This window comes from Chryseobacterium sp. T16E-39 (assembly GCF_002216065.1).
Taxonomy (GTDB): Bacteria; Bacteroidota; Bacteroidia; order Flavobacteriales; family Weeksellaceae; genus Chryseobacterium.
Map to the genome: position 1 here is coordinate 4439890 of NZ_CP022282.1, position 57671 is coordinate 4497560.

At 34.9% G+C, this 57671-nt stretch carries 60 protein-coding genes, 1 pseudogene and 1 riboswitch (1 of these 62 running past the window's edge); of the genes and pseudogenes, 35 read left to right on the forward strand and 26 right to left on the reverse strand.

All coding sequences use genetic code 11. The annotated features are described in order from the left end of the window. Positions 1–758, forward strand: the 3' portion of a protein-coding gene (gene queG, locus CEY12_RS20265) for a tRNA epoxyqueuosine(34) reductase QueG (RefSeq protein ID WP_089029381.1). Its footprint begins 178 nt before the window's first position; the window shows 758 of its 936 coding nt (coding positions 179–936); its start codon lies off the left edge, out of view; it ends in the stop codon at positions 756–758. 95 nt (positions 759–853) lie between these two features. On the opposite strand, the gene CEY12_RS20270 is transcribed toward queG, so the two are convergent. The 4 genes from CEY12_RS20270 to CEY12_RS20285 form a co-directional block, all read right to left on the reverse strand. Beyond that, the gene (locus CEY12_RS20270; protein ID WP_089029382.1) at positions 854–2323 is read right to left on the reverse strand and encodes a TolC family protein; all 1470 of its coding nucleotides are present in this window, start codon (positions 2321–2323) and stop codon (positions 854–856) included. Further along, positions 2316–5477, reverse strand: coding sequence for an efflux RND transporter permease subunit (locus CEY12_RS20275; RefSeq protein WP_089029383.1), 3162 nt, complete (start codon positions 5475–5477; stop codon positions 2316–2318). Before CEY12_RS20275 ends, CEY12_RS20270 begins: the two co-directional genes overlap by 8 nt. Positions 5478–5492: 15 nt before the next feature. After that, the gene (locus CEY12_RS20280) at positions 5493–6578 is read right to left on the reverse strand and encodes an efflux RND transporter periplasmic adaptor subunit (protein WP_089029384.1); all 1086 of its coding nucleotides are present in this window, start codon (positions 6576–6578) and stop codon (positions 5493–5495) included. 91 nt (positions 6579–6669) lie between these two features. Then, positions 6670–7116, reverse strand: a complete 447-nt coding sequence (locus CEY12_RS20285; protein ID WP_089029385.1) for a hypothetical protein — start codon at positions 7114–7116, stop codon at positions 6670–6672. 528 nt (positions 7117–7644) lie between these two features. Here CEY12_RS20285 and CEY12_RS20290 point away from each other — a divergent pair. Both CEY12_RS20290 and CEY12_RS20295 read left to right on the forward strand, forming a co-directional pair. Continuing rightward, complete coding sequence (locus CEY12_RS20290) at positions 7645–8322, forward strand: TIGR02117 family protein (protein WP_089029386.1); 678 nt, start codon at positions 7645–7647, stop codon at positions 8320–8322. A 36-nt stretch (positions 8323–8358) separates the two neighbouring features. Further along, entirely contained in the window at positions 8359–8817 is a 459-nt protein-coding gene (locus tag CEY12_RS20295; RefSeq protein ID WP_089029387.1) for a hypothetical protein, read from the forward strand. 102 nt (positions 8818–8919) lie between these two features. Here the strand turns inward: CEY12_RS20295 and CEY12_RS20300 are convergent, their stop codons facing one another. The 8 genes from CEY12_RS20300 to CEY12_RS20335 all read right to left on the reverse strand — a co-directional run bounded on the left by CEY12_RS20300 (position 8920) and on the right by CEY12_RS20335 (position 15537). Then, positions 8920–10050, reverse strand: a complete 1131-nt coding sequence (locus CEY12_RS20300; RefSeq protein WP_089029388.1) for an MBL fold metallo-hydrolase — start codon at positions 10048–10050, stop codon at positions 8920–8922. A gap of 140 nt (positions 10051–10190) precedes the next feature. Next, complete coding sequence (locus CEY12_RS20305; RefSeq protein WP_089029389.1) at positions 10191–11231, reverse strand: SDR family oxidoreductase; 1041 nt, start codon at positions 11229–11231, stop codon at positions 10191–10193. 179 nt (positions 11232–11410) lie between these two features. After that, entirely contained in the window at positions 11411–11605 is a 195-nt protein-coding gene (locus CEY12_RS20310) for a cold-shock protein (RefSeq protein WP_089029390.1), read from the reverse strand. A gap of 31 nt (positions 11606–11636) precedes the next feature. Beyond that, complete coding sequence (locus CEY12_RS20315) at positions 11637–12065, reverse strand: cold shock domain-containing protein (RefSeq protein ID WP_089029391.1); 429 nt, start codon at positions 12063–12065, stop codon at positions 11637–11639. Between the two features lie 20 nt (positions 12066–12085). Next, positions 12086–12820, reverse strand: a complete 735-nt coding sequence (locus CEY12_RS20320; protein WP_089029392.1) for a DEAD/DEAH box helicase — start codon at positions 12818–12820, stop codon at positions 12086–12088. Between the two features lie 666 nt (positions 12821–13486). Beyond that, a complete protein-coding gene (locus CEY12_RS20325) occupies positions 13487–14194 on the reverse strand; it encodes a DUF4386 domain-containing protein (RefSeq protein ID WP_089029393.1) in 708 nt (235 codons plus the stop codon). A 64-nt stretch (positions 14195–14258) separates the two neighbouring features. After that, the gene (locus CEY12_RS20330; RefSeq protein ID WP_089029394.1) at positions 14259–14843 is read right to left on the reverse strand and encodes a Crp/Fnr family transcriptional regulator; all 585 of its coding nucleotides are present in this window, start codon (positions 14841–14843) and stop codon (positions 14259–14261) included. A gap of 181 nt (positions 14844–15024) precedes the next feature. After that, positions 15025–15537, reverse strand: a complete 513-nt coding sequence (locus CEY12_RS20335; RefSeq protein ID WP_089029395.1) for a hypothetical protein — start codon at positions 15535–15537, stop codon at positions 15025–15027. Between the two features lie 142 nt (positions 15538–15679). Between CEY12_RS20335 and CEY12_RS20340 the strand changes: the two genes are divergently transcribed. Further along, a complete protein-coding gene (locus tag CEY12_RS20340) occupies positions 15680–17092 on the forward strand; it encodes a PLP-dependent aminotransferase family protein (RefSeq protein WP_089029396.1) in 1413 nt (470 codons plus the stop codon). Between the two features lie 50 nt (positions 17093–17142). On the opposite strand, the gene CEY12_RS20345 is transcribed toward CEY12_RS20340, so the two are convergent. Continuing rightward, positions 17143–17718 (reverse strand): Crp/Fnr family transcriptional regulator, encoded by a 576-nt coding sequence (locus CEY12_RS20345; protein WP_089029397.1) that lies wholly within the window; start codon positions 17716–17718, stop codon positions 17143–17145. 647 nt (positions 17719–18365) lie between these two features. Between CEY12_RS20345 and CEY12_RS20350 the strand changes: the two genes are divergently transcribed. The 14 genes from CEY12_RS20350 (at position 18366) to CEY12_RS20415 (ending at position 33010) form a co-directional block, all read left to right on the forward strand. Continuing rightward, the gene (locus CEY12_RS20350) at positions 18366–19163 is read left to right on the forward strand and encodes a hypothetical protein (RefSeq protein ID WP_089029398.1); all 798 of its coding nucleotides are present in this window, start codon (positions 18366–18368) and stop codon (positions 19161–19163) included. 12 nt (positions 19164–19175) lie between these two features. Continuing rightward, complete coding sequence (locus CEY12_RS20355) at positions 19176–20042, forward strand: hypothetical protein (protein ID WP_089029399.1); 867 nt, start codon at positions 19176–19178, stop codon at positions 20040–20042. 16 nt (positions 20043–20058) lie between these two features. Then, positions 20059–20826, forward strand: a complete 768-nt coding sequence (locus tag CEY12_RS20360) for a hypothetical protein (protein ID WP_089029400.1) — start codon at positions 20059–20061, stop codon at positions 20824–20826. Positions 20827–20935: 109 nt separating this feature from the next. Continuing rightward, positions 20936–21337 (forward strand): transposase, encoded by a 402-nt coding sequence (locus CEY12_RS20365; RefSeq protein ID WP_228409740.1) that lies wholly within the window; start codon positions 20936–20938, stop codon positions 21335–21337. Between the two features lie 96 nt (positions 21338–21433). Beyond that, positions 21434–21790: a transposase gene (locus tag CEY12_RS20370; RefSeq protein ID WP_089029955.1), complete on the forward strand. Its 357-nt coding sequence runs from the start codon at positions 21434–21436 to the stop codon at positions 21788–21790. Between the two features lie 10 nt (positions 21791–21800). Continuing rightward, positions 21801–22664: a hypothetical protein gene (locus CEY12_RS20375; protein ID WP_157676864.1), complete on the forward strand. Its 864-nt coding sequence runs from the start codon at positions 21801–21803 to the stop codon at positions 22662–22664. 347 nt (positions 22665–23011) lie between these two features. Beyond that, positions 23012–23206: riboswitch (cobalamin riboswitch) on the forward strand. A 409-nt stretch (positions 23207–23615) separates the two neighbouring features. After that, positions 23616–24524, forward strand: coding sequence for a methylisocitrate lyase (prpB, locus tag CEY12_RS20380; protein WP_089029403.1), 909 nt, complete (start codon positions 23616–23618; stop codon positions 24522–24524). After that, positions 24517–25662 (forward strand): 2-methylcitrate synthase, encoded by a 1146-nt coding sequence (prpC, locus tag CEY12_RS20385; RefSeq protein WP_089029404.1) that lies wholly within the window; start codon positions 24517–24519, stop codon positions 25660–25662. The genes prpB and prpC overlap by 8 nt, the downstream gene beginning before the upstream one ends. 46 nt (positions 25663–25708) lie before the next feature. Beyond that, the gene (locus tag CEY12_RS20390; protein WP_089029405.1) at positions 25709–27160 is read left to right on the forward strand and encodes a bifunctional 2-methylcitrate dehydratase/aconitate hydratase; all 1452 of its coding nucleotides are present in this window, start codon (positions 25709–25711) and stop codon (positions 27158–27160) included. A gap of 91 nt (positions 27161–27251) precedes the next feature. After that, on the forward strand, positions 27252–28748 hold the full coding sequence (locus CEY12_RS20395) for a CoA-acylating methylmalonate-semialdehyde dehydrogenase (protein WP_089029406.1): 1497 nt from the start codon (positions 27252–27254) through the stop codon (positions 28746–28748). A gap of 78 nt (positions 28749–28826) precedes the next feature. Beyond that, on the forward strand, positions 28827–29987 hold the full coding sequence (locus tag CEY12_RS20400) for an acyl-CoA dehydrogenase family protein (protein WP_089029407.1): 1161 nt from the start codon (positions 28827–28829) through the stop codon (positions 29985–29987). 123 nt (positions 29988–30110) lie between these two features. Further along, positions 30111–31196, forward strand: coding sequence for an enoyl-CoA hydratase/isomerase family protein (locus CEY12_RS20405; protein ID WP_089029408.1), 1086 nt, complete (start codon positions 30111–30113; stop codon positions 31194–31196). Between the two features lie 97 nt (positions 31197–31293). Then, entirely contained in the window at positions 31294–32181 is an 888-nt protein-coding gene (gene mmsB / locus CEY12_RS20410) for a 3-hydroxyisobutyrate dehydrogenase (RefSeq protein ID WP_089029409.1), read from the forward strand. Between the two features lie 46 nt (positions 32182–32227). Continuing rightward, positions 32228–33010 (forward strand): enoyl-CoA hydratase/isomerase family protein, encoded by a 783-nt coding sequence (locus CEY12_RS20415; protein ID WP_089029410.1) that lies wholly within the window; start codon positions 32228–32230, stop codon positions 33008–33010. Positions 33011–33108: 98 nt separating this feature from the next. Here the strand turns inward: CEY12_RS20415 and CEY12_RS20420 are convergent, their stop codons facing one another. From CEY12_RS20420 to CEY12_RS20440, 5 genes are all read right to left on the reverse strand, one after another. Beyond that, entirely contained in the window at positions 33109–33438 is a 330-nt protein-coding gene (locus CEY12_RS20420) for a hypothetical protein (protein WP_089029411.1), read from the reverse strand. Beyond that, positions 33435–33833: a DUF4267 domain-containing protein gene (locus tag CEY12_RS20425; RefSeq protein WP_089029412.1), complete on the reverse strand. Its 399-nt coding sequence runs from the start codon at positions 33831–33833 to the stop codon at positions 33435–33437. Before CEY12_RS20425 ends, CEY12_RS20420 begins: the two co-directional genes overlap by 4 nt. 73 nt (positions 33834–33906) lie before the next feature. Then, positions 33907–34479, reverse strand: a complete 573-nt coding sequence (locus tag CEY12_RS20430; protein ID WP_089029413.1) for a Crp/Fnr family transcriptional regulator — start codon at positions 34477–34479, stop codon at positions 33907–33909. A 120-nt stretch (positions 34480–34599) separates the two neighbouring features. After that, on the reverse strand, positions 34600–35196 hold the full coding sequence (locus CEY12_RS20435) for a hypothetical protein (RefSeq protein ID WP_089029414.1): 597 nt from the start codon (positions 35194–35196) through the stop codon (positions 34600–34602). Between the two features lie 210 nt (positions 35197–35406). Further along, a complete protein-coding gene (locus CEY12_RS20440; protein WP_089029415.1) occupies positions 35407–35820 on the reverse strand; it encodes a hypothetical protein in 414 nt (137 codons plus the stop codon). 159 nt (positions 35821–35979) lie between these two features. Between CEY12_RS20440 and CEY12_RS22775 the strand changes: the two genes are divergently transcribed. From CEY12_RS22775 to CEY12_RS22690, 7 genes are all read left to right on the forward strand, one after another. Further along, positions 35980–36543: a TetR/AcrR family transcriptional regulator gene (locus tag CEY12_RS22775; RefSeq protein ID WP_089029416.1), complete on the forward strand. Its 564-nt coding sequence runs from the start codon at positions 35980–35982 to the stop codon at positions 36541–36543. A gap of 1 nt (position 36544) precedes the next feature. Continuing rightward, the gene (locus tag CEY12_RS20450; protein ID WP_089029417.1) at positions 36545–37957 is read left to right on the forward strand and encodes an MFS transporter; all 1413 of its coding nucleotides are present in this window, start codon (positions 36545–36547) and stop codon (positions 37955–37957) included. Between the two features lie 3 nt (positions 37958–37960). After that, positions 37961–38470, forward strand: coding sequence for a methylated-DNA--[protein]-cysteine S-methyltransferase (locus CEY12_RS20455; RefSeq protein ID WP_089029418.1), 510 nt, complete (start codon positions 37961–37963; stop codon positions 38468–38470). Positions 38471–38495: 25 nt separating this feature from the next. Beyond that, positions 38496–39143, forward strand: a complete 648-nt coding sequence (locus tag CEY12_RS20460) for a DNA-3-methyladenine glycosylase family protein (protein ID WP_089029956.1) — start codon at positions 38496–38498, stop codon at positions 39141–39143. A 136-nt stretch (positions 39144–39279) separates the two neighbouring features. Then, positions 39280–39747 (forward strand): hypothetical protein, encoded by a 468-nt coding sequence (locus CEY12_RS20465; protein ID WP_089029419.1) that lies wholly within the window; start codon positions 39280–39282, stop codon positions 39745–39747. Positions 39748–40167: 420 nt separating this feature from the next. Next, entirely contained in the window at positions 40168–41400 is a 1233-nt protein-coding gene (locus CEY12_RS20470) for an erythromycin esterase family protein (RefSeq protein WP_089029420.1), read from the forward strand. Positions 41401–41960: 560 nt separating this feature from the next. After that, on the forward strand, positions 41961–42155 hold the full coding sequence (locus CEY12_RS22690) for a hypothetical protein (protein ID WP_228409741.1): 195 nt from the start codon (positions 41961–41963) through the stop codon (positions 42153–42155). A 400-nt stretch (positions 42156–42555) separates the two neighbouring features. Here the strand turns inward: CEY12_RS22690 and CEY12_RS20485 are convergent, their stop codons facing one another. Next, positions 42556–43143 (reverse strand): Crp/Fnr family transcriptional regulator, encoded by a 588-nt coding sequence (locus tag CEY12_RS20485; protein WP_089029422.1) that lies wholly within the window; start codon positions 43141–43143, stop codon positions 42556–42558. Positions 43144–43220: 77 nt separating this feature from the next. Continuing rightward, positions 43221–44174 carry a beta-1,6-N-acetylglucosaminyltransferase gene (locus CEY12_RS20490; protein ID WP_228409742.1) on the reverse strand — a complete coding sequence of 318 codons (954 nt, stop codon included), beginning with the start codon at positions 44172–44174 and terminating at the stop codon, positions 43221–43223. A 381-nt stretch (positions 44175–44555) separates the two neighbouring features. Here CEY12_RS20490 and CEY12_RS20495 point away from each other — a divergent pair, with 381 nt between their 5' ends. From CEY12_RS20495 to CEY12_RS20510, 4 genes are read left to right on the forward strand one after another with little or no spacing between them, the layout of a single operon-like run. Next, entirely contained in the window at positions 44556–45677 is a 1122-nt protein-coding gene (locus CEY12_RS20495; RefSeq protein WP_089029424.1) for a DEAD/DEAH box helicase, read from the forward strand. Positions 45678–45722: 45 nt separating this feature from the next. Next, on the forward strand, positions 45723–45836 hold the full coding sequence (locus CEY12_RS20500; protein WP_089029957.1) for a cold-shock protein: 114 nt from the start codon (positions 45723–45725) through the stop codon (positions 45834–45836). 4 nt (positions 45837–45840) lie between these two features. Continuing rightward, positions 45841–46299 carry a MaoC family dehydratase gene (locus CEY12_RS20505; RefSeq protein WP_089029425.1) on the forward strand — a complete coding sequence of 153 codons (459 nt, stop codon included), beginning with the start codon at positions 45841–45843 and terminating at the stop codon, positions 46297–46299. A gap of 49 nt (positions 46300–46348) precedes the next feature. Then, positions 46349–47446 carry a calcium:proton antiporter gene (locus CEY12_RS20510; RefSeq protein WP_089029426.1) on the forward strand — a complete coding sequence of 366 codons (1098 nt, stop codon included), beginning with the start codon at positions 46349–46351 and terminating at the stop codon, positions 47444–47446. Between the two features lie 164 nt (positions 47447–47610). On the opposite strand, the gene CEY12_RS20515 is transcribed toward CEY12_RS20510, so the two are convergent. The 4 genes from CEY12_RS20515 to CEY12_RS20530 form a co-directional block, all read right to left on the reverse strand. After that, positions 47611–47937: a transposase gene (locus CEY12_RS20515; RefSeq protein ID WP_089029427.1), complete on the reverse strand. Its 327-nt coding sequence runs from the start codon at positions 47935–47937 to the stop codon at positions 47611–47613. Beyond that, positions 47912–48130: a hypothetical protein gene (locus CEY12_RS22490; protein WP_089029428.1), complete on the reverse strand. Its 219-nt coding sequence runs from the start codon at positions 48128–48130 to the stop codon at positions 47912–47914. The genes CEY12_RS20515 and CEY12_RS22490 overlap by 26 nt, the downstream gene beginning before the upstream one ends. A gap of 54 nt (positions 48131–48184) precedes the next feature. Further along, positions 48185–48625 carry a transposase gene (locus CEY12_RS20525; protein WP_089029429.1) on the reverse strand — a complete coding sequence of 147 codons (441 nt, stop codon included), beginning with the start codon at positions 48623–48625 and terminating at the stop codon, positions 48185–48187. Positions 48626–48941: 316 nt separating this feature from the next. After that, positions 48942–49784 carry a hypothetical protein gene (locus CEY12_RS20530; RefSeq protein WP_089029430.1) on the reverse strand — a complete coding sequence of 281 codons (843 nt, stop codon included), beginning with the start codon at positions 49782–49784 and terminating at the stop codon, positions 48942–48944. A gap of 504 nt (positions 49785–50288) precedes the next feature. Here CEY12_RS20530 and CEY12_RS20535 point away from each other — a divergent pair. The 3 genes from CEY12_RS20535 to CEY12_RS20545 all read left to right on the forward strand — a co-directional run bounded on the left by CEY12_RS20535 (position 50289) and on the right by CEY12_RS20545 (position 53929). Next, entirely contained in the window at positions 50289–52010 is a 1722-nt protein-coding gene (locus tag CEY12_RS20535) for a tetratricopeptide repeat protein (protein ID WP_089029431.1), read from the forward strand. A gap of 314 nt (positions 52011–52324) precedes the next feature. After that, positions 52325–52975, forward strand: a complete 651-nt coding sequence (locus CEY12_RS20540; protein ID WP_228409743.1) for a calcium:proton antiporter — start codon at positions 52325–52327, stop codon at positions 52973–52975. Between the two features lie 231 nt (positions 52976–53206). Then, positions 53207–53929 (forward strand): fatty acid desaturase, encoded by a 723-nt coding sequence (locus tag CEY12_RS20545; protein ID WP_089029432.1) that lies wholly within the window; start codon positions 53207–53209, stop codon positions 53927–53929. A 646-nt stretch (positions 53930–54575) separates the two neighbouring features. Here the strand turns inward: CEY12_RS20545 and CEY12_RS22900 are convergent. Continuing rightward, positions 54576–54755: pseudogene (locus CEY12_RS22900) on the reverse strand (helix-turn-helix domain-containing protein); the annotation flags it as partial. Between the two features lie 95 nt (positions 54756–54850). Between CEY12_RS22900 and CEY12_RS22705 the strand changes: the two are divergent. The 3 genes from CEY12_RS22705 (at position 54851) to CEY12_RS20560 (ending at position 56489) form a co-directional block, all read left to right on the forward strand. Continuing rightward, positions 54851–55093 (forward strand): TonB-dependent receptor, encoded by a 243-nt coding sequence (locus CEY12_RS22705; RefSeq protein ID WP_228409744.1) that lies wholly within the window; start codon positions 54851–54853, stop codon positions 55091–55093. A gap of 274 nt (positions 55094–55367) precedes the next feature. Next, the gene (locus CEY12_RS22710) at positions 55368–55691 is read left to right on the forward strand and encodes a hypothetical protein (protein ID WP_228409745.1); all 324 of its coding nucleotides are present in this window, start codon (positions 55368–55370) and stop codon (positions 55689–55691) included. Between the two features lie 3 nt (positions 55692–55694). Further along, the gene (locus CEY12_RS20560) at positions 55695–56489 is read left to right on the forward strand and encodes a DUF4249 domain-containing protein (RefSeq protein ID WP_089029433.1); all 795 of its coding nucleotides are present in this window, start codon (positions 55695–55697) and stop codon (positions 56487–56489) included. Positions 56490–56842: 353 nt separating this feature from the next. Here CEY12_RS20560 and CEY12_RS20565 read toward each other — a convergent pair whose 3' ends face one another. Next, entirely contained in the window at positions 56843–57577 is a 735-nt protein-coding gene (locus tag CEY12_RS20565; protein ID WP_089029434.1) for an SDR family NAD(P)-dependent oxidoreductase, read from the reverse strand. Between the last annotated feature and the right edge of the window lie 94 nt (positions 57578–57671).

Sequence of the window (57671 nt, forward strand, 5' to 3'; positions counted from 1 at the left end):
AAAGATTAGATCCCAGATTGTTGGTTGAGGGCTCTAAGTCAGTGATTTCATTATCTTATAATTACTTTCCCGAAGAAAAAATTTCGGCACTTGAAAACTATAAGATTTCAAAATATGCTTATGCTGAAGATTACCATGAAGTGATCAAAGAGATCCTTCGTGAGATGGTTGCTGAACTACAGGAAGAAATTGGCGATTTTGGATTCAGGGTTTTTGTGGATTCTGCCCCAATACTTGAAAGAAGTTGGGCAAAGAAATCAGGAATTGGGTGGGTCGGTAAGAATGCGAATCTTATCACCAAACAAAACGGATCTTTTTATTTTTTGGCAGAAATTATCTGTGATCTTGAATTGATTGCGGATCACGAAACCACCAATCATTGCGGGACATGCAGAAAATGTATCGACGCCTGTCCCACGAACGCTATTATTTCTGATAAAATTGTTGATGGGAGTAAGTGCATTTCTTATGCAACCATAGAATTGAAAAGCGAAATTCCTGATTATTTCAAAGATAAAATGCAGGACTGGATGTTTGGCTGTGATATTTGCCAGGATGTATGCCCATGGAATCGGTTCTCGGCTCCCAATCTGCAAAGCCGGTTTAAACCTAATGAAACCCTGAAAAATTTCAAGAAAGGAGAATGGAAAGAGCTGACCCAGGAATTGTTTTCTGATATTTTTAGAAAATCACCAGTGAAAAGAACAAAATTTGCAGGTCTGAAAAGGAATATTGAGTTTTTGGAAAAGGGGAAGTAATAGAGAATTTAAAGTTCAAAAATGAAAGTTGGGAATTATAAAAAAGAAGCCCACCTTTCGGTAAGCTTCCTTGAGAAAAAATTAGATTGGTTAAATTATTTCTTGATAATATCAGGCGTTGCAACAGGGTTCTGATCCCATCCTCCACCTAATGCTTTATAAATGGCCACACTGGCTTTAAGCTGATTTACTTTCTTTTCAACCAGTTCAAATTTAGATTCCAATGCATCCCGTTGGGTTAAAAGAACTTCCATATAATCTGCACGGGCATATTTAAAAAGATCATTGGAGATGTCAATAGACTTGGTTAGTGCATTCACTTCCTGGGTTTTAATATCAACACTACTTTCTAGATTATGAATTTTTGATAGCTGATTGGCAACTTCGATATAGGCTGCTAATACGGTTTGTTCATAATGATAAACTGCCTGGACCTGCTTAGAATTGGCATTATAATAAGCCGCTTTAATAGCATTTCTATTGATCAGCGGAGCAGTAAGTTCTCCGGCAAGAGAATACAGGAAAGACTGAGGTTTAACAATATACAAAGGATTGAAAGCCTGAAAACCTATTCCGGCGGAAATATCAAGGGACGGATAGAATCTGGCTTTTGCTGATTTTATATCCAGTTTGGACGCAGCAAGTTCATATTCAGCCTGTTTGATATCAGGCCTGTTTTCCAACAGTTCTGAAGGTATTCCACTGTAGACAGGTTGAGGAACAAGAGTATTAAAGGTATTTTTAGTTCTTTCCACTGGTTGCGGGAATCTTCCGACCAGGTAATTAACTCTGTTTTCGGTCTCTACAATTTTTTGTTGGATGTCATATTGCATTCCCTGTGTTTTTAATACCTGTGCCTGAAAACGCTGTACAGCAAGTTCATTGGAACGGGCAAACTTTTTCAAATCTCTTACCACCTGCAAGGCATCATTTTGAATTTTTATATTCTGTTGGAGAATATCCAGTTCATTATCCAGAGCTAATAACTCATAATAAGAATCAGCTATTTCAGCGATAAGATTGGTTGTCATAAAGTTTTTCCCTTCAACACCGGCCAGATATCTCTGTACCTGTGCCCGGGTTGCATTGTGTAGTTTTCCCCAGATATCGGTTTCCCATTTTGCCTGAGCGCCAACTGCAAAGTCAAATAAAGGATCAGGCATTTCTTTACCAGGTTCAATTTCTGTATTCGCTTCCATAGCGCCGATGTTGGTATAACGGCTGACTTTATCCAAACCAGCTCCCGCTTTTAAACCTACAGAGGGTAAATATTCTCCTTTACGGGCTTTGATCTCATTTTTAGAAATCTCTATTTCCTGAAGAACAATATTAAGTTCCTGATTGTTTTTCAGTGCTTCATTGATGAGTGCCTGAAGATTCGGATCACTGAAATATTCATTCCATTTGATCTTTCCGGTATTTGAGGTAGCATCATCAGTACTGCCATATTTTTCCGGTACTGTTTTATTTTCAACACGTTGCTCTATTTCTATTGGTTTACAAGCCGCAAGGCTTAAAAAGACCAGCGCAATACCTGTATATTGATATATTTTATTCTTATTCATAGTGTATCATATCTTCGCTTAGCGGTGATTCATCTTCGTCTTTGATCATTTTTTTGCCATCAGACCATTTGGCAAAAATGTAGTATAATCCGGGAATAATAATAACTCCCAATAAAGTTCCTACAAGCATTCCTCCCAATGCTGATGCACCAATGGTATGATTCCCGATAGCTCCGGCGCCTCCGGCAAAAATCAATGGTACAAGACCTGCAATAAAAGCAAAAGAAGTCATCAGAATCGGACGGAAACGGATTCTCGCACCTTCTACTGCCGCTTCAAAAATGGAGTCTCCTGACTGTCTCTTCTGTACGGCAAACTCAACAATCAATACGGCGTTTTTACCAAGCAATCCGATCACCATAATAAGTCCCACCTGAGCGTAAATGTCATTTTCGAGACCCATTGCTTTAAGTAAAAGGAAAGATCCGAAAACTCCAACAGGAAGTGAACAGAGTACAGCGAAAGGAATCACAAAACTTTCATATTGGGCAGCTAATACAAGGTATACAAATACAAGGACAACAAGGAATACATAAATAGCCTCATTCCCACGTTGCGCTTCATCATAAGATAATCCCTCCCAGGCTACTTTATATCCATGAGGCAAAGTTTTCGCCGCAGTTTCGTTAATCGCAGTGATCGCATCAGCAGTGGTATATCCTGCTGCAGGCAATCCACGTATGGCCGCAGAATTATACATATTATAGCGCGTAATTTCGTTTGGTCCCTGTGTTTTTTTCAACGTCATAAATGCTGAATAGGGAACCATTTCACCACGGTCATTTTTTACATAAAGTTTCATGATATCTGTAGGAAGTCTTCTGAATTCAGGAGAAGATTGTACATAAACTTTAAAGAATTGTCCGAACCTGATGAATCCCTGCTCGTAGGTACTTCCAATCAAAATATTAAGGTTATCCATTGCTTTACCAATAGAAACTCCTTTTTGCATTGCGGCATTATTATCGAATACGAGTTCATATTGTGGATAGTTAGCAGCGAAAAAAGTGAAAACTCCTGTGAGTTCTTTACGTTTTTTAAGATTGGCTATAAACTCTTTATTGATCTTATCAAAATCCTGATAATCTGTAGTTCTGTTAAGGTCCAGCAGTCTCATTGAAAAACCTCCGGAAGATCCAAATCCAGGTACTGCAGGGGGTTCGAAAAACTCAATGGTCGCCCCAAGGTCTTTAGATTTTTGTTCAAGTTCTTCCATGATTTCTTTTACAGAATGTTCACGGGCACTCCAGGTTTTAAGATTGATCAGACATGTTCCTGCATTGGAACCCCGTCCTTCTGTCATGATTTCATATCCAGCGAGTGACGATACAGATTCCACACCATCTACACCCTGACAGATCTTTTGTAGAGCCCTGGAAACCTTATTGGTTTGTTCCAGCGTAGATCCTGGAGGGGTTTGGATAATAGCATAAATAGTTCCCTGATCTTCATTCGGGATAAAACCTCCGGGAAGAGTCTTATTGATCACAAAAATTCCTGCAGAAAATAAAATCAGGATTCCCCAGGTTACTACTTTTCTGTTAACAATCTTTCTCAGTAGTTGGGCATACTTACCTGTTATTTTATCAAAGCCTTTATTGAATGCATCAAGTGATTTTGTAAACAGATTGGATTTCTTAGGTTTTCCGTGGTTATTTTTCAAAAGCATAGCCGCTAAAACCGGAGTCAGTGTAAGTGCCACAACAGCTGAAATAACAATAGAGCTTGCCATAGTGATGGAAAACTGACGGTAGAAAGTTCCTACGGGACCGGTCATAAATGAAATAGGAATAAATACCGCAACCATCACTGCTGTAATAGCAATAATAGCTCCTGCAATTTCCGCCATAACTTCTTTTACAGCCTTATACGGGGAGATATTACTTTCTTCCATTTTAGCATGAACCGCTTCAATAACTACAATGGCATTATCTACAACAATTCCGATGGCGAGTACCAACGCAAAAAGGGTAACCAGATTTATGGATAAACCAAACAGCTGTATCACAAAGAAAGTTCCTACCAAAGAAACGGGAACGGCAATGATGGGGATCAGTGTTGATCTCCAGTCTCCCAAAAATATAAACACTACAATAGCAACCAGGATAAATGCATCCCTCAATGTATGGACAACCTGTTCTATAGATGCATCCAGGAACTGGGAAACGTCATAGCTGATCTTATAATCCACTCCGGGAGGGAAATTCCCTTTCATTTCTTCCAGTTTTGATTTGACATCCTTTATGACATCATTTGCATTACTTCCATAGTTTTGTTTAAGGACAATAGAAGCGGATGGATGTCCGTCAAGATTGGAATAGATATCAAAAAATTCACTTCCCAATTCGACCTTGGCAACATCTTTAAGCTTAATATTTTCTCCTTCTGCATTAGAGCGTACAATAATATTTTCGTACTCTTCCGGCTTATTGTACTGTCCTTTATAAGTAAGTACATATTCGAGGGACTGAGCGGCAATTCCTGAACTCTGACCGATCCTTCCAGGACGGCCAATGATACTCTGTTCACCAATGGCTTTCATGACTTCATCTACCGAAATAGAATAAGCACGCATACGGTCCGGATTCAGCCAGATTCTCATGGCATACCTCCGGCTCCCCAGGATCTGGGATTTGGCAATTCCATGGATCCGGTTGATTTCAGGAATGATATTCACCATAGCATAATTATACAGGAACTTTTCATCCATGCTTTTGTTGGTACTGAATAAATTCACATACATCAACATGCTGGGCTGAATAGGATTTACAACCACTCCTTCCTTTTGTACAAGTTCCGGAAGTAGTGGCATTACCTGGTCCACTCTGGTTTTTACGAGGACTACTGCTGCATTGGGATCTGTTCCCGGATCGAAAACAACGTTCACCGTTGCTTCTCCTGCACTGGTGGCATCGGTTGTGATATAACGCATTCCCTGCACACCGTTTATGGCATTTTCAATAGTAATCAAGGATGATTTCACCAATACATCAGCACTCGCTCCCGGATAGGCAATAGATACGGCAACGGTGGTGGGTGCAATTTTAGGAAACTGTTCAGTAGGAAGCTGTTTGATGGCCAATCCTCCTACAAATAGGATGATGACCGATATCACGATAGCGAATACCGGCCGGTGTATTACTTTTTTAAACATAATTCTGCTTTTGAATTACTCTGCATAGAGTTCAAGGTTGGACATCACTTTTTCAGGTTTTTGATAACGGGCAGAAATCTTTTGGTTTTCCTTTACCATTCGCAACCCATCGAGGAGAATTCTCTCATCTTTTCCAAGTCCTGATGCAACTACATAGATATGCGGCAATTCAGCAGTAATTTTTATTTCCCGCGCTTTTACTTTATTGTCTTTGGTAATAACATATACATATTTTTTCTCCAATTCCTCAAAAGTAGCTTTCTGAGGAATCAGCATCGCATTGTCGTAGGGAGAGGTGATCAGAATATTTCCGGTTTCCCCATACCGGAGAAGTCCTTTTGGATTGGAAAAAGTTGCTCTGTAGGCAATATTTCCTGTTTCATTATCGAAATCAGATTCAATGGTTTCAACAACACCATCCTGACTGAATGTTTTGCCATTCGCCATTTTTAAGCGGACATGCATAGGATCGTTGTCCTTTCTATCACTCATCTGGTTGAGGTATTCAGCTTCCGGAACATTAAAATACACCCACATTTTACTATTGTCGGAAAGTTCTGTAATAAGCTCTCCGTCATCGACAAGGCTTCCTTTACGAACATGTAAACGACCTACGATTCCGTTGAAGGGAGCACGTATTTCTGTAAATTTTAAATGGGTATTCATTGAAGAAAGTTCTGCCTGTGCTTTCTCATATTTGGCCTTGGCCATTGCCATTTCCTGGGGTGCTACAATATCTTTATCTGAAAGATTTTTTGTATTCTGATATTCGATTTGAGCATATTTTGCTTCGGCCTTCGCCCGATTGACATCGGATTCATAAAGATTGGGCATGATTTTGAATAACAATTGCCCTTTTTGTACATATTGCCCCTCGTCGACATATAGGGACTGGATATATCCTTTTTCCTGAGCACGAAGCTCAATGTGATTAATAGACCGGATCTGTGCCACATAATCTTTGTCGATTAATGTATCCTTAATAAGTGGACTTGTTACATTAAAAACGGCTGCTTCTGCTTTTTCTTTTTTCTCAGACTGACAGCTAATGCATAGTAGAATAATGCACAGGTTTATATACATGAGACTTTTCTTGACCATGGTAATATTTATAATAATTTATATTTGAAAAAATAGAGTTACGGGCTCTCTAAGAGAAAGCCTTAAGATTTTCGAAAAAAGTAATATAAAATCACAGTCTGATGACCCTGTACTGGATGTACAGATCATCGGTGGAAAGTTTTAGATGTTCGGAATTAGCAAAAAATACAGCACTTTGTCTGTTGTGAAATATGCTGACAAGGTCTGATCTGAAATAGAGCGATGATTCCCTGAAAAACACCAACAATTCCGGAAGGGCAGATGTTTCTACAGTATCATCATTTTCATTTTCGTTTTCGGAAAGGTTGGCCCTGAGCTTATGATAAGGCGGGCGGGAAATACTGTACTGATCTTTAAATTCCTGATTGTTAAGGGAAAAATCTGAGCTATTGCCGTTCCCCGGAGAAGCACTGGATGTGTAAGGGGTGAAATCAATATCAAAGGTAGTATACGTAGATATCTGTCCAGAGTACAAACCCAAAACGGTAAGTAAAGCAAATAAAACGGTAAACAGATATTGATGAAATCTTCCTCGCATCCCGAAAGCAAAGGTAATTAAACTTCAAAACCGGAACAAAAAAATGGAGATTAAAAAAGTGTTAAAAATTTAAATTAGCGAGAAAATATCCGAAAAGAGAGTTGAGGATAATAGAATGAATAAAAAAGTAAGAAGAATAAATTTTAAAAAGGAAGAAAGTTTTGAAATTTTTGGTGATAAATCCTCTTTTGGAATTTTTCGTGTTCCAAATTAAAGAGGGTAAACGACCATTCCTTAAATTCAGACGTTTAAGGAGGTGAAGATTTGATAAGTGAAAATTAGCTGAAAAGCCTTTCCTAAAAAGAAAAATTGACTTTCAAAAAGATAAAATCTTTTAGAAAATCAACGTCTTTTTTGTATTCTTTTTGGAGCTATTTTTACTCTTACTTTAAATCTTTTTTGGGATTTAGTGTTTTTACGCATATTTGTAACTATTTCATACTTAAATATACTGATTTTTCCGATTGAAACAAATATTTTTGTGATAAATTGAAAATTAATTTTACGTAACCTTGTAAAAACAGATCTGTGAAAAAAATAGTGATCATATTCTTAAAAGCTTTAGGAATCATTCTTGGGATTGTGGCTTTATACGTTGTTCTTGTTCTTTTAATTCCTTTTATCGGGGTTTCAGCAAAAGATGACGGAGAGAAGAAAGAAATTCCCATCTACATTTATACGAATGGAGTACATACGGATATTGTAATGCCTGTAAAAAATGATTTGCAGGACTGGAGTACAAAAGTTCTGTTTTCTAATACCACTTCAAAAAAGACTGATTACCAGTATATAGGAATTGGCTGGGGAGATAAGGGATTCTATCTTGATACTCCTACATGGGCTGATTTAAAATTTTCTACAGCTTTTAAAGCTGCTTTTTGGCTAAGTGATTCGGCTATGCATTGTACCTATTACAATACAATGAAAGAAGGAGACGACTGTAAAATGATCATGATCAGCAGATCACAGTATAAAAAATTAGTAGAATTCGTGGAAGCTAAATTTGACAGAGACAAAAATGGTAATTTTATGGTCATTCCTACAACTGCTGTATACAGTGATAATGATGCATTTTATGATGCGAAAGGAAGTTATAACTTCTCTTATACCTGCAATACCTGGACGAATGATGCATTAAAAGCAGCAGGACAAAAAGCAGCGTTGTGGACTGCTACAGATTTTGGGATATTCAGGCACTATAAGTAGGAGAATTGTATTACCTACTATACTTAATAATTTAAAATGATAACGGAAATAGAACAACAAACCCTAGATATCGATTGGTTTCTTACCGATGGTCATCACATAGGTTTTATGGCTTCTGGTGGGGGAAGATTGCCTGATTCTGTAGCAAGGTCTTCGGAAAATAATGAAAAATTAGTTTCTTATTTCAGGGGTTTACCTGAAATATCAGCTTGTACAGTTAATCCCGAACTAGATGATATATTGACCAAAATACATGGAAGCGGTGCAGATGAAAGATATCTTGAGGATTATATATCAATGACAAAGAAGGGATTGTATTCATTTGATAAAACCAATTTTAATAATTTTCTTGACGGTCAGTATCATTTGGTAGCAATACCTATAAAAGCTTTAATCATAAGTGATTTACCTAAAGATATATTAGGAATTCTTAAAGAGACTCAATGTTCTGACAAAATAAGTGATGTTAAGAAATTAGACTGTAAAAGTTGGTAACTTCAAATAGGTTGAAAAATGATTCTATACTATAAGAGTTAGTAACCAGATTTTATTTTTTTTGGTTCACATTATTGTACTTTTACTATGGACAAGAAAATGCTACCTTACATTTTTCCACCACTCAGTAAATTTTTGATCCTGTTGATTCAAATGAACTAATTCTCCTATCATCGGCGTTGCTAATCGATAAGACTGATTTTTTGACAGCGCAGAAATCTTTTCTAAAGGTTCTTTCCATGGATGATTGGCTAAAGTAAATTTAGAGTTATGTACGGGAAGTAAATTTTGAGCTCCCAATTCTTTTGTAGCCAGAGCGACTTCTTCAGGTAGCTCATGTACCGATTGCCAAGCCTTGTTATATTGTCCACATTCCATAATGGCCCAGTCTATTTTTCCGTATTTTGATCCTATTGTTTTAAATCGGTCATCACGGCCACCGTCACCGCTGTAATAAATATTCATGGATGGGGACTGAATCAGAAATGAAAGCCATAGTGCCTGTCCACTTCTAAAACCTCTGCCTGAATCGTGATGGGTGGATTCCGTGAATATTTTAAATCCTGGTTTAACATCTACAGATTCATACCAGTCCTTTTCTACAATTTGTTTTTGGGTATATCTCCATCGTTCAAAATGAGCTCCGTTCCCTAATCCGCAGACTACGAATTTTACTTTGTTTTGTAAAGCCTTTATCGTTTCATAATCCAGGTGGTCATAATGATCATGGGATAGTAAAAGGTAATCAATATCTGGCAGATCATTTACCGTATAAATATCACTTCCTTTGTAAGCTGTTACACTTCCTGGTATTGGGGAAGCTGTTCCGCTGAATACGGGATCTACAAGAATCTTTATCCCATTTAGCTGAAGGAAAAAAGAAGAATGCCCAAACCATACGTAGGCATTATCGAAGGGATCCAGTCTTTTCAAATCTGTCTTTACTGAGGGAAGTGAGTCCACCGGGCTTCTGTTTGGGAATTTTGTAAACAGGGTTTCATACAATACTTCCGGCATACTATATCCTTTAGTGAGTGTTGGTCGTTCTATCAGGTTCCTGAATCTGCCATTTTTATAATGAGAAGATGATTTAACCAGTTCCAGACGCTTTCCTTCTGGCAAAGCTCCGAACTCTTCTTTCCTCATGTAGAAAAAGGTAACGATGCTGAGAACAACAATTATAGCCGTCAGCAGGATAAGTATTTTCCTGAGTACTTTTACAGTTTTTTTCAATGTGCTTTATTTTTTACTTTTCAATGTTTTTTGTTCCGTCCAATGATTACCATCTCTTCATTTGCATTAAATAAAGATAGTATTTTTGAATAAAATTGTCTTTATCCATTGACTTTTTTGGCTTTTTTATATAAGACGATTTATAACTTATTATACTTTATCAGGCTGTTTACGGTTGCTATTATCGCTTCTTTATTTGTTCTCGGTTTCCAGCTTAAAACATTTTTAGCTTTAGCATTACTTGCCTTTCTGTTTATGCCTAATAAGGGCGCAATAGCTTTTGCTCTCGAATTGAAAATTGCTGCAAAACGGATCACCCAGTCAGCTACTTTTTTGTTCGAAATTTTTTGGGATACTTCGGGCATCTCTTTTTTGAGAAAATCTGCGATTTCTGGTAATGTCATCGTTCCATCTGACAAAGCGAGAAAACGTTCTCCGTTAGCTTTTGGGTCTTCCATAGCACGAATATGAAGATCTGCCAGATCGCGGACATCTACGATGGCAAGTTCTATATTAGGGATCAGCTTCATGCTTCCGTCGAGCATACTCTTCAGGAGTCCAAAGCCACTTGACAGCTTATCAGTAAATGAGGGTCCCAGAATAGCGGTAGGATTAATAACACTTAGCTCCAGACCATTTCCTTCGTTTTTGATATAGTCCCATGCTGCACGTTCAGCAAGTATTTTTGATTTGTTATAAGCTGATAATCCTTTTTCATTAGGATCTGTCCAGCTTTTTTCAGTGATCAGACGGGTTGGATCCTTATGACTGTAACCTACCGCTCCAAAGTTTGAAGTCATTACAACGCGCTGTACACCTGCATTTCTTGCTGCTTTTAATATCCTTACTGTTCCTTCCACAGCCGGACGTATCATCTCATCTTCATGTTTGGGTAAATGAAGAAAGATAGGTGATGCAATATGCAATACATAGGTACATTTGGTTACAGCCTCATCCCAGTTTTTATCCTGTAAAAGATCTGTTTCAATGAATTCCAGATTTTCAAAAGATGAGAGACCCGCATTGGTCAGCATAGCCAGTATTTCATCTTTTCTGGATAAGGAACGTAATGTGGTCCTTACTCTGTATCCTTTTTGTAAAAGCTGCAAAATAGTATGAATGGCAACGAACCCTGTACCTCCTGTTACCAATACCAATTGATTATTGTTTAAACTTTCCATTATGGTGATTTTTACTGGAACAAATTTCGATAAAATTGATGGCAGATATTTTGTTTAAAAGTCCAGATTTACTTTGTTGAGAGGTTCTTTTACAAAGAAAAACAGGGTCAAAAAAAAGACCCCAAAATTGGGGTCTCATGTGTGATTTGATATTATCTTATTGAAAAATATCTGGAAAACTATGCAAGTTTTACATTTACTGCGTTTAATCCTTTTTCACTTTTTTGTACTTCAAAAGTTACTTTATCGTTTTCACGAATAATTCTTGTGCTTAATCCTGAAGCGTGTACAAAGATATCCTGTCCTCCGTCTGCTGGAGAAATAAATCCGAAACCTTTTGTTTCGTTAAAAAATTTTACTGTGCCTTCTTGCATTGTAATTGTTATTAAAATTGTTGTTATTTTATTATTTTACCAATTGAATATCGATAGCTGAGAACCCTTTTGGAGATCTCTCTTTCTCAAATGATACTTTATTTCCTTTCTTTACTGGCTCCGCACAGTTGTTGCTATGGAAAAATACATTTTCCTTAGTTTTATCTTCAGTGATAAAACCATATCCTTTTTCACTGAAAAAAGTAATGATTCCAGACTTGCGGATTTCTTCTTCAGGAATAGGTGCTGCTCCTAGCTGGATATCGTCAAGATTGATTTCTTGTGTTTCTTCCGGTGGAGTAGAAGTAAGTCTTCCGTATGAGTCAACATACGTTAGCATTTCGTCTAGTCCTTTTCCTTTGTTGTTATTAGTTTTGCGGTCTTCACGACGTAAAGCCTTTTCTTTTTGTTTTTGAATTTTTTTCTTGAAATTTTCTTTTTTAGAGAAAGAATCTGCCATAAATTAATTTTATTATTTAGTTATTGTATTAAGTATTGGGTTGGATTTATGGTATATAACCTATCCGTTTTTGCTTTTTTTTCAACAGGGATCATTGGCTGTTCAATATCTTTTTCCGTACGAGAAATGGAGGCTGTCTCAATTTCTGTGGGATTATTTAATAGCATATCAGCGAATTTCCTGATTTTATCTGATACTGTTGAAGAAAAAAGTAGGGTCTGTCTTTTCTGAGGAATAAGTTTAAGAACTTTCTTCACATCATTCACAAAGCTCGGGTCGAGCATTTTATCAGCTTCATCCAAAACCAGAATTTCGATTTTGGAAAGATTAATAGGTCTGTAGTTGATCAGATCGAGTAACGACGTAGGAGTTGTAATGAGAACATCCACTCTTATTCTTAAAGCAGCAAGTTGATTTCCCTGTGATGTCCCATCATGAATAGTCAGTTGAGAAAGCGGAAGATATTTGCTGTAAATTCTAAAATCTTCTTCGATCTGGATGGCCAGTTCTTGTGTCGGGGTTAAAATAAGCGTTCGGATCTCCTTATGTTCCGGAGAACTTCTTTTTAATAATTGAATAACCGGCATTGCAAATGCAGCTATTTTCCCTTTCTCCTTCGGTGCAAAACCAAGAAAATCTCTACCTTTCAGAATCTGTGGAATAGCACCACTCTGTATTTCTGTAGGTTTTGAATATCCTGTCTCTGTTGCGGCTCGGATAATGGGGTTTATTAAATTTAAATTTTTGAAATTCATTTATAAGGGTTGCCGAATCTTCGACCTTTGATCAATCCTTTGCAGAAATTGAAATATTTATTTTGTTATTGGTGTATTATGGTTAAATTTAAGAAATAATCTTTGTTTTCCCATTATTTATCTTGCTTTTGTTCACCAATAATCTAAAAATAATAAAGATCAGTTGCTGAGTTTGCAATAGCGTGCCATGCTTCAATTAAATAAGCACTTCTTTACGCCCGTAAACCCTAGAGTCTGCGTAGTGGTCTTCTTTTGTAATTTCTACTGAGAGTAAATCTCCTAAAGGAGTAAAAGGATCTTCAAATTGTTTTTCTATTGTTTGAGTTTTAAAGTTGCCTATATAAATATTCATTTATGAAATAAATAAGGGTTAATTTTTGGCAGCTGAAAAAGCAAAAACTGAAAGAAAAAAATAAGTATTCTAAACTGTAACAGAGAGCAAAGGCAGAGGCCTGTTTATTTATTAAACGCAAATATACGAAAAAATAATGGAATGAGGGTGTTTTAATTGATTGATTTTCAAAAAATTGTTTCAAACATGTTATGATTAATAATGAAATGCCATTACTAAGGATACAATATATCGGACGGGAATCATTTTACTAAAATTAATACATTGCCCATCATATTGCCCCTCATTTTGATTGTGTTCTGATTACCTGTTCTTTAGTTAAATAGAGTATTGTTAGACTGTTTTTTTTTAACCCCTATAATCATGAGCCATAAGCATATTCCTACTTCACCTAGGCTGGCCGGTAGCATAATATAATGGGGAATAAAAGTTTGATCATAGGTGGGGAAGAGAAAAGTTCCGAAAAAATCGATTAGATATCCAAAGCATCCCGCCATTAAAAGAATTCCTAATATTTTGGGAATAAATCCTGATCGATAAACAAGATAACCAAAAGGAAGTAACCAAAGTCCCCAAAATATATGGTTTACAAAATTACCATCGTGATATAAATCAAGATAAAACTTAACGTGGGTATGAAGTTGCCCTTCAGTATACATTTTCGGATAACCCGAGTTACTCAATAAGTTGATGACAGCAAATTTATTGGATAAATTGACGAAGGAAATGGGAACCTGCACAAGAGCAAAAGCAACCATTATTTTAGCGTAGAAATCATTAACGGGTTTGAAAAGTTTATAAAGAATAAATGGTAGTACTAAAAAAGAAGTCCAACAAATTATTTCACAAACAATTCCAATTTTGAATAGAGGTAGAAAAGCTGGAATCTCAGCTTTAAACTGTGTTACCTCATCTGGTAATTTAAGTTTTGAAGGAATATATTGTAAACAAAGGATACCAGTTATAATAACAATTAAATAGGTAAATCCGGCGATTCTTGCGGTTTTTATTTGGGAGTCCATAAGTATATCAGGTTAAACTCTAACAAAGATATTTGATACCCTGCTGTGCTCAACTTAACATTTGTTAGGAAAATAATTCACGCCTTATTCTGCTTAAGCTTTCAGGTTTAATGCCTAAATAAGAAGAGATGTATTTAAGGGGAACATTTTTAATAATATTGGGTTGTTGGTTGATTAATTTTAAATATCTCTGTTCGGCTGTAAGGGTCGTTAGATCGTTCATTCTCTGCCTGTCCTCTTCCTGTACTTTTTCAAATAGCTTAATTGTAAAATCTTTTTGAGTTTTGCTCCTCTGGGCTGTCGCAATAGCATCCTCATGTGTAATTCTTAGAAGCTCACATTCGGTTATACAATGAAGAGTCTGATTAGAAACAGTTTGGTTAATAAAGTGAAAATAAGAAGTGAAAAATCTTGAATCATTATTGAGATCAACCGTTACCTCTTCACCATTTTCATTGGTATAAAAATTACGCATCTGACCTGATACTATAAAATTATGGTATTTCGGAACTGTACCCGCCTCTTCGAGAAGCGTATCCCTGGGAACAAAAACAGGTTTGAAAGTACTACGGCAATTAGCCCGGTCAGATTCTGGCAACGCAATAATTTGTTCTATATAGTTAAATAAGGTTTCGTAATAATGATCCATTGCTTTCGTTTCGTTTTAATGCTGAAAATTGAAAAAGGTAATTCAGATTACATTTATCAGGTACATAAAATTACTTCATTTTTTCAATATATTTTACAGCGAAAGATGGTACATATTTTATTGAATGTATTCTATTTGAATTTTTAATAAATATTATTTATAAAAAGAGATGATGACCTTATTATTTTAATTCCAATTCAAAAATTCCTGATGGAACAGAAAAATTCTTTAATACAGTATCTTTTACAAAAAGAAATCCCAGGTCTTTAAAAAATCTAACGATGGGATCATTCTCAGTTGTATTGATCCAAATGCTGTCTGTAAAGGTAATGGCTGATCTGCTTTTATTCCAGAGTGATTGTCTTACTTCGGGTAGATCATATTCCGGAAGTAGAGCAAAATCTATTATTTCTGTCATTCTTTTTCCTTCTGGAGAGCCGGAATAGCTGGAGCCACTTTTAAAAAGACAATATCCGACAGGCTCATCATCCACAAACACCATGATGAGCTGAGTGGAAAGATCATTCAGTACATTGATCATTTTTTTATACTCGACATATTCGGCAAGGTATTCTTCTATTTTTTCGGGTGAAATAATTTCCTGATATCTATTTCTGATGTACGGTCTCATTACAGAAAAAAGATAGTCGATTCCCTGATCTGATCCTACTGTGAATTTTGAAATAATCTCCATTTAGATTTCTTTTTTTTCAAAGTTAGTGGATTGTGAATCGATTATATAGGTACAGTTCTATACAATTGAGTCAGTACAGTTGGTTTTTAATTGATATTTATAAGAACACATTTGTACATTTGTTCTGAAAAGATGAATCAGTATGCAAACGTACAGATATGAAGTTTTTACTTCTGTCATTGAGAGCAAAATAAAAAAGGGAATACTTAGACCGGGTAGCCGCCTTCCTTCTGTCAGAGAAATTAAGAACAATTATCACCTCAGTACCAGTTCTGTTCAAAGCGGTTATGATTATCTGGTCATAAAAGGGTTAGTAAAGAATATTCCACGTTCCGGTTATTTTGTAGCTTCAGATAGAAAACAAAATATAACCAAACCTTTATTGAATGAATATACTGCAAAAAATGAAGTCTTTAGCAGAAATGTTACATTAATTTCGCCAAGAAATAGACCTTCGGAGTATACCTCATTTAATTCTGCCACACCAACAGATCTTTTGATTCCTCAAAATCTGATTTTAAAAAAAATGCAGGAAGTGATTCGGGAAAAAGGAGCTTCACTTCTCCGTTATTATCCTGTCAATGGATCATGGGAGTTGAGAAATCAAATTGCGGATAGAGCATCTCAATATGGATGTATGCTTAATCCTGAAGAATTAATTATTACAGACGGGGCTTTGCAGGCGCTTTATATTGCTTTGGCATCTGTTACAAATCCAGGTGATCTTATTGCGGTTGAAAGTCCATGTGTATTTTCTGTTTTAGAAGTAATCAGCAACCTAAGGCTTAAGACAATTGAAATCTTTGTCCATAATGAAAATGGATTTGATGCGGCATATTTAAAAAAAGTATGTTCGGATCATCCGATCAAAGCTCTTGTGGTAACTCCTAATTTTCATAACCCAACCGGGATTCTTATGTCGGATGATACCAAAAAAGAATTGCTTTCGATTGCAGTTGAGCATCAATTTCCAATTATAGAAAATGATATTTATGGAGATCTTTATTTTGGAAATGAACGACCTTCTAATATTCGTAATTTTGATGAAGATGGTTGGGTAATGACCTTTTCTTCTTTTTCAAAGACACTGGCTCCGGGAATCCGGCTTGGTTGGCTGCATGCGGGTAAATACACTGCAGAAACTGAAAGACTAAAGTTCGCTTTGGGAAGGTCTGTGGCTCCGATATATCAGGAATTACTCATCAGATTGCTCGAAGACCGTAGCTATGACAAACATTTACGGTCATTTCGTAAGCAATTGAAAAAACAGGCAAAAGAAGTCCTGGAGGCTTTACGTCAGTATTTTCCTGACCGTTCATATTTTCAAACTCCCGACGGGGGATATAGTATTTGGGGAAGTTTACCGGAGCAAGTTGATATGAAATCTTTCTACACCTATTGTGAAAATCAAAGAATATTATTTACTCCAGGTGATATTTTTACCTTTACAGATAAGTTTCATCATTATTTTAGGATTGTATTTGCTGAACATATTAATTCTAATAGCTTTCAATCTTTGGAAAATGCAGGTACGAAAGCTAAAGACCTTCTCTAATTCAGGATATAAAAAAGAGCGTGCTTTTAAGAAGTAAACAATTGATGAGTTTATTTTTTTTTTGAAAAAATTCCGGCTCTGATAACGCTAAGCGTTTGTTGGGTTATTCCTAAATAAGAAGCGATATCTCCCAAAGCTGCACGGAGTACAATATCCGGTGATGCTTCAATAAGCTTTCTGTACCTGTATTCAGCCGATTGAAACTGAATATCATACACCCGTTCCGACAAGAATTTTATATTTCTGGCCATATAAATACGCATGGAATAATTAAGTTTAGGAAACTGGTCCAGAAGTTTTTCAAATGCTGAGTAATGGATAGATCGGATCTTACAATTTTCAAGCAATTCATAATTATAACTATCTGTCTGATTCAGAAAGATGTTTTTTATAGAAAATAAAAAAGTATCTTCTTTATAAAAGAAATCAGTAATGTCTTTTCCATCTTTATAATAAAAGCTGCGTATTAATCCTTTTTCTATAAAGAAGACTTCTTTAGAGTGGTTCCCACTGGACAACAGTATATGATTTTTTTGTAATTCTTTATGATCAAATTGGCTATCGAGAAAAGAAATGGTCGTAGGCATTAGATCCAGTTTCCCTTGAAGATATTTACTTAATTCCATATATTTTTTCTCCTCTTAATAAATGTTTTTTACAATATTGAATATGCACTCAAAGCTCCCGGCTGTACATTTTTAGCATGTAGTCTATTTATTTTATAGACTTTTTTGACATGAATTTTCCAAATTATTTTCAAAAAAAAAGTAATAGGTACATATCATGGCTGGCTTTATAATAGCCAGTCTTATTTTTTTTCAAAAATAGAAGAATTTCAAATCGTTAAATGTTAATATTTTAATGAATAGTGACCGTATTTTAACTTTTTGATTATGGGAAAAAATTAACTTGAGATTTTAAGATAGATTAAAATTTTACGTGATATAACTATTTATATTTGAAATATTAATTTTATTAAACGGAGTTGGAATTGTTTTGATTTCAATGTTATACTTATCCCTATATAGTCATGTTGATTAATTTTAAAACTATATAAAAATGGAAAAAATAATTCCTGCCCAGTTTATAAGCTTAATCCAATTACAGTAAATCTATCCTTAAAATGAAAGGCACAATTCCACATATAGTACAACTGGGGGAGCTGCTTATGCAAAAACTCCCTGCAGTTGTTTTTCAAGATTTTCACCTGGAAATTTTCTCGAAAATTACTTTTTAGACTCTTCTGCTATATCATCACAAAAAATAAATAATAATGAAAAAAAATGTTTTGAGTATTCTTTTAATGTTATTGAGCTCACTGGTTTATTCTCAGGTGGGAATTTCCAGGACCGGTGCCAATAACCAACCCAACGCTAATGCAATACTGGATGTAAAATCCACAACTCCGGCGACAGCTGTTCTGCTACCCAATGTGTCCCAGATTAGTATTGCAGCTAATCCAAATGCAGATGATACATTTAAAGGAGCTATCGTTTACAATAAAAATAATGCATCTATTTATGAGCATGACGGTAACAGATGGCAAAGTGTTTATGATTATATAGTAGAAACAAAACCGCAATATCTTGCTCATTTTTCGAGACCCGCTAATTTAAACCTTTCCTGTGGTATACTTGGTTGTACAGATACGGGTATCATGTCCATTTCTAACACCGGCGGTTCTGATTTTAAAGGAAATCTGATTAATGTATCTGTTACCTCCAATGTTTTAACAGTGAATGAACAGGGAGTGTACAGGATCACCTACAGATCTTATGCAGTAGTTACTGGACGAGATGTTGATGTTGAACTTCGTTTACAAAAGGCGAATGTAGCAACTCCTACATCTTTTGCAACGATAGATTCCCAATCCTACACAGATACGAGCCGTGAATTAGGATATACTCCTGTGTTTAATGGCTCGATTGTTTTGTTTGCTAATTCAGGGGATAAATTCCGGCTACAGGGTTTTATAAATGCAGGCGCATCGATATCTTCCTCTTCAGCAACCTTCCAGAACAATAATACCTATGGGACGGGAGAAGTGACCTTTGAAAAAATAGTGCTTTAAAAAAATACAAAAATGAATACAAAAATATATTTATACGGAATACTTTTTTCCTTCCTGTTTTCAATTCATGTTGAAGCACAGGTAAGGATATCTACAACCCCGGGTTTACCCCACGCTAACGCGCTATTGGATATCAAAGACTCAAAAAAAGGGGTCATTTTTACCAAAGCAGACAATATTAGCGGTTTTCCTCTGTACAATGCTCTCCAGGAAGATCTCTTTAATGATCTTCCTTCCCTGGAGGGTGCCATTGTATATAATAAAGAAGATAAACAATATTATAAATACGATGGAACAGTATGGAGCCCGGCACTACAGTTGGGTGGGTTTTATAATCCTTTTGAAACCCGTAAAAATTCCAGCAATTCGGAAAGCTGGACATGTATTGGTGTTTTGGGTATAAGTACATGTGATATAAGTGCTTTACTTGGAAACAGCAACCGGAAAACCATTTCTATTTCAAATACAATCAATCGTTCCCAACTTCTTGTCAATAATCTCAACCTTACAGCAGGTTCCAATTTTGTAACCATACCGTCTGCCGGATTATATTATATCTCAGGAGTTATTGGTTTTGGGGGGACCAGCATTTTAGGACTCGGAAGTGATGTGTCTTACTGGGTAAATCTCGATGTAAGTTATGACAATGGAAATACCTGGGCCACATTGGCTTATAGTGAAACGCTTCAATATGGTGGAATTTTCATTGATCTGGGGCAAGCGGGCAATAAAAGTGCAAGTGTATCTTCTACCGTTACTTTACCTGCCAATGCAAGAATAAGATTAGCGGCAATGGTGTCTACAAGCGCAACGATATCTAATTATTTCAGTTCTATAGATCATAGGGATACATTTATTAATATCCAGAAATTAAAATAACTCTTAACCGTACACAATGAAAACATATTTATTAATCACCAGTATATTACTAGGAACATCCGTCAGTGCTCAGGTTATAATTGGAGGAAGTACTCCTTCAAATACCTATACTCAATTAGAATTACAGAATACAAACGGGCAGAAAGTTCTGATTTTACCGGCTGCTGAGAATAATACCTCCTTACCAAAATACAACGCATCACAAGCAGATGGATATGATAATGATCCTGCCATGGAAGCCATGCTGATGTATGATAAGAATGCGGGACTCACAAAAGTTTATGAAGGATCTACCTGGAAACAGGCTTTTATACCTAAAATAAAATCCGTTACATGGACAAGAGCCAGAATTGATGCCACTTCCGTAGGATGTATTTCTCTTTTGTGCAGCTCAAATAATTTACCGTTTTCTATTCCTGCTAATAACGCTCAGTTTGCAGATTACTTGTCGATACACAATTCCGCAGACACATTCAGGATAAGGCAAAAAGGTTTATACAGAGTGAATTTTAATGCTTTATTCAACGGGATCAATGTTGGGTTTACAGGGGTAAGAATCAATATTGCAATTGTTGTAAACGGAGAGGAAAAAGGGTATATGTCTTCGAAAGCAGCTTTTATCAGTACAGATAATTATTTAGCTTCTGCAGATACCGTTCTGTTCCTGGATGTAAATAGTAATGTCAATTTTAGAATAACGATAGATAATAATGGGCTTTCCTTATCAGGGTATACATTTGGAGGAACATCGGAGAGCAATGTCAGCTTAGAGAAAATACTGTAAAACTACCATCTGTTGCCTCAAATTAAATTTTTTTTACCGCCGGAACTGCCTGATAACAAAAACAATAATAATTAAATATAATATGAGCTTTGACCCTAAGAACACTCACATGGGTTCTTTAATAAAATACCGCATCGAAGAATGTGGGATGGACCTATCACGTATCAGTAAATTTTTTAACTGTTCACAGGAAGAAGTAGAAGAGATGTTCCTGTGGAAATCTTTTGATACAGCACTTTTGTTAAAGTTCAGTATTTTATTGAAATACGACTTTTTTAGAGTGTATTCTCAATATTTAATATTATATGCGCCTCCAGGCAGTACCAATTATAATGCAGTTTCGATTAAAAAGTCACCTCTACCCAGGTTCAGGAAAAATATTTATACGAAGGAAATCATTGATTTTATTTTAGAACAGATTATTTCAGGGAATAAAACAAAAAAACAGGTAATAGAAGAGTATAGAATTCCAAAGGCGACCCTGTACAAATGGCTTATAAAGTATAAATAATAATTTTGATTGGAATGATCAAAATAAGTTATAGAACAATGATTTGAATACTAAAAAGATTAATACTAAAAGTTGTCTACCGATACTGAATACTATATGAAAAAATTACCACCGGATTATGGAAAGATTTACAGTGATTTGATTGATGTTAAATATCCAGAAAAGAAAGCAGAGTATCTTTTCTTTTTGCAAAAAAAAAGATATTCAGCTTTGGATATTATTAATTTTAATACACTGCTATTTAAAAAGAATGACAGGGCTGTTTTTGTTTTTAACCAAAAACACCGGTTCTATGATAAAAAAACAATTTTAGAAATATTAAACTATCAAAAGGAAAATAGATTAAATAATATGGAAACCGCAAGACACTTTAAAATCAGTCGGAATAGTCTGTCAAAATGGAAAAAGATCTTCTGGCCGAATAAGCAACAAAAAGCAAATCCTCCAATTTAATCTTATAATGATGGGAAAGAATTTTTTTTTAATCGCAATGTTAATAAGCTCGATGTTTTTGGGACAAAATAAAAATAATCCCACTGATAAAATTCGTTTAATCCAGAAAGCGGGTTCAGCACGAAGCCTTGAAGGTAAAGCCTTGCAAGTGAATATATTTATTTCTCTTGATAAGAATAAAACCTGGAGCAGGAAAGGAAAAGAACAAGTACTTCAGATATTACCTGAATCAGAAACATGGCTTAAAAGAGAACTTGGATTATACGGTCATACCATGGATATTAGGAATAAAAACTTTGGAATTGATAGAGATATTATCTTGAAATCGAATCCGGATGTTGATGCAAAAGATTATGGATGGCCTAATGAAGCAATTAAACAAATGGGCTATAATTCACTTATTGATTTTTATGACGACCTGAAAAGCAAGAATGATTTTGATCAGATGTATATCGTCTTTTTTATCAATGGCCAGGGGCAGCCCTATGCGAATCCTTGTGATATCAGTTTTAAAGAGGGGGATGAGGATGACAGTTTTGTTGAATATGCGGCAATATTTAGTAGTTTCGATGAGGTTCCTATTACAGATAAAAGTCAGCATTACCTTGTTCCTCATGAAATATTACATCTGTTTGGAGCGCTTGATTTATATGAGAGTGAACATCAAACAAAGAAAACTGAAGAATTTGCAGTAGATCATCTCACCGAATCTGTCATGTTGGGATCTATCCGTTTCGTGGAAGAAGACAGTCAACAATGGAACCTTAAAAAATATAAAATTGATGAGTTTAATGCCTATATCATGCGACTCCATAATAACTATAAAAGCTGGTATGATACGCTCTCCAAAAAGCTTGCACGCACTTATGACTGATAATCATAGAAAAACGATTATACAGAATCGTCAATCAGGTTATCAGGCTTTGCTATAAATTTTCTTTTTAAGTATAAGTGGTTATTTTTTTGGGTCTCTATCAATTTTGATAGAGACCTTTTCTTTACTCTTTACCAAATTTTTTGCTGAAAAAGTTTCCCTGACCTGATGTTTTGGGACCTGATTTTTATATGATTTATATCATTTAATTGGATTTTTGAAAATTTTAATTATTTGTATTGATCGCATTTTCAGATTATTGTAAATCCCTAACGGTTGTTCGTGAATAAATATTTTGGCGTTTCAATAAAATACCTATATTTACCACCAAGGAGTTCATTTAGACTTCTTTATCAACCGGAATTGGTAACACTTAGCTGTGTATTAAAAGGGAATCGTGTGTAAATCACGAACTGTCGCGCAACTGTAAGTAACACTCAAAAGGTTTTTATCACATAAGGTCCACTGTTCGCTCTTGTGAATGGGAAGGACGATAAAAATCGTTACAAGTCAGGAGACCTGCCTATTTCGAATTGACGATGCTTTCGCGATTTGAAGCTTATAGTCAGGTATGATACGTTTTGGTACATGCTCAACACTTTTCACGTGCACATTACCATTTTTCAGAGATAGTCTCAGAGGATTTAATTTCAGAATTCTGCTGTATCTATAGTTCTGTCGTATTAATCCTTTCCATAATTTTCTCTACCACAAAGTATTGTGAAGTTTATCGATAACTTTTATAATGATTTATAAATAGCAAGGGGTTGATTAGAGTAGACCTTCTGATATGATGATTATGCATTAATAATCAATTGGAATACTCATCATGCAGCCGTTCACTAAGGTTTATAAGTCGTTGGATTGATTTAGCAATTTAAAGGAAATACTTTTTTTAAATTGTTGATGATATGTGAGTTAAAGACATTAAAACGAACAATAATATTAACGATGAGTAAAAATGCAAGTTTAGGTTCTGCCGGATTACGATTCCGGGAGGCGATGCAAAAAGAAAATCCTCTTCAGATTGTAGGAGCTATTAATGCGAATCATGCATTACTGGCACAACAGGCAGGTTTCAATGCTGTTTATCTTTCAGGAGGAGGAGTTGCTGCCGGGTCTTTAGGGATTCCTGATCTGGGAATAACCACCCTGGAAGATGTATTAATAGATATTCAGAGAATAACCAATGTATGTGATCTCCCATTATTGGTGGATGTAGATACGGGTTTTGGTCCCTCGGCATTTAATGTCGCAAGAACGGTCAAGTCTTTAATTAAGGCAGGTGCGGCCGCTTTGCATATTGAAGATCAGGTGGGGGCGAAACGTTGTGGACACCGTCCGGGTAAAGAAGTAGTGAGCAAAGATGAAATGGTAGATCGCTTAAAAGCCGCAGTTGATGCCAGAACAGATGAAAATTTTGTTATCGGCGCTAGAACAGATGCATTTGCCAACGAAGGGTTGGAAAGTACACTGGAAAGAGCTATCGCGTACAAAGAAGCAGGAGCAGATTTCATATTTGCAGAAGCTGTCCCGGACTTAAGCTTTTATCAAAAATTTGTTGATGCCACAGGCATTCCTGTATTAGCCAATATTACCGAATTCGGAATGATCAAAATGTATACTGTAGATGAATTGAAAGATGCCGGTGTCGGTTTGATCTTATACCCCCTTTCTGCCTTCCGCGCTGCTAATAAGGCGGCTCAGAATGTTTACGACCATATCCGCAAAGAAGGTACCCAGGCTAATGTGCTGGATACCATGCAAACCCGCGATGAGCTTTACAAAAGCATCAATTATCATGATTATGAGCAAAAATTAGATAACCTATTTAAAAACAACAAAAATAGCAATGGATAATGAACCTATATTTAAGCCAAAAAAGAGTGTAGCGCTTTCTGGTGTTACAGCAGGGAATACTGCTCTTTGCAGTGTTGGAAAAAGTGGAAATGACCTCCATTACAGAGGTTATGATATTTTGGATCTTGCAGAAAGAGCACAATTTGAAGAGGTAGCCTACCTTCTTATTTATGGGCAATTACCAACTGGAGCTCAATTAAAAAACTATAAAGCCAAATTAAAATCATTAAGAGGATTGCCTCACTCTGTAAGAAATATTTTAAAAAGTATTCCGGCAGCTGCACACCCGATGGATGTTATGCGCTCAATGGTCTCAGCGATTGGAAGCATTCAGCCTGAAAAAGATGATCATAATGTAGCGGGAGCAAGAGATATTGCGGACAAATTACTAGCATCATTCAGTTCAGGGCTTTTATACTGGTATCATTATACTCATAATGGGAAAGAGATTGATGTAGAAACTGATGATGATACCATTGGCGGACATTTTTTACACTTGTTACACGGTAAAAAAGCTCCTGATTCCTGGATAAAGGCAATGGAGATCTCTCTTAATCTCTATGCTGAACATGAATTTAATGCTTCTACTTTTACTGCCCGTGTTATTGCAGGTACATCTTCAGATTTTTATTCCTGTATTACAGGAGCCATTGGTGCTTTAAGAGGTCCCAAACATGGGGGAGCCAATGAAGTTGCTTTTGAAATCCAAAGCCGTTACAACTCTGCTGATGATGCTGAAGAAGATATCCGTAAAAGAATTGCCAATAAAGAAGTGATCATTGGCTTTGGCCATCCGGTGTATACCATTTCAGATCCACGAAACGTAGTCATAAAAAAAGTAGCTAAAGAACTTTCCGAAGAAGCCGGAGATATGCTGCTTTACAATATTGCTGAAAGATTGGAAAGTGTAATGTGGGAGGAAAAGAAAATGTTTCCTAACCTCGATTGGTTCTCAGCAGTATCTTACCATTTAATGGGAGTTCCTACGCTGATGTTCACGCCATTATTTGTGATTTCAAGAGTGACAGGATGGAGTGCTCACATCATCGAGCAGAGACAGGATGGGAAAATTATCCGCCCGAGTGCCAATTACACAGGACCGGAAAATAAAGAATTCGTTCCTATCGGAAGCAGATAATACACAATTAATTCAAAATAAATAATAATTAAATCAGAATAAAAAGATGTCATCACACATTTCAAATGAAAGACCACAACCGGATAAAGTATTAACAGATATTGCAGATTATGTACTAAACTACGAAATCAAAAATGATTTAGCATTGAAAACAGCTCATTATTGTCTTCTGGATACTATTGGATGTGGGCTTGAAGCTTTAACTTATCCTGCTTGTACTAAATTACTGGGGCCTATTGTAAAAGGAACGATTGTACCTCATGGAGCTAAAGTGCCGGGAACTCAATTTCAGTTAGATCCGGTTCAGGCGGCTTTCAATATTGGAGCTATTATTCGTTGGTTGGATTTTAATGATACGTGGTTAGCTGCCGAATGGGGACATCCTTCAGATAACTTAGGGGGGATCTTAGCCACTGCGGACTGGTTATCAAGAACCCATATTGCAGAAGGAAAAGCACCATTGAAAATGAAGCAGGTATTGGAAGCAATGATCATGGCCCATGAGATTCAGGGAGTAATTGCTCTTGAAAACTCGTTTAACAGAGTAGGTTTAGATCACGTATTATTAGTGAAACTGGCTTCCACAGCTGTAGTAGGGAAATTGATCGGACTAACCCGTGATGAGTTGATCAATGCTATTTCATTAGCTTTTGTAGATGGTCAGTCATTAAGAACTTACCGTCATGCTCCCAATACAGGAAGCCGTAAATCATGGGCTGCTGGAGATGCAACTTCCAGAGCAGTGCGTTTGGCATTGATTGCTAAAACCGGCGAAATGGGATACCCTTCAGTACTTACTGCTAAAACATGGGGATTCTATGATGTTTCATTTAAAGGAAATGAATTTAAATTTCAACGTGAATATGGCTCTTATGTCATGGAAAATGTATTGTTCAAAATTTCTTTCCCGGCAGAATTCCATTCACAAACAGCGGTAGAGGCAGCAATGACATTACATCATAAGCTGAAAGAACTGGGTAAAACAACAGAGGATATTAAAAAAATAACCATCCGTACACATGAAGCTGCTATCCGGATTATCGATAAAAAAGGACCGTTAAACAATCCGGCAGATCGTGATCATGCGCTTCAGTATATGGTTGCAGTACCTCTTATTTATGGCAGATTGACAGCAGCGGATTATGAAGACAGTGTCGCTTCAGATCCAAGGATCGATATTCTTCGTGATAAAATAGAATGTGTGGAAGAAGTTCAGTTTACTACAGATTACCACGATCCTGAAAAACGTTCTATCGCCAATGCATTAACCGTTGAATTAAATGACGGAACTGTTTTAGACGAAATAGTGGTAGAATATCCAATCGGTCATAAAAGAAGAAGAGACGAAGGTATTCCTGAATTGATCAAAAAATACAAAGTTAACCTGGCTCGTATTTTCCCGGAAAAACAACAGAAACAAGTATTGGAGAACTCATTGGAATATGATAGACTAATTGATTTGAATGTCAATGAATTTGTAGACCTGTTAGTTATTTAATTAATGGAAAGTTGAAAATTGAAAGTGGAAAATGAAAACCAACTTTCCACTTTCAATTTTCAACTTTCAACTTTCAATTCACTAAAATATTATGTCAGAAAAAGTAAAAATACTAATCAACGGGGCTTTTATAGAGAGTAAGGCCACAGAACATTTGCCTGTTGAAAATCCTGCTACCCGGGAAGTTCTTGCTGAAGTACCTTTGACGTTATTATCAGAAATTGATGAAGCGATAGAGGTTGCAACAACAGCATTTAAAACATGGAAGGAATATACAACTCCTGAACGGGCAAGGTTGTTTCTCGCTTACCAGCACTTATTGAAACAACATCAAAAAGAGATCGCAGAAATTCTTTCAAAAGAAAATGGGAAGACCTTTGCTGATGCTATGGGAGATGTATGGCGTGGAATCGAAGTTGTAGAGCACGCGTGTAATATTCCAACGTTAATGATGGGGGAAACTGTAGAAAATGTGGCAAGAGCAGTTGATACTTATAGTTATATCCAGCCATTAGGAGTGTGTGCAGGGATTACTCCTTTCAATTTTCCGGCAATGATCCCGCTTTGGATGTTTCCAATGGCAATTGCCTGTGGGAATACTTTTATCTTAAAACCTTCAGAACAGACACCCATGACTGCTGTAAAACTGGCTGAACTGTTTTTAGAAGCAGGTTTTCCAAAAGGAGTGCTCAATATAGTTCATGGTTCTAAAGATCAGGTAAATCATATCCTCAATCATTCTGAAATCAGAGCGATTTCATTTGTTGGATCTGTTCCTGTAGCAGAGCATGTTTACCGTACCGGAACCCATAACTTAAAAAGAGTACAGGCTTTCGGGGGCGCTAAAAACCACATGGTGGTAATGCCTGACGCTAACAAACAACAGGTGATCAATAATTTGGTGGGAGCATCATGTGGGGCTGCAGGACAACGCTGTATGGCGATAAGTGTAGCAGTGCTTGTAGGAGAAGCTCAAAACTGGACTGAAGATATTAAATCAGCATTAAGCACAATTAAACCGGGAATATGGTCTGATGAATCGGCTGCTTATGGTCCGTTAATCAATCAGCAATCCAAAGAAAAGGTTTTGAGATTAATAAAAAGTGCGTATGAACAGGGAGCAGAAGTTTTGTTAGATGGAAGCAATTGTACTATAGAAGGCTATGAGAATGGACATTTTGTAGGTCCAACCTTGTTTAGCAATGTGTCCACAGATATGGATATCTACCAGGAAGAAATTTTCGGACCTGCATTATTACTTTTAAAAGCAGATACATTGGATGAAGCAATTAAGATCATCAATGATAATCCGTACGGAAACGGTACATCCATATTTACCAATTCAGGAGCGGCAGCCCGTAAATTTCAGCATGAAATTGAAGTAGGACAAATTGGTATCAATATTCCGATTCCTGTTCCACTTCCTTTCTTTTCATTTACCGGGTGGCGAAAATCCTTCTTTGGCGATTTGCATTCCTATGGAAAACAGGGAGTACGGTTTTATACGGAAACCAAAACAATCACAGCCCGTTGGTTTGAGGAAGATGTTCCCGGAGGAAATGTCAATATGACAATCGCTTTAAAATAATACCAATCAATTGAAAGTTGCAGATCGTACAGCATTTCAACTTTCAATTTTCCACTTTTAACTTTCAACTCAATAAAAATGGAGTTTAACCTAAATGAAAATCAACGTGCATTTCAGGATGCAGCGAGAAGCTTTGCTGAAAAAGAACTGGCTCCTTATGCTTCTGATTGGGATGCTAAAAAACAGTTTCCAAGAGAAGCTATTACCAAAGCAGGCGAGCTGGGGTTTTGTGGAATTTATACCAGCGAGGATGCTGGCGGATTAGGGCTTTCAAGACTGGATGCCGCAATTATTTTTGAAGAATTAGCGGCAGCATGTCCTTCTACAACAGCTTATATTACGATACATAATATGGTTTCATGGATGATTGATGAATTTGGTAAAGATGAAATCAGAAAAGACTTGTGTACAAAATTGGCATCCGGAGAATTACTGGGTTCTTACTGCCTGACTGAACCAGGTTCCGGTTCTGATGCTGCCAGCCTTAAAACAACCGCCACTAAAAAGGGAGATCGATACATTATCAACGGAACCAAAGCATTCATTTCCGGTGCCGGGGAAAGTGATATTTTAATTGTAATGGCACGTACCGGAGATTCTACAGCAAAAGGAATCAGTGCTTTTGTGATTCCGGCCGATACAAAGGGAATCAGTTTTGGTGAAAAAGAAAAGAAACTAGGCTGGAATACACAACCTACCCGTTTTGTATTTTTAGATCATGTAGAAGTGGATGAGAATCATCTTTTAGGGGAGCTAGGAGAAGGTTTTAAAATAGCATTAAAAGGACTGGATGGCGGACGTATTAATATTGCTACCTGCTCTGTAGGTGCAGCACAGGGAGCAATCAATCAGGCACAACGGTATATGCACGAAAGACATCAGTTCGGAAGATCTTTAACTCATTTTCAGTCATTGCAGTTTAAGATTGCTGATATGGTAACTGAGTTAGTAGCAGCCCGTCAGATGGTGCATCTTGCAGCCTTTAAGCTGGATTCCAAAGATGCTAATGCACTTACATACTGTGCAATGGCGAAACGATTAGCTACAGATATGTGTTTCAATATTTGTAACGAAGCTTTACAGATATTGGGAGGATATGGCTGTACTCAGGATTTTCCGGTAGAAAGACTGATGCGGGATGCAAGGGTGCATCAGATTGTGGAAGGAACTAATGAAATTATGAAACTCGTTATTTCAAGAAAAATATTAGAGGAAGGAGCTACTTTGCAAATCAGATAACTATAAAAAGTGGAAAATAGAAAGTGGAAAAATGAAAACGAACAAATAGATATCGAACTCAATAACTTTAAGCTTTCAGCTTTCAACTTTCAATTCTCAACTTTCAACTTTTAATTAAATACAATGAGTTTAATACTTACCGATATAAAGAATGGAGTGGGAATCATTACCCTCAACTCCGAAAAGACACTTAATGCTCTTTCTTTACCCATGATAGAAGAGTTGAAAATCGTTTTGTCTGTCTGGAAAACTAATGATGAGGTTGCCTGTGTTTTTTTGCAGGGAGCTGGTGAAAAAGCATTTTGTGCAGGAGGAGATGTTCGGCAGCTGCATGATGCAATTGTCGCACAAAGGAGTATTGATGTCCATAAAATACCACAGGACTGCTTTGATTTTTTCTCAAAGGAATATAAGGTAGATTATATGATTCATACCTATCCTAAACCGGTTGTAGTATGGGGACATGGAATTGTAATGGGTGGTGGTATAGGGTTAATAGCTGGTGCGTCACATCGTGTCGTGACAGAAAAAAGCAAGCTTGCGATGCCTGAGATCACTATTGGATTATATCCGGATGTTGGGGGAACCTGGTTTTTAAATAAAATGCCATCTGCTTATGGTTTATATCTGGGACTAACAGGCGCAAGACTTGACGGCTCTGATTGCAAATTTTTAGGATTAGCAGATTTTTATCTTTCTTCTTCATTAAAAGAACAAATTCTTGATGCTTTACAACAGGCTGTATGGAATGGAGAGAATCATCAAATAGTTTCTGAAATTCTGGAAAACTTTTCAAAAGGAATAGATATTCCTGAGGCCCAGACAGAATTATATCAAGCCTTTATTCATAGGTTTGAAGGAGTGGATTCATTAGCGGAGTTTGCCGAAATACTGACTGATTATCCTAAAAAAGATGACTGGATTTTAAATGGACTAAAAAGTTTTGAAGCAGGTTCACCGACTTCTGCCCATATTATTTTCAGACAACTGAAACAGGGCAGAAAATTAAGTTTAGAAGAAGTATTTCAATCAGAGCTTAATTTATCCTGCCAATGCTGCATTCATCCTGATTTCGCTGAAGGTGTAAGAGCTTTACTGGTAGATAAGGATCTGGCTCCGAAATGGCAACCCAATTCTTTGAATGAAATTACTAAAGATTGGGTAGATGGGTATTTTGAATGGGTTGTAGGAGATTGGACTGTTAATTAGTTGAAAATTGAAAATGAAAAGTGGAAAACAGAATGATCTCTAAACTTTCAACTCTCCACTTTCCACTTTCAATTAAATAAAAAAATGAGTTATTAAAATGAAAAAAATAGCATTCATAGGATTAGGAAATATGGGTGGTCCCATGGCAGCTAATCTGGTCAAAAAAGGACATCAGGTCGTTGGTTTTGATCTTTCAGAAACAGCTTTGAATTCTTTAGCATCTGTTGGAGGGAAAATATCAAATTCAGCTTTAGAAGCTGTAAAAGAGGCTGAAGTCATTATTTCAATGTTACCATCCGGTAAACACGTTGACGAACTATATTCTGAAGAATTTATTAATAGTTTACAACCTAATACACTAATCATTGATAGCAGTACCATTGATGCTGTAACAGCTAGATCTGTTGCAAATATTGCTGTTTCCAAAGGACATAAAATGATTGATGCTCCAGTTTCAGGCGGCACAGCAGGAGCGCAAGCGGGGACGCTTACATTTATCGTTGGTGGATCTCAGGAAAGTTTTGAAGTTGCAAAACCTATTCTAGAATGTATGGGGCAGAATATATTTCATGCCGGCGATTCCGGTGCCGGACAGGTCGCTAAAATATGTAATAATATGCTTTTGGCCATTCATATGATTGGTACCTCTGAAGCTATTAACCTCGGAACGAGACACGGACTGGATGCTGCTGTTTTGAGTGAGATCATGCAAAAGAGTTCCGGAAGAAACTGGTCCCTGGAAGTGTACAACCCTTATCCCGGAGTAATGGAAAATGCTCCGGCATCCAGAGAATATTCTGGAGGTTTTGCAGTAGATCTGATGACCAAGGATTTAGGGCTGGCAGCAGAGGCTGGACTTGAAACCAAAACATCCACCCCTTTAGGAAATACAGCTTTAAATCTTTACAGAATGTGGAGCGAAACAGGAAATGGGAAAATAGACTTTTCGAGCATTATTCAATTTTTGAATGGAAAATCGAAATGACATCTAAATTTTCAACTCTCCACTTTTAACTTTCAACTTAATTAAAATGAATTTCGAAACATTACTATATCAACAGAACGGACCTATCGGTACCTTAACCGTCAATCGTCCACAGGCATTAAATGCCCTTAATAAAGATGTTTTAAGAGAACTGAAACAATTTGCTGATGAAATCAAAACCAACAAAGATATAAGGGTTCTGATTATTACCGGATCAGGAGAAAAAGCGTTTGTAGCAGGAGCCGACATTAAAGCAATGCAGGGAATGAGTCCGAAAGAAGCTGAATCATTTTCAATTTTTGCTCAGACAGCATTTAATTCAATTGAAGAATTACCTTTTGCTGTCATTGCTGCTGTCAATGGTTTTGCGTTGGGTGGAGGTTGTGAGCTGGCGTTGTCTTGTGACATTATTTTAGCCAGTGAAAAAGCTAAATTTGGATTGCCTGAAGTTACTTTGGGGTTGTTGCCATGCTTTGGAGGGACACAACGTTTGCCAAGAGCCATCGGATTGTACAAAGCAAGGGAAATGGTTTTCTCCGGTGAGTTTTACTCGGCCACAGAATGTAAAGAATTTGGTTTTGTGAATAGAGTAGTAGCTCCGCAAGAGCTAATCAATGAAGCTCAAAAATTGGCTTCAACTATTGCTTCCAGGGGACCGGTAGCGGTCTCTAAAGCTAAACAATCTTTAAATACCGGATTCGAATTACATATGAGAGAAGGATTACAGCAGGAAGCTCATTTATTTGGTGAGTTATTTACAAGTGAGGATCAAAACGAAGGAATCAGTGCTTTTATTGAAAAGAGAAGCCCTGATTTTAGAGGAAAATAAATATTTGATTTTTTTTTAAAGCCTGGACTGATCATGAAGTTCAGGCTTTAATATGTAATGACTATATGGTTCCAAACTGAAAATGTAGAGAACAATTCTTACGTTTTAATGATTCCTATAAGGCTTGCAAGAACGGCCATTCCAAATAAAAGGTAGAATACCTTGGTTGGAACACTTTTCCCACTGTATATCCCGCAAAAAGTTGAAATTCCTAAAAATAAAATTGATTTTGGGATGATCTTATACAAATTGATATGAGGATATTTCAAAACGACAAGGAGAATTCCTGTTAATAAAATGGTAACTCCAATGAGGATGTTTCTTTTATGAAGTACCTTATTTTCTTTGGGAAATAACAGGGCAAGCTGAATAATAAATACTAAAAAGGCTATGAAATGAAGAGCCAGAATGATATTAAATAAAATCATGATACAATAGTTTTATAGTTTTTTAAATAGTAAAATCCACATGATAAACAGATGATGACAGCAATCAAATGTGCAATTAAATGACCGGTTTTAAAGTTGGGATTTGATAGCACGATATAGAAATCCGCAGCAGGAACTATGGTTCCTAAAATGAGGATTAAACCTAATGCGAAGTATTGTTTTTTCCACAAAAGAAGTATAATAATCAATCCAAAGAAAAAATCACGGATTCCTTTAATATACTGAAATGAAAAATCGCCATTGGTAACGGTACGAATGCCATAATCTATTTCGGCACCAATAGGATTGATAAAAAAGCGGATGCCGATGTACAGAAGGCCAATGCCAGAAATGAGGCTAAGCCAGAATGAGGTTTGTTGTTGTAAACGTTTCATAAGAACTTTGTTTTTGTTGATACAAAATTCCTCAACGTTGAATAAAAATTAATGCACCCAGGTTAATAAATCATCAAAGTGATGTTCTTTTTCTGATTCGGCTTAAAGACTGTGGTTTTACCCCAACATAAGAGGCGATATAATATTGAGATAAACGTTGCTGTAAATCAAAATGCTCCTTAATAAATTTCTCATACCGGGATTTTGGTGAATCTGTGTGAAATGAATTTCTGTCTTTTAGCGTTTTAATAAGGACATACTCAATAGAGAGTCGTCCAAATCGTTCTCCATTTTTTACCTGAGCATACAGCTTCTGAAGATTTTCGTAAGTGATCGTCCAGATAGTGGAATCTTCTAAAGCCTGAATGATTTGGTTGGAAGGAGTTTGAGGGCCAAAACTTTCAAAGTTACTGGTAAACTCATTTTCTTTTGAAAAACCATAAGTTCTTTCTTCTCCATCATCATTAATATAATAACGGACCAGACCATCTCTGATGAAGCCAACATATTTACAAACTTCGCCTTCTTTAAGAAAAAATTCTCCTTTTTTATATTCTTTCAATGTGAATAAGTTCTTAATTATTTCTTCTTCATCTGAACTTATTTCTATAATGTTTTTTATTGCAGAGATTAAAGCATCGTCCATTGTTAAAGTAATTCGAATAACTAAAATTACATTTTAAACGCCAAATGAGATTATTTTTTTTAGGTAAGTTTAAAAAAAACCTCTAAAAATAAATTTCAGAGGCTTTAAAATATTGTTTCTTTATAAAGAATGATAACCATATTCAATATTTCCCCATAACACTTCATCACCGGGTTCTGTCATTTCCGATGGAGTATTAAATGCACTGAAACCGAAAATAGTAGTATACTGGAAAGTCCCAAAAATGGTATTACTTGAAATAGATAATGCCGGAGAATCATTTCTGGGTACTTTTTTTACGTATTTAAAAGCTCTTTTTAATGTAAAAGAGGCTTCAGCTTTATTGAACATACCTATGTATTCAGCTTCATTATTCCGGACAATAAATACAGAATCTTTTGAAGTTTTAATGCTATATGCAGCATCTGCGGATGTTCCGGAGATCAGTTTTAGAGAATTGTTTTTTGTATCAATACTTATCTTTTTCCATGTGGGTTCCTGATAAGTATCCCAGTAAGTCGCTAAATAGGATTCGCCGGGATGGGACGGACTGGCAACAGGTCCTTTAAAAAGAATAACAGTTTTTACGCTGTAATTTTTATATTCAAAGTTGTATACGGTTTTTTCTGTGGGCTTTGGATTTTCAGAAATATCATCATTTCCGCTGCATGAGATGATAACAGCGGTGGCTGCCAGGAGGGTGAAAATAGATTTCATGATAGTTTGTTTCGAGATAATTTTTTATTGTATAATTCACCGTAAAGATAGTTATTAATAATGAAAATAGCCCCTGTAGAAAGAGTTTTTAAGATTTGTTAATGTGCAATGCGCTTATTGCCAGAATTAATATTTACTTTTTAATAATAAGGATTATTAATGTTTGTAAATGCTTATTCCTTTAAGTGATGTTGGGATGAGCTGTTTTACTTAATTAGCTTTTGCAATAGTGGTCTCCTCGTAAGTATCCCACATATTAGTAGTGATCTTTGAAACAGTGAGTTCATTTCCATTTATTGAAGCCCGATAAATAACAAAATCAAGGATCATACTTGCTTGTGCGCTGTTGTACGATCCTTTCTGTATCTGATAATTTTCACAAGTTGAATAGGATACAAAAGTTACTGGTGTAGTATCAATAAGCTGATCAATCTGATAATATGATTTTGCTGTACATGTGCCATCATGCAGTGTAGTAGATGTTACAATACCATTTTTTTTCGTGAGTGATTTATGTACGTAGTATTTAGTCGATTTTGTACCTGGGGCAGTAGGAGTATCATCAGAATTACTTGAACAGGAAGTAAATACAAATAAGGATAATACCAACAGGAATAGCTTCATAACTTGATGTTTTTGCAAATATATGGGTTGGAATCCGAATAATGCTATTTTGTCAATGCATAATGCTTAAACTGTTTTTTGGAGGTTATTGATATAAGTAATAGGAATAATTTAAAACTTAAATATACAAGTCTGTCTATTTAAGTTTACCTTTGTTGCATGAAACAGAGAGGACAAGTCGTGATCGACAAAATACTAGATACCGCTGAACGGCTATTTTATGCACAGGGTTATAATAATACCGGCATTAATCAGATCATTGAGGAATCTGATATTGCAAAGGCATCTTTATATAAGCATTTTGACACAAAAACAGATCTTCTGATTGCTTATGTTAGACGTACCCACGAGCTTTGGTTTAGCAGATTGGAAGCCAGTATAAATAAAGTTACGGATCCTAAGGGCAAATTACTTGCACTTTTCGATCACCATATGGAAAGGCAGAAAGTTAGGTTATATGGAGGCTGTCCATTCATCAAAGCTAATGATGAAGCTGGAATGAGTGATCCTAAAGTTTTGGCAGAAATACAGTCGGCAAAAATTCATAGCAGACAATTTATAACAACACTTGTTGAAAATTCAGGTCATAAAAAAATTCTTACGGATGACGAGTTGGCTGAAACCATCTACGTTATGCTGGAGGGTTCTATTGTCACCGCTTCTGTTTTTAAAAAGCCTGATGAAATCCGGTCTGCAAAAAAAATCATTGAAAAACTGATCTAAAATGAAAGAGGTTAAAAATAAATGGTTGGAGCTGGTCATTGTATTGGCAGCTCCTTTACTTTCTGTAATAGATGTTTTTATTATCAATGTTGCGATACCCACCATTAAAAAGGGAATCCATGCAACAGATGGAGAAATGCAGTTTGTAATTGCAGGGTACCTTTTGGGTTATGCGGCTTTTCTTATAACAGGTGGCAGGGCCGGTGATCATTTTGGCCGTAAAAAAGTTTTCTTTTGGGGAATGTTTGCCTTTACCGTTGCTTCATGTTTATGTGGGCTTTCACAATCAGCTTTTCAACTGAATGTGACCAGGATCTTTCAGGGACTAAGTGCTTCGTTTATGGTACCGCAAACGATAGCATTTATTCAGGTGCTTTTTACAGATACGAAAGAACGTGCAAAAGCATTTGGGTTATATGGAATTACACTGGGAACAGCCGCTGCTATCGGGCAAATGCTGGGTGGGTATTTCTCAGATACGCATTGGTTCATCGATGGCTGGAGGTTGGTCTTCTTTATCAACCTTCCAATAGGGATTATAACTCTTTGGGCAGCTCATAAATACCTTACTGAAACCGCAAAACATCAAAGTACAAAATTTGATTATACCGGAATATTGATTTTAACATTCGCATTATTTTCACTAATTTATCCCTTGATTCAGGGGCGAGAGGCTGGATGGCCTTTGTGGAGCTTTGGAATGATTATTTTATCTGTGGTTCTTTTTGCTTTTTTCATTTATAATCAAAAAGTTAAACTTTCAAGAAATGGAAACCCTTTAATTGATATCAGATTATTTAAGATAAAAGATTTCAATATCGGATTAATTGCAGTATTGTTTCATTTTATGCTGCATACAGCGTATCTGTTGCTTAGTGCAGTATATTTACAAAATGGATTGGGCATTTCGGCTTTAGATAGTGGACTGTATTTCGTCATCCCCGGAATTTTATTTATCATATCTTCTATGATGGCTTCACGGTTGATCGTTACATTTGGAAAAAGGGTATTGCAGGTGGGTGTCATTATTTTATTTATTGCATTTTATCTTCAAATGACGCTTTGGAAACCTGGAATCAGTACCTGGCTGATTATAGGATTAATGGGAACATGGGCATTTGGAAACGGGCTTGTTCTTCCTTCATTATTAAATATCGCTCTTAAAAATGTACCACCCCAATATGCCGGTGCTGCTGCAGGTATCTATTCAACTTTTCAGCAAACAGCTTCTGCATTAGGAGTAAGTATCATTGGAGGCGTGTTTTTTTATTTCTCAAAAGAAGGTTGGCAGTCAGCGTATCATTTCGGAATAGTCTGTTTATTAATTTGTGTAGTCATAGTAGGGCTTATGCTGCAGTTGCTTCCAGGCAGGAAATCGGTCACAGAAAATGCTGGCAAAGTCATTAAAACATAAAGCATGGAGGACAAAAAACTGGTGTACAAAGATATTTCTTCTCCTGTTGGACTGATCAGGAGTATTAGTTCAGATAAAGGTCTTGTGGCAATAATCTGGGAAGGCGAGACTTATAAAAGAACCAAACTTCCTACTCCTGTAAGAGAAGATTTACATCCGATACTTGTACAGACAGAAAAAGAACTAAAAGAATACTTTGAGAAAAAAAGGAAGATTTTTAATATTCCGCTGGACTTTCAGGGGACTGAATTTCAGATCAAAGTGTGGGAAGCCTTACTGGATATTCCTTATGGGATAACAAAAACTTATGGTGAATTGGCCAAAATTCTGGGTGATGTAAAAGCGGTACGTGCAGTTGGCGGAGCTTTGAATAAAAATCCAATATCGATTATTGTACCATGTCATAGAGTGGTAGGGGCTTCAGGAAAGCTGGTAGGTTTTGCAGGTGGTTTAGAAAATAAATCAATCTTACTTGATTTGGAGAAAGATTTTAGAATACCTTCTTTATTTTAAATTTAATACAAAAAATATAGACCATATGAATCCGATATTAGAAGCAAAAACTTTCAATCTTGAAAATTTTCATCAGCTATGTGAGCATGTAGCTTGCCAGGATCAGGATTTAAAAAGCATTTTGGATCGTCATGGTTACCCTCCGATGTGGACACGCGAAAATACTTTTGAAACACTTGTTCATATTATTTTAGAACAACAGGTTTCTTTAGCGTCAGCCCTGGCTGCCTTGAATAAATTGAAAGAAAAAACAAAGGAAATTACTCCTGAAAATATTCTTCCACTTACCGATGAAGAAATGAGAGAATGCTATGTGAGTCGTCAGAAAACGTCTTATATCAAGGGTCTTGCACAGGCAATAACAAATTGCGAAATCGACCTTATAAAGTTGTCGGAAATGTCCAATGATGAAGCCCGTAAAACATTGGTGAATTTAAAAGGGATAGGAAATTGGACCGTTGATGTATATCTGATGTTTACCCTTCAGCGGACTGATATTTTCCCTGTTGGGGATCTGGCGGCGGTCAATGCTTTGAAACGTTTGAAACGGCTTCCTCCTAAGGTGTCGAGGGAAGAAATCATTGAAATAAGTGAACAATGGAAGCCTTTCAGGTCAGTGGCTTCTATGATACTCTGGCATTATTACCTTTCCAATACAAAAAATAAGTTATAGAATGTAGTGCGTGATCACCCACAACCAAGGCTCTTCATTCATATCGATTTCTTTTTTCAGCATCAAACAAATTTTTTTTAATTGGATCTTTCAAAAGAAAATACTGAATATTCCGTTTAATTCTTAAATTTGGCTCATGCAAAAGAATCTTTATCTCATCATTATATCATTTTTTCTTGTGAGTTGCTATACCTATCAGGTTAAAAAAGTGGATGCATCCACTGATAATAAGAAAGAATCTAAAAAACGCGCGGGTCTTGCTAATGCTATTCCTACACAGGCGGAAAGTATATCGACTGAATCTCAAAACCTGAGTGTACAACAAACGCCTGCCCCGGTCAATGTTCAGGAGAAACTTATACCTGGTAAAAATTTTAAAATTGATGTTGATGGCAAATCCTATAAAATAATAGTTGACAAGTGGGAAAGTGACAGTCTGGTTGCGCATGCGGTTAGTAATCCTAAAAAAATTCTGAAATTTCATAAAGGTCAGATCAACAGTGAGAAAATTGCTGAGAAACGCTTTTCGCAGCCCATCGCTGATATTATTACTGTGCTTGCTTATGCTGGTATTGGTGTTTTAATTTGGTCTATTGTGCGCTAGTTCTTAAAACTTTTCCAGTAGGTTGAGCTTAGAAAAAAAGTAATTTAAAAAATACTAAAAAAAACCTCTGAAATTATTCAGAGGTTTTTCGTATCCACCACCAAGAAATCTGGGAGCAACTGATAGAGTATTTAGAAAGAATTTCTATAATAGATGATCCCTTTTTTGACCGGAAAAGTGTATCTGCAAACACTTTTTACAGATGAATTGAGCCAAATAAAAGAATTGAAAAACTCTTTTATTAACCGGTGAGTTTTTATGAGCTAAGTTTCATAAATATAATCTTGTTCACAAGATGATTCGATTGTGTTGGTTTTCAGTGTGTAAAGACAGGTTAAGATGATAAAAATCTTTTTTCTTACAAAGTCAAAAAATTAATCATTCTTTTAATTACTTTGTAATCTCAAAATTGCCATATCAATGAAATTGAAATTAACTTTATTATTAACTATATTTTATTTAGCAACAAATGCGCAATCAAAGAATGATTTGAGTGATGAACAAAAAGAATATATTTCAAAATTTATTTACCCTCTTAAAACCTTCGACCCAACGGAAAAAGATGATAGTGATTTGTTGATTCTAAATAAATTAATAGGAGATTCTAAAGTCATTGGATTAGGAGAATCGACACACGGCTCAAGCGAGGTTTACAAGATGAAATATAGAATTAGTCAATATTTAATTTCAAATAAAAATTTTAATGTCTTTTCTCTTGAAGCAAATATGCCTGAAAGTTATCTAATGAATCAATATTTAGGTGGTCAGAATAATGATCCTAAAGGGATATTAAAGGGAATGTATTTCTGGTTGTGGCAAACTGAAGAAACTTTAAATTTCATTGAATGGCTGAAAAACTATAACACAAGTCATAATTCAAAAGTATACTTCGATGGTTTTGACATGCAATATGCAAAGGGTGCTTTAGAACAAATAAAAAATATCTATAAAGAAAATAATTTTCCAGAAGAAGAAATTGACCTTCTAGAAACAACTTTGAAAGAAAAAAATAGAGGATTTAGAGCATATAAGAAAGAAAGTCAGATGTTGATTTCGGAACATCTGAATCCAATAAAGCAAAAATCTCAGCTGATCTCCGATTTAGAAAAGAAAGCCCGCTTTTTGCTCAATATAAAAATTATTGAACAATATATTCGGTTGACTTTTATTAGACGTGATGATTTTATGGCACAAAATGTAAAATGGATGGCAGACCATTATCCTGATTCTAAAGTTATAGTTTCGGCTCATAATTATCATGTTTCTAAACTTGGTACTGATAGAATGGGATTTTGGATTAAAAAAGATTTTGCGGATTATATTAATTTTGGTTTTGCTTTTTATGAAGGGAGTTATTCTGCCAGTATTGATCGGAAAATAGGGACTTATAATTCGCAAATCGCCTATCCCGGAACATTGGAATACAAACTTAATTCTTTGAAAATTCCAATTTTCATTTTGGATTTAAAATCCATTAAGAGAGAAAATAATAAGCTTGGAAAATGGATTTTAAAAGATATTTTATTTCGTAAAACAGGATCTGGAACTGAAAAAAATGAATTTTTAAAGACTAATGTTGCAGATTCTTTTGATTATTTAATCTTTATCAATAAGTCGACACATTCTAAACTTTTAAATGATTATTCTAAATAAAAGTGGTAAAAATAAATAGCGGGTTAATTACTCAATAATAATTTGAGAAGTTGATTTGTAATCCCCAACATGAAAGAAAAACAATTCTTTTAGAAATTGATGGCTTGAATAATAGATTAAAATTGGCAAGGAACAAATTATTACACGATATCATTCATGATGAATACCTGGAAATTAAGAACGAATGTAAAAATCAAATCGAAAAACTCGAAACGAAATTAACCAAAGGAAAAGATAACAAAAAAATAGATTTTCCAAAACGACTATATAATGCATTATCGAACCACCGGAACCAATGTTTTACTTTCGGGTAGATAAATAACGAGGTAGGAAAAAAAAACCGGAAGAAAAGTGAATTATCACCTCTTTCCGGTCTTGTACCCATAACCGAAGAAATATCGAAACATTTGGTGGAAGATTTAGAAAGAATCGTAGAATTAAATAATCCTTTAATGTGACCAAGACGAAAGTATCTTCAAACACTTTTATAGATTAAGTGTGGCAAGGCAAATTATAACAAACCTTCTTTTTATTAAAGAATTAAGATTAAATATTTAAATATGAAACAAATAGTTACATTACTTTTATCAATATTAATTGTATCAAACTGTTGCAGTAAGTCCACATTGGAAAGAGCAAGGATTAATATTTTTCCTAAAGGTGAAAAAGTAACTAACAGCAATTTTATAGACAATGTTTGGGTGCAAATGCTTGGACAAGACGAAGAGACACTTAATACGGGTGGGGTAATGTAACTTTTGAACCCGGAGCGAGAACTAAATGGCATCTTCATCCCGGTGGACAAATTATCCTTGTAACTGATGGGGTAGGATATTATCAGGAAAAAGGGTAGCCGAAAAAGATTTTACATAAAGGAGATGTTATCAAATGTCCCGCAAATGTTGAACATTGGCACAGTGCAAGTGAAAATTCATATTTCGTTCAGATTGTAGTTACTGATAATAAGAATGGTTCGGTAGAATGGTTACAACCTGTGACAGAAGAAGAGTATCATAAGTAATGGAAATAGAAAGATTTTGAATAGATAATTATTAACCAATCAAAAATAAATTTTATGAAAAGCAAACCTCATTATTTTCTGTAGTCATTATAATATTCAATTTGGAAGTTTTTATTCAAGTAAAAGATATATTGTTAATAAAATATTTTGCGATTGATAATCAGGAGTATTCCTAGATTTTGCAGTTTTTTTATTGTTCTTATAACAGTTTCCACTCGTAATCCTGTTAGCGATGCAATTTGCTGTCTGGTGAGCAATACTTGATAAGAATCAGTCGGAGGTTTTGATTTTTTTAAGTAGTTGAATAGATTCGTTATTTTTTCTGACGGGCTTTCTAATGCAAATCCTTTCATCAGGTAGGTATAATGCATATCTTCTGCGGTATATTTGTATAAATCTAACAGTATTTTGGGATTATCTTTTAGCATTAAATCAAAGCCCAATCTTTCCAATTTGATTATCCTAGAATTTTCCATTGCAATGGCACTTACAGAATATGGGTGTTTTAAGAACAGGAACAGTGCTCCTAGACAATCACCTTGAATAGAAATGTTGTGAATAAATTCACGACCCGCTTTTTTCTCACCGACAATCTTTGCACTTCCTGTTGAAATTTGAAAATAAGAGACTACGTCATCATTTTCTTTAAATACATATTTTCCCTTTGTAAAATTTACAATTTTAGCTCCATAGTTCATCAAAAGCTCCTCTTTTATCAGCATCAATTTTTATTTTAATTATTCATGTGAAAGTACGTTGTGTACAGTTCCTAATTTATTTACATGTGAACAAAGTTTTCTTAAGACCATTTGTGGTCGTAATCATTTCTCTTAAGTTCTCTTTCAACTTCATTAATTTCAGGTAAAGCAAGAAGATAAGTGTCATTAATATATTTTAGAATATTTTTATTTGTTTTATCATCTATTTTTCTGATGAAAAGGTTGTTGGAGGATTTTAGATTTTCGATGAAGTTGTCCGCGTATTGGTCTTTATTAAAAAAAGTTTTTTCAATGACTGCTCTTTTATCGTCATTCACAATAATGTCACTAAAGGCTGTGTTAAGGAGTACTGTCTGGAAAAAGGATTCTGCCGGCAAAAGAGTGTGAAGGTAATAATCTTCAAAATCCATTACCCTTTTATTATTGGTTAAAAATACACAGGTTTCTCTTGTAAGGATAAGCCATTTCCCACCAATATATGGTGTGACTTCGGTCATAAATTCTCTTTTATAAATAAATGAAGATATTTTATGGGTCAGCTCTGTAAAATGATTTTGTATCCTTTGAAGTGTATCAGGCCTGTAAAATTTTTGGTCATAATAAAAAAGATAATTTCTTCCGTTATTAACAGTAAGGAATTGACGGATAATATTTTGTGACTTGAGTGGGGAGTCTTCACCACTCAGGTTGATAAAGTAATCCCAGTCATGGCTTACATTCAAAAGATATTCCATCGCATTAAGTTCAGCCTGAATCATACTAAATCCCCCTGCTACAATATTCATACTCTCCAGAATATAGACATTGGGAAAATGGATGAGATATTGTTGAATTTCTTCAGTAAACTCTTCTTTGGCTTTTCTGTCTATGTGAATCAGATAAAACTGATCACGGGTATATATTTTCTCAAACATTGCCTTAAATGTATCAGGTTTATGATGTATCATGATAAAATAAGCAATTCGGATTTGAGAAGACAGAGGGCTGTGTGATGCTCTTGTCGAGGGTTGGGATTGGAGTGCCATAGTTTGCATATGCTGAAATTTTAAAATCATCCGCACTTTGCAAACAATTTAAATGTACATGCATAAGTTACAAATATGTTTTTGATAATCAATTAATTATATTGTGTTTTTATTTGGTTGTTTTATTATACATTTGCAAAGTATCAATAAAAAGGTACCTGCCTCTGCTACTCTGCAATAATTTAAATCAAATTTTTATCATTCAGTTTTGCTTTTTCAGATTTCCTATTGTCAAATGATTTCTTTGAGATTTTATATTGAGCTTTTAATGATATGATGGAAAAAGATTAGTATGATGAATAAGCCCATGGAATTAATATTAATCTTTACTAATACAAATAATTCATTAAAATGCACCTACCAGAAAAATGATCGGAAACTGAAAAAATTATGATAAATTTCAAGAATCTACAATTAATTAATCCCGTAATCCGTGCAATTACGGAATCAGGATGTTCTCAGCCTACTGAATTACAGAATGCTGTAATTCCAATTATCTTAAAGGGAAGAGACATTTTGGCTTCTGCTCCCAAAGGAAGCGGAAAAAAATTAGCTTTTACGCTTCCAATATTACAATTGTTGGGTAGAAATCCTACTGAGCATACTAATATCCGGGTTTTGATAATTGTCCCTACAGATGAAATCGGCGTTGAGACTGAAGAAAAGATCAAGCAGTGTAGTAAATACTTTTCTCTTTTAACATTTCGAATTAATGATGGAGAATCAGCTGAAAGTCAGCTTGCTTTTTTCAGAAAAAGAATAGACATATTGATTGCAAGTCCTGAAGGGCTGTTGGAGATTGTGGAAAAAAGGCCTATCAACTTTTCCAAGCTAGAAATTCTGGTTTTATATGATGCTGATAAAATGATTGAAAAAACATTAATAAACAGAATAAAAAATATTCAGAAACTAATTCCTAACAATATACAAACCTTAATATTTTGTAGGGAAACTTCAGGTTATTTAAAAAAATCTGTTTCTCCTTTTCTTAGAGATCCAGTAGAGATTGTAATAAATGCAAGATCGGCATCAATAAAAAGTATTTCGCAGGAAGTATTTTTTATTGAGAAAAGAGATAAGTCAGGATTTTTGATTGATATGCTCCAAAAAAACGAAATAAAAGGATTCATGGTTTTTACACGCAGTAAATATATTGCCGATGATCTGGTACAACAGCTGGAGAATGCGGGAGTCAATACAGGATGGATTCATGGAAACATAACAATGGCTGTTAAAAATAATGTATTGGATGATTTCAGAAGTGGGAAAATTCAAGCTTTAGTCACTACAGATATTGCAGCAAAAGGAATTGATCTTGATGAACTACTCCATATCATAAACTTTGACCTTCCTGCTATTCCTCAAACTTATGTCCAAAGGATTGAAAGGATTCGAAGGTTGGGAAGTGAAGGTTCTTTAATTTCATTCTGTACGGCAGACGAGCACATGGATTTAAAAAATATTCAGAGTTTGATAGGTTTTACTATACCTGTCGGTACGGTTTGGGAATAATGCTGTAAAGTTTATGGATTATATATAATTTTAATGATAATTGCAATGCAACAAGGCATAGTAAAGTTTTTCAATGAGGCAAAAGGCTTCGTATTTATTTTTCATGCAGACGGGAGTGAAGATATATTTGTACATTCATTGAGCTTATTTTTAAAATAATACAATGATTATTATTAACAATTTTGATGAATATAAAATGCTGGAGGGAACTATGGTCGGAACATCTTCATGGCATATTGTCGATCAGGACCAGATTAACCGTTTTGCAGATGCTACCTTAGATCATCAGTGGATTCACACTGATGAAAATAGAGCGGCAAAAGACAGTCCTTATCATTCAACCATTGCTCACGGCTATCTAACACTCTCGTTAATTCCTTATCTCTGGAAGCAAATTGCAGAGGTGAGAAACATTGGTATGGAAATCAACTATGGAATAGAAAATTTTAGATTTGGTTTACCAGTAAAAGCTAATGATGAGATAAGTCTTGAGGCAACTATTAAGACAGTAAATAACCTTAAAGGAATCGTAAAAGTTGTGGTTGGAGCTAAATTGATTATTAAAAACCAAATAAAACCTGCTTATGCAGGAGATGTTCTGTTTCTATATCATTTTTCATAATAGTGAAAAGGAGGGTAAATATAACAATTAGTAAAATTAAATGTAACAGATGATTCAAAAAAAATATCTTTCTAGTTGGACAATTCTTATTCCGGTTCTGGCATGGATCTTCTATTTTGCAAGTGCGGTATTTTCTTCGGGATTTTATTCGCTCTTTCTTACAGTACTACTTTTGGGAAGTGTTCTGGCAGCGGTTTACCATTCCGAAGTTATTGCCCATAGATTAGGTGAACCTTTAGGAACATTGCTTCTTGCATTTGCTATTACGGTTATAGAGGTGGGGCTGATAATTTCTATTATGATGGGTGCAGAAGGTCTTGAGACCGTTACTCTTGCACGAGATACTGTTTTCGCTGCGGTGATGATTATTCTTACCGGTATAATCGGTATTTGTATTGTAATAGGATCACTAAGATACAGGGAGCAAGCTTTTACTCTACAGGGAGTAAGCACAGCTCTGATAACACTTACGGCGGTAGTGGTTTTTGTTCTCATTTTGCCGAATTATACGGTAAGCCATACTGGAGGTGAATATACTTCTTTTCAATTACTTTTTATTGCTTTGGTTTCATTGGCGCTTTACCTTGGATTTACTATGGTCCAGACAATAAGACACCGGAGCTTCTTTATATCTCCACAAAACAAGCTGCTGGCAGACCAAAAGGAAGAAAGCAGTGACGGGCAACTTTCCCGCAGAAAAACACTTGTCAGTTGCTTTATGTTAGTTTTATGTCTGGGAATCGTTGTGATGATGGCAAAACTGCTTTCTAAAGACGTAGAGCATATTGTTCTATCATTTGGAGCACCAAAATCCGTAGTCGGAGTTATTATTGCCGGAATCGTTCTTCTTCCGGAAGGCCTTGCTGCTTTCAGAGCTGCAAAGAATGATCAGATACAAACCTCTTTAAATCTCGCATTTGGTTCTGCATTGGCAAGTATCGGATTAAGTATTCCTGCGATTGCCATTATATCAGTCATTTTCGGAATACGCATGACGCTGGGAATAGATATCAAATCGACTGTGCTTTTAGGGCTTTCCCTTTTTATAATTACGGTGTCTCTCGCAACAGGTAAGACCAATATTATGCAGGGGGTTGTACTGGTGGGAATTTTTTTGATTTATCTTTTTATTTCCATAGTGCCTTAATCATAATTTCCACCCATAACAATTTTGCTCAATTCCTAAAAGGGTTCACCTTCTTTTTTTGACATCCCTAAAAATGATCTTTTTACAAATGATTAGTCTTGTTTTTGCTTTTTGCTTGATTATTAAATTCAAATATTATTTTTTCAAGTTATCATTATCTACTATTACACTAAAAATATCCTTTTCCATTTTGTGATACTATTTCTGCTGAGTTTGAAATGATCAGCCAATTGTGAATTATTAAGTCCATGTTTTTTTTGATAATCCAATATTTCAAAAATAGCAGACTTATCATATGACCTATGTTTTTGATCTACGGATATCATTATTTTACCACCTTTGGAAAAGATAATATGATTCATTTTCATAATATCATTTGCTGAAAGTTTTGGTTTAGATAATATTGATTTACAGTCCTTAATTTTCTCAGGATGCTTTAATTTCAAAATATCTTCATAGATCTTTTTATAGTTCGGTATTAATGATTCCATATGTTTTTATAATATTTACGCGACTTACTATTTCATTTTCGAATGTTATCACCAGGAAAGTTTTTCGACCCAAGACGTTTTTATGCAGGAGATACGTCCAGGTTGTATTCGGATAGAAATTGCATCCGTCATCTAATTTTTCTATTAAACTCTTTTTACTTACCCCTATAAGATTGAGATATTCACTTTGCATACTTATTTATTTTTCTGATTAACATTTTGTCACATATTTTAAGAATTAAAGACATTATTTTCTGTCTTTATATTTACTGATCCATTTATAAAGTGTTGTTTTAGGGATTCTATAGTCTTCAATAACCTCCTGTTTTGTTTTCTCTCCAGTTTCTATAAGCTCCAGAATAAAATAGATAATTTCAACGGTATAAATACTCTTTCTGAATTTGGGTAATTTCGATACTTTTTTCACCTTGTCATCTTCCCGGTTATACTTGGCCGGAGGGGAGTATAAAATTAAATGCTGGGAGTATATTCTGAAAAAATCATATTCTAACAGTTTGCTCCATTTGAGCAGGATTTCAGTATTTATATTACCGGCCAGATACATTTTGTTAATTTCATTTTCATTGGTTTTCAGAAAGTTACAAATCCTGGGCATTTTTATTTTTAATTCTGATGTTCTTTTCTTAATAAGATTTCCTATGTGAATATCTTTAAAATTATTATTCATTATATATCTTCATTCTTTCTAAGATTCGTTGAAAATCCTCCAACTAAGCCAATGATAAAACACAGTACCTTGAAAAAAAATGTACTTAGCTGGAGGTAAATTATACCAAATAAAGCTTTTGAAATGATCGTTATCTTCATTAAAGTATATCATTGATGATCATCCTTAGATAATAATTATATTTAATTGTGTTTTTAAGTAATTTATATAACCGTTATTGACCTTTTTATATGTTTATGTTGCTGAAAATAAGAAAGTTGTATGTTTGTTAAATTAGAAAACATATCATCTTTCGAAGCCTTCTAGTAATAAGAAATTAATGTATTCTTTCAATTGTAAAATTACTTTGTGGAGAAGCAGTGGCTACAACCCACGTATCTCCAACTCCAAGATTATTAACAAAAACATTAAAATAAACTGTTCCACCTGCCGCACCTATTCTGATGATGGAGTTACCATTAATATATCCAGGAACGCCAGTCATTGTTGTTGGCTGAACATATAAACCATGTACATCGCCTTGTCCGTTAGGAGTGGTAGTAACCATTAATTGAAGATATTTATAATTGGTTCCAGGATTGCTTATCGCAACTGATAAACTGGTGCTAATTCTATAAATTCCTGCAGGAAGAGTTACTGCACCCGTAGCTGGAGTAACAGCTGCACCGGAAATGGTATTAAATGACGGAGCATTAAGGGGGAGTGTTGTTATCCCACCTGCCGTAGATCCCCCTGCACCGTTTGAGCTAGCTCCGGGAGGGTAATTGGGAACAGGGATTTTCATTACTTCGGCAGTTGAATTTTGTGCTACCCATCCGTAACCGTCCCACGTATACAATCCTATTTTATTAACAGTAGTTGGATATGCTCCAGCAGAAAGTGAATTCGTAGAGCTTGACGAGGTAATAGCAGCATTGGTATTGTATACCGTCATTCCGGCAACTGAAGTCCCTGTAAGCCCCCATGTACCTGTACTTGTAAGACTTATACGCGTTAAAAGTAATCCTTTATCCGTAGCAGTAAGATCTAGGAGTGCCGAACTATTCGGAGAAGTAGTTCCAATCCCTACACTTCCGGACTGTGCCGAGGTAAAAATCCCTAATGATGCAAAAAGCAGACATAGCAAAGTTGTAATTGCAAATTGTTTTTTAATTGTCATAATAATTTTTTTTAATATTTTTTTTTTAATTTATCGCACGAATAGCATATTGCTTATTAAAAACAAGCATATTGTAAAACTGAAAATAGTTGGCTTATATTTTTTTTAATCTTCAGGGAAAAAGATCAGAGATTTTATTGTTTGTTCATCCTTACAATATGTTAGTGCTTAGTAATGATTTTCAAATCATATATAAATTATTCTCGCTTTAAAAATCTTTTACAAATGTATAGCCGATTCGTGATCGTTGTATTTTTTCAGACATTATTAATCATTAATTAAAAGACAAAAACCGCCATTAAAACGTTAGTTTTAATTTTTTAAACCCATTGATAATTAATTACTTAAAAATTAAACACCATTAATTTTGGGTTTATTCAATTTTTTTCGGATGGAAGATGAAATTAATCCTAAATTGTTGATATGAAATAAAAATTTATCCCTTAGAAAATAAATATTATTAATAACTCACTTTTAACGAATCGAAAACGTAGTTTTTAAATTATGAAAATAACAGTCATTTTTTTTATTTCCCTGTTCTCTCTATTACTAATTAACTCATGTCAATCAAGTGATAACAACGACTATTTTTACAACCTTAACAATTATGTTTCTGCAGAATATACTAATTACAATTTAACCAATATCCGGACACAATACAATAAAGAGCTAGCAAAATATAAAAAGACAGGGGATAAGAAATATATCTTAAGCAGTAAGTATATAGAACTTTTTCTTTATTATAATACGGATACCCGCGACATCTTAAATCAAATACCTCTCGTTTATGAACTACTGAAGCTTAATAATGATCAATATGAATATATTTCTATAGCATGTAATTTTAGATTAGCACTGAATATGGAACAGAATTCTCCAAAATTTGCAATGCAGTGCCTGAATGAAGCAATAAAAATGGATGAAAAAGTAGGAAAAAAATATTTCCTTCCCCATCTCTATCATACAAAAGGAAGGTTTTATTATAATGAAAAAAATTATTCCGAGGCTATGATATATTTTAAAAAAGCCCTAGAAACCTATAAGATAAGAAAAGATGATGAAATTTTTATTGCGTCAATGTATAATAATTTCGGATTGTGTTTTAATAAGTTAAATAAGCAGGATAAAGCTATACAGGAAACTCTTAAGGGAATTAGGATTTTAGAAGGTAAAAAAAATCTCAATAAAGAAGATCTCCTTTTCATTACTAATATGAAGGAAAATCTAAGTGAATATTACCTTAAACTAAATGACTATAAAAACGCGGAATTATTTTTAAATCAAGGCTTTGAATTTTATCAGAATGTAAAGCAGTATAATTCGGAATTTATGTCGATTTCCAAAATGCTGTTCAATCTATATAATTCAACTCACCAGAACGTTAAAAAAAATAATTTAGTGAGTTTCTTACTAGGAATTGAATCAAAAATCCAACATGTGTCTAATAAAATAATACTCTATGAGATATTGCAGGATCATTACCTGGAAATCAATGACCATGACAAAGAAAAAATGTCTTCTAAGAAAGTAATACATCTTATTAGCCTTTATAACCAGCAAAAACAGAAAGATCTGGCTCAAGTTTCTGACCTGTTGAATGATTATTTTATAAAGAACATCAATCAAAAATATGATTATAAAGTAAGTATTCAAAAAAAGAACATTTTGCTGTTATTTGTTTCCTCACTTTTGGTGATTACTATTCTTGCGCTGGCTTTCATAAATGTGTATAAGAAAAATAAAAAGGAAAAAGAGTTGGGAGAGGGGCAAAAATTAATTTTAGAACAGGATCTTCAACTCCACAGGAACAAAATAGAGAAGTTACATCTTAGTCTCAATTTAAAAATAGAGACAGAGAAGGCATTTCTTGAAAACCTCAGGCAGATAAAAAAGTCTAAAAATATTGATCCTGAGGAAACCGTGAAAGATCTGTTTTTTAAGATCAATAATCTGATTCAAATCGATAAAAAACATAATGATATCATTAATGAAAGCTCTTTAGAAAATAAATTATTTATGGAAAAGCTTTCTCATAGATTTCCGATTTTAACGATTCAGGAGTTAAAACTATGTGTTTATTTTAAATTAAATTTGTCTTCTAAAGAAATTTCACTACTTGAAAATATTAAAGATGTAACAGCAAGAGTATACAAAACTAATATAAAATCTAAGATGAAGTTAGATAAAGAAACAGATTTAACTGAATTTTTAAATAATTTAGTATGAAAAATGGATGCTAAAAAACGTTAGACTAGGGAAATTTTTTAAGTAAAAAACTAATATTAATTATAATATATAAAATAAGTGAGAAAAATGTACCTGGGTGCATTGAAAAAAAGAAAGAAGATGATGCATCTAAAAAGAAAGGTGGTTAAAATTAATTTTTTTTAATTTTAATTTTGTTTGCAAATAAGTTATCAGGACAAAAACTTAATACAATCTAGAATGCCTTCCTGAGATACAGGGAGCAAACTTTTACTCTACAGGGAGTAAGCACAGCTCTGATAACACTTACGGCGGTAGTGGTTTTTGTTCTCATTTTGCCGAATTATACGGTAAGCCATACTGGAGGTGAATATACTTCTTTTCAATTACTTTTTATTGCTTTGGTTTCATTGGCGCTTTACCTTGGATTTACTATGGTCCAGACAATAAGACACCGGAGCTTCTTTATATCTCCACAAAACAAGCTGCTGGCAGACCAAAAGGAAGAAAGCAGTGACGGGCAACTTTCCCGCAGAAAAACACTTGTCAGTTGCTTTATGTTAGTTTTATGTCTGGGAATCGTTGTGATGATGGCAAAACTGCTTTCTAAAGACGTAGAGCATATTGTTCTATCATTTGGAGCACCAAAATCCGTAGTCGGAGTTATTATTGCCGGAATCGTTCTTCTTCCGGAAGGCCTTGCTGCTTTCAGAGCTGCAAAGAATGACCAGATACAAACCTCTTTAAATCTCGCATTTGGTTCTGCATTGGCAAGTATCGGATTAAGTATTCCTGCGATTGCCATTATATCAGTCATTTTCGGAATACGCATGACGCTGGGAATAGATATCAAATCGACTGTGCTTTTAGGGCTTTCCCTTTTTATAATTACGGTGTCTCTCGCAACAGGTAAGACCAATATTATGCAGGGGGTTGTACTGGTGGGAATTTTTTTGATTTATCTTTTTATTTCCATAGTGCCTTAATCATTAGAGTTTTCAAAAAGATTGGTTACTGTAATTTCTACGGTCTTAAAGTAATGTTTTATTTATTTTAAGAAAATCAAAACCATTTCACATTAATTGTCGTATCTTACAAAAGATATTGCAGAATGAAAATAAATTTTCGTGTGAATAGTGGCTTATAAATAAAGCATAATTTTTCTTTGCCTTCCGTAATACTTCCACGAAAAATCTTTCATTTTAATTTATATAATTATGGCAATATTCATTTTTATACTTATACATTGGTATACTTCGCTTTTTTTTCAATCGGTTTTTCATCATCGGTATGCAGCACACAATCTTTTTACCATGTCAAAATTTTGGGAAAGAATGTTCTATATAGGTTGCTTTTTTACGCAAGGTTCTTCCTATATCAGTGCTTATACTTATGGTTTAATGCATCGTTTGCATCATGCACATACGGATAAAGTGCAAGATCCACATTCACCGCATAATGATCCTAATCCTTTTATAATGATGTGGACGACTCGAAACAACTATTTTAACCTTTACATAGGAAAAACAGATGCTGCAGAAAAATATAAAAAGAATCTTCCGGATTGGGAGAGGTTTGATAAGATCGCACACAATTATATTACCAGATTTTGTTGGATTGCGATATACATCATTATTTATGCTTTATTAGCAACAGCCTGGTGGCAATGGCTTTTTCTTCCTGCAACTATAATTATGGGTTCTTTACAAGGAATGGCTGTAAACTGGTGGGCTCACAAATTTGGTTATGAAAATTATAAGTTAACCAATACTTCAAAAAATATTCTGCCATTTGATTTCATTTTCTGGGGGGAAGCATATCATAATAATCATCATAAACATCCACAAAGACCTAACAATGCAACAAAGTGGTTTGAATGGGATATGGGTTTCCAAACAATGATCTTTTTGCAAAAACTTAGGGTTATTAAAATAAAATAATAAGAGTATGTATTAAGAGCTTGCAAGATGAGCTTTTTTAGAAACTATAATTTGAGCTTTTTAGAAAGTTGAATTTCATTTTGTTTTCGGAAATTTGAATTGCAAGATAAAGATTATGGGTATTATAAAATTAAGCATAGAATGGAGCAAAGCAGAGTTACTTTCTGCTAAAATCGTGTGGATCTTCAGTCTTATTGTGTTAATAATATGATTTCAGTCCGACCTAATGAAAATAGATGTTGACTTCTAAAGGAAATATTTTCAATTATATCAGTATTTAATTACCGTCGTGAATTCAACCTCCAGCATAACATCTTTCCTGAAAAGCTGTTATACTTCTATTGAGGTCTGGGCCGGAGGCTGTGTGGTGTCTATGTATTTATTTCTTACTGTTCTGAATGCTGGAAGATTTTAGATATCAGTAAAATAGTTGTTCAGTTTAATAATATTTTTCATGCTTCCACCTGCATTTTCCAACTTGTTTTGAATGCTGTTAAAAATGTATTCTACCTGTCGCTCGAAATTTCCGATACGAGCAAACGGAGATTTAACCTATGTCCATTGTTTTGATAATTCTAAAGAATGATTTGCTTATCCCAGTCTTTTTTCTGATTTAGCTAGTGTAACCCATAATAATCAGAATTTTCTAAACGATTATTAATCGATATCCTATTGCACGAATATTTATGATAACAATTCGAGGGTCTTGTGAGAGTTGTTTTCGTAATTTCGAAATACATACATCCAGGCTTCTGCCATTGAAAAAATTGTCATCACCCCAGAGATCTATAAGTGCTTCTTTACGTTGAAGGAGATTATCTTTATTGGTTGCTAAAAGTTAAAGAATTTTGCCCGCTCTGGGTGAAAGACTGAAAGACTCTTTTAAGAAATCCGAGATATTCATGGGAGAATGCAGTATATATGAATGATGATTTTAAAGCAACAGAAAAGCTGACTCTTAATTATGGAGTTAGACTTGCCGCATTTAGTATTTTAGGAGGGGATACTTTTAATACTTACGAAAATGGAATCCTTACACAAAGCAGATATCTTGAAAAAGGGAAATTTGGAAAAACCTACGTTAATCTGGAACCCCGTATTACAGCTAATTATCGAATCAACGAAGGCAGCAGTATAAAAGGAGGATACTCGCGTAATACTTAGAATCTACATCTTCTTAGTAACAGCAGCAGTGGAAATCCCACCGATCAATGGATTGGCTACAGTTACCACATAAAACCTGAAATTGCAGATCAACTAAGTCTTGGTTACAATAGAAACTTTAAAAACAATAATTATGAATTAAAACTGAAAGAAAAATAAATGGTATTAATGATATTAATGATAACGAATGGTACAATGCCAGAATGGATAAGACCCATGATCTGTCAATAGTCGCGACTAGCTAAATCCAAAATGGTCTTTCTCAGGTTTATTTGTGTACAGTACTGGAAATGCAGTTACTTTTCCGACTGGAAAATATCAGATGGATGGTTACTCTTTATTCCAATACAATAAGAGAAATGCAGATAGGATGCCAGTATATCACAGGATGGATTTAAGTGCTACGTATGAACCTAGTGATAACACAAACAAGCGCTTCCGTGGATCATGGTCTTTTGGTATTTACAATGTTTATGGCAATGCTAATACCTATACCATTAGCTTTGAAGATAATCCAATTAATCCTGGAGCTATCCGTACTATGCAAACCTCATTATTTCGGTGGATACCTAATATCACTTACAACTTCAAATTTTAAATTATGAAAAATATTTTTTTTGTCACATTATTTCTACTTTTATTAAGCTCTTGTGTAAATGAGATTGATTTAAATCTTACTGACAAAAGTGGAAACATCGTTATTGAAGGGAATATAACGGATCAACCTGGGCCTTACATAATAAGAATAACCAGATCTACGGGTATGATACAAAATAGTCAATACCAAATCGTTACTAATGCTAAGGTTATCGTCAGCGACAATACAAGTCAAACCGAAACCTTAACGTATGCAGGTGATGGAAAATATCAAACTACCGATTTTAAAGGAGTTGCTGGCAGAACCTATACATTACAAGTAGAAGCAGATGGAAAACAGTATAGTGCTCAGAGTACCATGCCTACTGCCGTAGATTTTGAAGACTTGAAGCAGGATTCTTTTATACCTGAAGGAAGGATAACTTATAAACTTTTACCCATCTTTAAAGATCCGCCAGCCCTGGGAAATCGATATTTATTTAATATTATTATTAATAATTATGATAAAAAATATAAATTATTTTCTGATTACGTAAATAATGGAACTCTAAATCAAAAAGCTATCACTTTACCCAACTCTGGGTTTAATGCAGTTAAAGTGGGTGATGTTATTGAAGTTGAAATGCAATGTATTGATAATAATATATTTGCCTATTATAATACGTTTCTAAAGATTATCGAAAATAATGATGTTAATTTTGATGCAAGTTCTTCAAACCCATCGAGCAATATTACTAATGGGGGATTAGGATATTTTTCTGCGCATAGCGTTAGAAAGAGAAATATAATAATTAAATAAATATGACCTGGTGGTTTATTATAGAGAAAGAGCGTTGGAGACTTATAAAAAAGTACTGACCGGTGACAGTAGACAAATATAAATTGATTTACAATTAATATTAAGTTGGCAAAAAAGGGTATTTTACAGCTGTAAAACACGTCAAAGAATATCTTGATGAATTTTTTATGAACAAAAAGTTGATAAAATTTATCAAATAAATAATAGATTACAGAGATTGGATCAATTTCCTGACAAAGTAATTAATAAACACTAATCAAAATATATAGCTGTGATTTTAACCAGCTTATAAAGTTAAGTTATGATATACTTAGCCGGTAAATTTAAGTATATCATAACCATAACAATAAAGATTATCTGCGAATAGTAACGCCTCCATCAACTGCCAGGTATGAACCTGAAATGTATGAAGCTTCACTTGAAGCGAAGAAAACAATAGCATTTGCTATTTCTTCAGCATCTCCTATTCGTTTCAGTGGTACCGCTGCTGCAATAGCATTTTTAATATCTACCGGTGTTTGTTGATTCATTGGTGTGTCAGTTAATCCTGGGGCCACAACGTTTACTCGAATTTTTCTATCTGCCAATTCTGTTGCTGCAGTACGCGCAATTGCATCAACTGCACCTTTTGTTGCGGCATAAGCTCCCATTTGAGCATATCCGCTAACTGATACTCCTGAGGAAATAAGAATAACAGAGGCTCCTTCTGCTAAATGAGGAATTAATTTTTGCAAAGTAAAAAACAGTCCTTTTACATTGATGTTGAACAAATCATCAAAGACTTCCTCACTTGTATCCTCTATTAAATATTGTTTAGCAATTCCTGCATTCAAAACAAGTACATCCACTTTGTTTCCGCTTTCTGCGACTTCTTTTTCCAATGCTTCGATATCTGCAATTTTGGAAATATCTGATGCTAAAGTTTTTAATTTTGGACTATTAATTTTAATTGAGGCTTTATGCAAACTATCAGTATTTCTTCCTGTTATCAAAACGTTTGCTCCTTTTCCAATAAATATTGTTGCGGTTGCTAATCCTATTCCTGTACTTCCGCCTGTAATCACTACGTTTTTATTCGTGAAATTCATTTTTTTTAATTTTAGAAGATTGAAAAATTATTTTATGTTCAGACTATTTAATCTGTTTGTGTTTTGAAATCGATTTCTTTAACAATGCAAATTT

What these genes read in the sequence shown, in the direction of transcription:
- CEY12_RS20270 (WP_089029382.1), bottom strand. Translation starts at nt 2,323, where the DNA reads ATGAATAAGAATAAAATATATCAATATACAGGTATTGCGCTGGTCTTT.
- CEY12_RS20275 (WP_089029383.1), bottom strand. Translation starts at nt 5,477, where the DNA reads ATGTTTAAAAAAGTAATACACCGGCCGGTATTCGCTATCGTGATATCG.
- CEY12_RS20280 (WP_089029384.1), bottom strand. Translation starts at nt 6,578, where the DNA reads ATGGTCAAGAAAAGTCTCATGTATATAAACCTGTGCATTATTCTACTA.
- CEY12_RS20285 (WP_089029385.1), bottom strand. Translation starts at nt 7,116, where the DNA reads ATGCGAGGAAGATTTCATCAATATCTGTTTACCGTTTTATTTGCTTTA.
- CEY12_RS20295 (WP_089029387.1), top strand. Translation starts at nt 8,359, where the DNA reads ATGATAACGGAAATAGAACAACAAACCCTAGATATCGATTGGTTTCTT.
- CEY12_RS20305 (WP_089029389.1), bottom strand. Translation starts at nt 11,231, where the DNA reads ATGGAAAGTTTAAACAATAATCAATTGGTATTGGTAACAGGAGGTACA.
- CEY12_RS20310 (WP_089029390.1), bottom strand. Translation starts at nt 11,605, where the DNA reads ATGCAAGAAGGCACAGTAAAATTTTTTAACGAAACAAAAGGTTTCGGA.
- CEY12_RS20315 (WP_089029391.1), bottom strand. Translation starts at nt 12,065, where the DNA reads ATGGCAGATTCTTTCTCTAAAAAAGAAAATTTCAAGAAAAAAATTCAA.
- CEY12_RS20320 (WP_089029392.1), bottom strand. Translation starts at nt 12,820, where the DNA reads ATGAATTTCAAAAATTTAAATTTAATAAACCCCATTATCCGAGCCGCA.
- CEY12_RS20325 (WP_089029393.1), bottom strand. Translation starts at nt 14,194, where the DNA reads ATGGACTCCCAAATAAAAACCGCAAGAATCGCCGGATTTACCTATTTA.
- CEY12_RS20330 (WP_089029394.1), bottom strand. Translation starts at nt 14,843, where the DNA reads ATGGATCATTATTACGAAACCTTATTTAACTATATAGAACAAATTATT.
- CEY12_RS20335 (WP_089029395.1), bottom strand. Translation starts at nt 15,537, where the DNA reads ATGGAGATTATTTCAAAATTCACAGTAGGATCAGATCAGGGAATCGAC.
- CEY12_RS20340 (WP_089029396.1), top strand. Translation starts at nt 15,680, where the DNA reads ATGCAAACGTACAGATATGAAGTTTTTACTTCTGTCATTGAGAGCAAA.
- CEY12_RS20345 (WP_089029397.1), bottom strand. Translation starts at nt 17,718, where the DNA reads ATGGAATTAAGTAAATATCTTCAAGGGAAACTGGATCTAATGCCTACG.
- CEY12_RS20350 (WP_089029398.1), top strand. Translation starts at nt 18,366, where the DNA reads ATGAAAAAAAATGTTTTGAGTATTCTTTTAATGTTATTGAGCTCACTG.
- CEY12_RS20355 (WP_089029399.1), top strand. Translation starts at nt 19,176, where the DNA reads ATGAATACAAAAATATATTTATACGGAATACTTTTTTCCTTCCTGTTT.
- CEY12_RS20360 (WP_089029400.1), top strand. Translation starts at nt 20,059, where the DNA reads ATGAAAACATATTTATTAATCACCAGTATATTACTAGGAACATCCGTC.
- CEY12_RS20365 (WP_228409740.1), top strand. Translation starts at nt 20,936, where the DNA reads ATGGGTTCTTTAATAAAATACCGCATCGAAGAATGTGGGATGGACCTA.
- CEY12_RS20370 (WP_089029955.1), top strand. Translation starts at nt 21,434, where the DNA reads ATGAAAAAATTACCACCGGATTATGGAAAGATTTACAGTGATTTGATT.
- CEY12_RS20375 (WP_157676864.1), top strand. Translation starts at nt 21,801, where the DNA reads ATGGGAAAGAATTTTTTTTTAATCGCAATGTTAATAAGCTCGATGTTT.
- prpB (WP_089029403.1), top strand. Translation starts at nt 23,616, where the DNA reads ATGAGTAAAAATGCAAGTTTAGGTTCTGCCGGATTACGATTCCGGGAG.
- prpC (WP_089029404.1), top strand. Translation starts at nt 24,517, where the DNA reads ATGGATAATGAACCTATATTTAAGCCAAAAAAGAGTGTAGCGCTTTCT.
- CEY12_RS20390 (WP_089029405.1), top strand. Translation starts at nt 25,709, where the DNA reads ATGTCATCACACATTTCAAATGAAAGACCACAACCGGATAAAGTATTA.
- CEY12_RS20395 (WP_089029406.1), top strand. Translation starts at nt 27,252, where the DNA reads ATGTCAGAAAAAGTAAAAATACTAATCAACGGGGCTTTTATAGAGAGT.
- CEY12_RS20400 (WP_089029407.1), top strand. Translation starts at nt 28,827, where the DNA reads ATGGAGTTTAACCTAAATGAAAATCAACGTGCATTTCAGGATGCAGCG.
- CEY12_RS20405 (WP_089029408.1), top strand. Translation starts at nt 30,111, where the DNA reads ATGAGTTTAATACTTACCGATATAAAGAATGGAGTGGGAATCATTACC.
- mmsB (WP_089029409.1), top strand. Translation starts at nt 31,294, where the DNA reads ATGAAAAAAATAGCATTCATAGGATTAGGAAATATGGGTGGTCCCATG.
- CEY12_RS20415 (WP_089029410.1), top strand. Translation starts at nt 32,228, where the DNA reads ATGAATTTCGAAACATTACTATATCAACAGAACGGACCTATCGGTACC.
- CEY12_RS20420 (WP_089029411.1), bottom strand. Translation starts at nt 33,438, where the DNA reads ATGATTTTATTTAATATCATTCTGGCTCTTCATTTCATAGCCTTTTTA.
- CEY12_RS20425 (WP_089029412.1), bottom strand. Translation starts at nt 33,833, where the DNA reads ATGAAACGTTTACAACAACAAACCTCATTCTGGCTTAGCCTCATTTCT.
- CEY12_RS20430 (WP_089029413.1), bottom strand. Translation starts at nt 34,479, where the DNA reads ATGGACGATGCTTTAATCTCTGCAATAAAAAACATTATAGAAATAAGT.
- CEY12_RS20435 (WP_089029414.1), bottom strand. Translation starts at nt 35,196, where the DNA reads ATGAAATCTATTTTCACCCTCCTGGCAGCCACCGCTGTTATCATCTCA.
- CEY12_RS20440 (WP_089029415.1), bottom strand. Translation starts at nt 35,820, where the DNA reads ATGAAGCTATTCCTGTTGGTATTATCCTTATTTGTATTTACTTCCTGT.
- CEY12_RS22775 (WP_089029416.1), top strand. Translation starts at nt 35,980, where the DNA reads ATGAAACAGAGAGGACAAGTCGTGATCGACAAAATACTAGATACCGCT.
- CEY12_RS20450 (WP_089029417.1), top strand. Translation starts at nt 36,545, where the DNA reads ATGAAAGAGGTTAAAAATAAATGGTTGGAGCTGGTCATTGTATTGGCA.
- CEY12_RS20455 (WP_089029418.1), top strand. Translation starts at nt 37,961, where the DNA reads ATGGAGGACAAAAAACTGGTGTACAAAGATATTTCTTCTCCTGTTGGA.
- CEY12_RS20460 (WP_089029956.1), top strand. Translation starts at nt 38,496, where the DNA reads ATGAATCCGATATTAGAAGCAAAAACTTTCAATCTTGAAAATTTTCAT.
- CEY12_RS20465 (WP_089029419.1), top strand. Translation starts at nt 39,280, where the DNA reads ATGCAAAAGAATCTTTATCTCATCATTATATCATTTTTTCTTGTGAGT.
- CEY12_RS20470 (WP_089029420.1), top strand. Translation starts at nt 40,168, where the DNA reads ATGAAATTGAAATTAACTTTATTATTAACTATATTTTATTTAGCAACA.
- CEY12_RS22690 (WP_228409741.1), top strand. Translation starts at nt 41,961, where the DNA reads ATGAAACAAATAGTTACATTACTTTTATCAATATTAATTGTATCAAAC.
- CEY12_RS20485 (WP_089029422.1), bottom strand. Translation starts at nt 43,143, where the DNA reads ATGCTGATAAAAGAGGAGCTTTTGATGAACTATGGAGCTAAAATTGTA.
- CEY12_RS20490 (WP_228409742.1), bottom strand. Translation starts at nt 44,174, where the DNA reads ATGCAAACTATGGCACTCCAATCCCAACCCTCGACAAGAGCATCACAC.
- CEY12_RS20495 (WP_089029424.1), top strand. Translation starts at nt 44,556, where the DNA reads ATGATAAATTTCAAGAATCTACAATTAATTAATCCCGTAATCCGTGCA.
- CEY12_RS20500 (WP_089029957.1), top strand. Translation starts at nt 45,723, where the DNA reads ATGCAACAAGGCATAGTAAAGTTTTTCAATGAGGCAAAAGGCTTCGTA.
- CEY12_RS20505 (WP_089029425.1), top strand. Translation starts at nt 45,841, where the DNA reads ATGATTATTATTAACAATTTTGATGAATATAAAATGCTGGAGGGAACT.
- CEY12_RS20510 (WP_089029426.1), top strand. Translation starts at nt 46,349, where the DNA reads ATGATTCAAAAAAAATATCTTTCTAGTTGGACAATTCTTATTCCGGTT.
- CEY12_RS20515 (WP_089029427.1), bottom strand. Translation starts at nt 47,937, where the DNA reads ATGGAATCATTAATACCGAACTATAAAAAGATCTATGAAGATATTTTG.
- CEY12_RS22490 (WP_089029428.1), bottom strand. Translation starts at nt 48,130, where the DNA reads ATGCAAAGTGAATATCTCAATCTTATAGGGGTAAGTAAAAAGAGTTTA.
- CEY12_RS20525 (WP_089029429.1), bottom strand. Translation starts at nt 48,625, where the DNA reads ATGAATAATAATTTTAAAGATATTCACATAGGAAATCTTATTAAGAAA.
- CEY12_RS20530 (WP_089029430.1), bottom strand. Translation starts at nt 49,784, where the DNA reads ATGACAATTAAAAAACAATTTGCAATTACAACTTTGCTATGTCTGCTT.
- CEY12_RS20535 (WP_089029431.1), top strand. Translation starts at nt 50,289, where the DNA reads ATGAAAATAACAGTCATTTTTTTTATTTCCCTGTTCTCTCTATTACTA.
- CEY12_RS20545 (WP_089029432.1), top strand. Translation starts at nt 53,207, where the DNA reads ATGGCAATATTCATTTTTATACTTATACATTGGTATACTTCGCTTTTT.
- CEY12_RS22705 (WP_228409744.1), top strand. Translation starts at nt 54,851, where the DNA reads ATGAATGATGATTTTAAAGCAACAGAAAAGCTGACTCTTAATTATGGA.
- CEY12_RS20560 (WP_089029433.1), top strand. Translation starts at nt 55,695, where the DNA reads ATGAAAAATATTTTTTTTGTCACATTATTTCTACTTTTATTAAGCTCT.
- CEY12_RS20565 (WP_089029434.1), bottom strand. Translation starts at nt 57,577, where the DNA reads ATGAATTTCACGAATAAAAACGTAGTGATTACAGGCGGAAGTACAGGA.